At 61.8% G+C, this 57671-nt stretch carries 50 protein-coding genes and 1 pseudogene (1 of these 51 running past the window's edge); 29 read left to right on the top strand and 22 right to left on the bottom strand.

The features are described from left to right. Nucleotides 1–307: pseudogene (locus DM08_RS13000) on the top strand (type II secretion system F family protein); the annotation flags it as partial. 102 nt (nucleotides 308–409) lie between these two features. On the opposite strand, the gene typA reads toward DM08_RS13000, so the two are convergent. After that, nucleotides 410–2239, bottom strand: a complete 1830-nt coding sequence (gene typA, locus DM08_RS05540; protein ID WP_035383662.1) for a translational GTPase TypA — start codon at nucleotides 2237–2239, stop codon at nucleotides 410–412. Between the two features lie 151 nt (nucleotides 2240–2390). Here typA and DM08_RS05545 point away from each other — a divergent pair, with 151 nt between their 5' ends. Then, nucleotides 2391–3080, top strand: coding sequence for a Bax inhibitor-1/YccA family protein (locus DM08_RS05545; RefSeq protein ID WP_051937813.1), 690 nt, complete (start codon nucleotides 2391–2393; stop codon nucleotides 3078–3080). 63 nt (nucleotides 3081–3143) lie between these two features. Further along, complete coding sequence (locus DM08_RS05550; protein WP_035383663.1) at nucleotides 3144–3494, top strand: HopJ type III effector protein; 351 nt, start codon at nucleotides 3144–3146, stop codon at nucleotides 3492–3494. Nucleotides 3495–3568: 74 nt separating this feature from the next. On the opposite strand, the gene fliE is transcribed toward DM08_RS05550, so the two are convergent. Further along, on the bottom strand, nucleotides 3569–3895 hold the full coding sequence (gene fliE, locus DM08_RS05555) for a flagellar hook-basal body complex protein FliE (RefSeq protein WP_035383664.1): 327 nt from the start codon (nucleotides 3893–3895) through the stop codon (nucleotides 3569–3571). Nucleotides 3896–4047: 152 nt separating this feature from the next. Between fliE and fliF the strand changes: the two genes are divergently transcribed. The 18 genes from fliF (at nucleotide 4048) to DM08_RS12805 (ending at nucleotide 19872) form a co-directional block, all read left to right on the top strand. Then, nucleotides 4048–5724, top strand: coding sequence for a flagellar basal-body MS-ring/collar protein FliF (fliF, locus tag DM08_RS05560; protein ID WP_035383665.1), 1677 nt, complete (start codon nucleotides 4048–4050; stop codon nucleotides 5722–5724). Beyond that, nucleotides 5717–6712 carry a flagellar motor switch protein FliG gene (gene fliG / locus DM08_RS05565; protein ID WP_035383666.1) on the top strand — a complete coding sequence of 332 codons (996 nt, stop codon included), beginning with the start codon at nucleotides 5717–5719 and terminating at the stop codon, nucleotides 6710–6712. The genes fliF and fliG overlap by 8 nt, the downstream gene beginning before the upstream one ends. After that, a complete protein-coding gene (locus tag DM08_RS05570; RefSeq protein ID WP_035383667.1) occupies nucleotides 6705–7340 on the top strand; it encodes a flagellar assembly protein FliH in 636 nt (211 codons plus the stop codon). The genes fliG and DM08_RS05570 overlap by 8 nt, the downstream gene beginning before the upstream one ends. After that, nucleotides 7325–8734, top strand: a complete 1410-nt coding sequence (fliI, locus tag DM08_RS05575; RefSeq protein WP_035383668.1) for a flagellar protein export ATPase FliI — start codon at nucleotides 7325–7327, stop codon at nucleotides 8732–8734. The genes DM08_RS05570 and fliI overlap by 16 nt, the downstream gene beginning before the upstream one ends. Before the next feature lie 10 nt (nucleotides 8735–8744). Then, nucleotides 8745–9209 (top strand): flagellar export protein FliJ, encoded by a 465-nt coding sequence (gene fliJ, locus DM08_RS05580; protein WP_035383669.1) that lies wholly within the window; start codon nucleotides 8745–8747, stop codon nucleotides 9207–9209. Continuing rightward, nucleotides 9206–10333 (top strand): flagellar hook-length control protein FliK, encoded by a 1128-nt coding sequence (locus tag DM08_RS12210; RefSeq protein WP_051937814.1) that lies wholly within the window; start codon nucleotides 9206–9208, stop codon nucleotides 10331–10333. The genes fliJ and DM08_RS12210 overlap by 4 nt, the downstream gene beginning before the upstream one ends. A gap of 91 nt (nucleotides 10334–10424) precedes the next feature. Then, a complete protein-coding gene (gene fliL / locus DM08_RS05590) occupies nucleotides 10425–10964 on the top strand; it encodes a flagellar basal body-associated protein FliL (protein WP_035383670.1) in 540 nt (179 codons plus the stop codon). A 5-nt stretch (nucleotides 10965–10969) separates the two neighbouring features. Next, nucleotides 10970–11965 (top strand): flagellar motor switch protein FliM, encoded by a 996-nt coding sequence (gene fliM, locus DM08_RS05595; protein WP_035383671.1) that lies wholly within the window; start codon nucleotides 10970–10972, stop codon nucleotides 11963–11965. Further along, nucleotides 11962–12420 (top strand): flagellar motor switch protein FliN, encoded by a 459-nt coding sequence (gene fliN, locus DM08_RS05600; protein ID WP_035383672.1) that lies wholly within the window; start codon nucleotides 11962–11964, stop codon nucleotides 12418–12420. Before fliM ends, fliN begins: the two co-directional genes overlap by 4 nt. A gap of 1 nt (nucleotide 12421) precedes the next feature. After that, nucleotides 12422–12868 (top strand): flagellar biosynthetic protein FliO, encoded by a 447-nt coding sequence (gene fliO / locus DM08_RS05605; protein WP_035383673.1) that lies wholly within the window; start codon nucleotides 12422–12424, stop codon nucleotides 12866–12868. Next, the gene (gene fliP / locus DM08_RS05610; RefSeq protein WP_035383674.1) at nucleotides 12858–13604 is read left to right on the top strand and encodes a flagellar type III secretion system pore protein FliP; all 747 of its coding nucleotides are present in this window, start codon (nucleotides 12858–12860) and stop codon (nucleotides 13602–13604) included. The genes fliO and fliP overlap by 11 nt, the downstream gene beginning before the upstream one ends. An 11-nt stretch (nucleotides 13605–13615) precedes the next feature. Next, entirely contained in the window at nucleotides 13616–13885 is a 270-nt protein-coding gene (gene fliQ / locus DM08_RS05615) for a flagellar biosynthesis protein FliQ (protein ID WP_035383675.1), read from the top strand. A gap of 3 nt (nucleotides 13886–13888) precedes the next feature. After that, on the top strand, nucleotides 13889–14674 hold the full coding sequence (fliR, locus tag DM08_RS05620; protein WP_035383676.1) for a flagellar biosynthetic protein FliR: 786 nt from the start codon (nucleotides 13889–13891) through the stop codon (nucleotides 14672–14674). A gap of 96 nt (nucleotides 14675–14770) precedes the next feature. Next, nucleotides 14771–15295 carry a nucleotide exchange factor GrpE gene (grpE, locus tag DM08_RS05625; protein ID WP_035383677.1) on the top strand — a complete coding sequence of 175 codons (525 nt, stop codon included), beginning with the start codon at nucleotides 14771–14773 and terminating at the stop codon, nucleotides 15293–15295. Nucleotides 15296–15454: 159 nt separating this feature from the next. Further along, complete coding sequence (gene dnaK, locus DM08_RS05630; RefSeq protein WP_035383781.1) at nucleotides 15455–17395, top strand: molecular chaperone DnaK; 1941 nt, start codon at nucleotides 15455–15457, stop codon at nucleotides 17393–17395. A gap of 84 nt (nucleotides 17396–17479) precedes the next feature. Next, nucleotides 17480–18613, top strand: a complete 1134-nt coding sequence (dnaJ, locus tag DM08_RS05635) for a molecular chaperone DnaJ (protein ID WP_035383678.1) — start codon at nucleotides 17480–17482, stop codon at nucleotides 18611–18613. A 66-nt stretch (nucleotides 18614–18679) separates the two neighbouring features. Continuing rightward, a complete protein-coding gene (locus tag DM08_RS05640; protein ID WP_035383679.1) occupies nucleotides 18680–19120 on the top strand; it encodes a VOC family protein in 441 nt (146 codons plus the stop codon). Between the two features lie 83 nt (nucleotides 19121–19203). Continuing rightward, a complete protein-coding gene (locus DM08_RS12805; RefSeq protein ID WP_051937815.1) occupies nucleotides 19204–19872 on the top strand; it encodes a c-type cytochrome in 669 nt (222 codons plus the stop codon). Between the two features lie 71 nt (nucleotides 19873–19943). On the opposite strand, the gene DM08_RS05650 is transcribed toward DM08_RS12805, so the two are convergent. The 13 genes from DM08_RS05650 to radC form a co-directional block, all read right to left on the bottom strand. Next, nucleotides 19944–23156 (bottom strand): UvrD-helicase domain-containing protein, encoded by a 3213-nt coding sequence (locus tag DM08_RS05650; RefSeq protein WP_035383680.1) that lies wholly within the window; start codon nucleotides 23154–23156, stop codon nucleotides 19944–19946. 87 nt (nucleotides 23157–23243) lie between these two features. Next, nucleotides 23244–24173, bottom strand: coding sequence for a retron St85 family RNA-directed DNA polymerase (locus DM08_RS12520; protein ID WP_081908787.1), 930 nt, complete (start codon nucleotides 24171–24173; stop codon nucleotides 23244–23246). Beyond that, complete coding sequence (locus tag DM08_RS12810; RefSeq protein ID WP_152555787.1) at nucleotides 24164–25102, bottom strand: retron St85 family effector protein; 939 nt, start codon at nucleotides 25100–25102, stop codon at nucleotides 24164–24166. The genes DM08_RS12520 and DM08_RS12810 overlap by 10 nt, the downstream gene beginning before the upstream one ends. A 627-nt stretch (nucleotides 25103–25729) precedes the next feature. Then, nucleotides 25730–26962 carry a type II toxin-antitoxin system HipA family toxin gene (locus DM08_RS05660; RefSeq protein WP_051937816.1) on the bottom strand — a complete coding sequence of 411 codons (1233 nt, stop codon included), beginning with the start codon at nucleotides 26960–26962 and terminating at the stop codon, nucleotides 25730–25732. Further along, nucleotides 26955–27263, bottom strand: coding sequence for a helix-turn-helix domain-containing protein (locus tag DM08_RS05665; RefSeq protein ID WP_161780264.1), 309 nt, complete (start codon nucleotides 27261–27263; stop codon nucleotides 26955–26957). Before DM08_RS05665 ends, DM08_RS05660 begins: the two co-directional genes overlap by 8 nt. Nucleotides 27264–27295: 32 nt before the next feature. Then, nucleotides 27296–29917, bottom strand: coding sequence for a PD-(D/E)XK nuclease family protein (locus tag DM08_RS05670; protein ID WP_035383682.1), 2622 nt, complete (start codon nucleotides 29915–29917; stop codon nucleotides 27296–27298). A gap of 33 nt (nucleotides 29918–29950) precedes the next feature. Beyond that, entirely contained in the window at nucleotides 29951–32791 is a 2841-nt protein-coding gene (locus DM08_RS05675) for an EAL domain-containing protein (protein ID WP_051937818.1), read from the bottom strand. Between the two features lies 1 nt (nucleotide 32792). Beyond that, a complete protein-coding gene (locus DM08_RS05680) occupies nucleotides 32793–35909 on the bottom strand; it encodes a sensor domain-containing protein (protein WP_051937819.1) in 3117 nt (1038 codons plus the stop codon). Nucleotides 35910–36014: 105 nt separating this feature from the next. After that, the gene (locus DM08_RS12220) at nucleotides 36015–39293 is read right to left on the bottom strand and encodes a PAS domain-containing hybrid sensor histidine kinase/response regulator (RefSeq protein WP_051937820.1); all 3279 of its coding nucleotides are present in this window, start codon (nucleotides 39291–39293) and stop codon (nucleotides 36015–36017) included. Between the two features lie 79 nt (nucleotides 39294–39372). Next, nucleotides 39373–40482: an FIST signal transduction protein gene (locus tag DM08_RS05690; RefSeq protein WP_035383683.1), complete on the bottom strand. Its 1110-nt coding sequence runs from the start codon at nucleotides 40480–40482 to the stop codon at nucleotides 39373–39375. A gap of 139 nt (nucleotides 40483–40621) precedes the next feature. Further along, nucleotides 40622–41503 carry a protease HtpX gene (gene htpX, locus DM08_RS05695; protein WP_035383684.1) on the bottom strand — a complete coding sequence of 294 codons (882 nt, stop codon included), beginning with the start codon at nucleotides 41501–41503 and terminating at the stop codon, nucleotides 40622–40624. Between the two features lie 204 nt (nucleotides 41504–41707). Then, nucleotides 41708–42391 carry an MBL fold metallo-hydrolase gene (locus DM08_RS05700; RefSeq protein ID WP_152555789.1) on the bottom strand — a complete coding sequence of 228 codons (684 nt, stop codon included), beginning with the start codon at nucleotides 42389–42391 and terminating at the stop codon, nucleotides 41708–41710. A 76-nt stretch (nucleotides 42392–42467) separates the two neighbouring features. After that, nucleotides 42468–43142 (bottom strand): RadC family protein, encoded by a 675-nt coding sequence (gene radC, locus DM08_RS05705; RefSeq protein WP_035383685.1) that lies wholly within the window; start codon nucleotides 43140–43142, stop codon nucleotides 42468–42470. Between the two features lie 163 nt (nucleotides 43143–43305). Between radC and coaBC the strand changes: the two genes are divergently transcribed. After that, complete coding sequence (gene coaBC / locus DM08_RS05710) at nucleotides 43306–44502, top strand: bifunctional phosphopantothenoylcysteine decarboxylase/phosphopantothenate--cysteine ligase CoaBC (RefSeq protein ID WP_035383686.1); 1197 nt, start codon at nucleotides 43306–43308, stop codon at nucleotides 44500–44502. Continuing rightward, nucleotides 44499–44948, top strand: coding sequence for a dUTP diphosphatase (gene dut, locus DM08_RS05715; RefSeq protein WP_035383687.1), 450 nt, complete (start codon nucleotides 44499–44501; stop codon nucleotides 44946–44948). The genes coaBC and dut overlap by 4 nt, the downstream gene beginning before the upstream one ends. Before the next feature lie 74 nt (nucleotides 44949–45022). On the opposite strand, the gene erpA is transcribed toward dut, so the two are convergent. The 7 genes from erpA to DM08_RS05750 form a co-directional block, all read right to left on the bottom strand. Then, entirely contained in the window at nucleotides 45023–45373 is a 351-nt protein-coding gene (erpA, locus tag DM08_RS05720) for an iron-sulfur cluster insertion protein ErpA (protein WP_035383688.1), read from the bottom strand. Between the two features lie 60 nt (nucleotides 45374–45433). Then, nucleotides 45434–46462 (bottom strand): N-acetyl-gamma-glutamyl-phosphate reductase, encoded by a 1029-nt coding sequence (gene argC / locus DM08_RS05725; RefSeq protein WP_035383689.1) that lies wholly within the window; start codon nucleotides 46460–46462, stop codon nucleotides 45434–45436. Between the two features lie 74 nt (nucleotides 46463–46536). Then, nucleotides 46537–46929, bottom strand: a complete 393-nt coding sequence (gene rpsI, locus DM08_RS05730; protein ID WP_035383690.1) for a 30S ribosomal protein S9 — start codon at nucleotides 46927–46929, stop codon at nucleotides 46537–46539. Nucleotides 46930–46931: 2 nt separating this feature from the next. Next, on the bottom strand, nucleotides 46932–47369 hold the full coding sequence (gene rplM / locus DM08_RS05735) for a 50S ribosomal protein L13 (RefSeq protein WP_035383691.1): 438 nt from the start codon (nucleotides 47367–47369) through the stop codon (nucleotides 46932–46934). Between the two features lie 84 nt (nucleotides 47370–47453). Beyond that, nucleotides 47454–48524, bottom strand: a complete 1071-nt coding sequence (locus DM08_RS05740) for a hypothetical protein (RefSeq protein ID WP_152555790.1) — start codon at nucleotides 48522–48524, stop codon at nucleotides 47454–47456. A gap of 166 nt (nucleotides 48525–48690) precedes the next feature. Next, nucleotides 48691–50937 carry an arginine/lysine/ornithine decarboxylase gene (locus tag DM08_RS05745; RefSeq protein WP_035383693.1) on the bottom strand — a complete coding sequence of 749 codons (2247 nt, stop codon included), beginning with the start codon at nucleotides 50935–50937 and terminating at the stop codon, nucleotides 48691–48693. A gap of 203 nt (nucleotides 50938–51140) precedes the next feature. Continuing rightward, nucleotides 51141–51344, bottom strand: coding sequence for a hypothetical protein (locus tag DM08_RS05750; protein ID WP_035383694.1), 204 nt, complete (start codon nucleotides 51342–51344; stop codon nucleotides 51141–51143). Nucleotides 51345–51523: 179 nt separating this feature from the next. Between DM08_RS05750 and DM08_RS05755 the strand changes: the two genes are divergently transcribed. The 6 genes from DM08_RS05755 to DM08_RS05780 all read left to right on the top strand — a co-directional run. Next, entirely contained in the window at nucleotides 51524–52123 is a 600-nt protein-coding gene (locus DM08_RS05755) for an ANTAR domain-containing response regulator (protein ID WP_035383695.1), read from the top strand. Nucleotides 52124–52300: 177 nt separating this feature from the next. Further along, nucleotides 52301–53554, top strand: a complete 1254-nt coding sequence (locus DM08_RS05760; protein ID WP_035383696.1) for a CmpA/NrtA family ABC transporter substrate-binding protein — start codon at nucleotides 52301–52303, stop codon at nucleotides 53552–53554. A gap of 7 nt (nucleotides 53555–53561) precedes the next feature. Next, nucleotides 53562–54341: a nitrate ABC transporter permease gene (gene ntrB / locus DM08_RS05765; RefSeq protein WP_237560232.1), complete on the top strand. Its 780-nt coding sequence runs from the start codon at nucleotides 53562–53564 to the stop codon at nucleotides 54339–54341. Nucleotides 54342–54357: 16 nt separating this feature from the next. Further along, a complete protein-coding gene (locus tag DM08_RS05770) occupies nucleotides 54358–55149 on the top strand; it encodes an ABC transporter ATP-binding protein (protein WP_035383698.1) in 792 nt (263 codons plus the stop codon). Nucleotides 55150–55153: 4 nt separating this feature from the next. Next, a complete protein-coding gene (locus tag DM08_RS05775) occupies nucleotides 55154–55444 on the top strand; it encodes a MoaD/ThiS family protein (RefSeq protein WP_035383699.1) in 291 nt (96 codons plus the stop codon). Then, nucleotides 55441–57671, top strand: the 5' portion of a protein-coding gene (locus DM08_RS05780) for a nitrate reductase (RefSeq protein ID WP_035383700.1). It continues 466 nt past the right edge of the window; 2231 of the gene's 2697 nt are visible here — the first part of the coding sequence; the start codon lies at nucleotides 55441–55443; its stop codon lies off the right edge, out of view. The genes DM08_RS05775 and DM08_RS05780 overlap by 4 nt, the downstream gene beginning before the upstream one ends.

Below are 57671 nucleotides of genomic sequence, written 5' to 3' on the forward strand. Positions count from 1 at the left end.
CACCCTAACCGCCCACCACCCCAGCCAAGGCATCGTCCGCCTGAACTTCGATGCACCCAGCGTCGAAGAAGCGGTACGCCTCGCCGAATCCCAAGGTTACCGGGTGGTATCATCGGGCGGGTTTGTACTGCCGTCCTTTCGCATCACCCGCCCCAAGCGCTTTCCGCTCACCCTGTTCAGCCAGGAACTGCTGTCCCTGCTGGATGCCGGACTGCCCTTGCTGGAAGGCATCGAAATCCTCGCCCGCAAAGAGCGCGGCCGTGCCGCCCTAGAGTCGTGGCACAAAGTGGCTCTGCGCTGCGGGTGACACCGCCAGCCTGGACACGCATCACTCCCTTTCAAAACGCCACGCGAAAAACAAAAAGCCCCGCCGAGGATCTCGGCGGGACTTTCAGTGATCGCGTTACGCTTATTCCGAGCGCTGCGCGCGCTTGCGGTCGTGTTCCTTCAAGTGACGCTTGCGGATGCGGATGGACTTCGGTGTCAGTTCGACCAGTTCGTCGTCGTCGATGAACTCCACGGCGGATTCCAGCGTCAGCTTGATCGGCGTGGTCAGGCGCACGGCTTCGTCGGTGCCGGAGGCACGCACGTTGGTCAGCTTCTTGCCCTTGATCGGGTTGACGATCAGGTCGTTGTCGCGGCTGTGGATGCCGATGACCATGCCTTCGTACAGCTTGTCGCCGGGGGAGACGAACATGCGGCCACGGTCTTCCAGGTTCCACAGTGCGTAGGCCACGGCATCGCCGTCTTCCTGCGAGATCAGCACGCCGTTGTGGCGACCCGGCAGGTCGGCCTTGACCGGGCCGTAGTCGTCGAACACATGGCTCATCAGACCAGAACCGCGCGTCATGGTCATGAAGTCAGACTGGAAGCCGATCAGGCCACGCGCCGGGATATGGTATTCCAGACGAGTACGGCCATTGCCGTCGGATTCCATGTTGGTCAGTTCGCCGCGACGGCGACCGATCTCTTCCATCACACCGCCCTGATGGCCGTCTTCCAGGTCGATGGTCAGGTTCTCATACGGCTCGCACTTCTCGCCGTTGATTTCCTTGTACACCACGCGCGGCTTGGCCACGGCCATCTCGAAACCTTCGCGGCGCATGTTTTCCAGCAGGATGGTCAGGTGCAACTCGCCACGACCGGAGACGCGGAACACGTCGGCATCTTCGGTATCTTCCACGCGCAGCGCCACGTTGGTCAGCAATTCCTTGTTCAGGCGGTCACGAATCTGGCGTGAAGTCACGAACTTGCCTTCGGTACCGGCCAGCGGCGAGCTGTTCACCATGAAGTCCATGGTCAGCGTCGGCTCATCCACCGTCAACATCGGCAGGCCGACGGGATTGTCGCGGTCACACACGGTCACGCCGATACCGATCTCGTCCAGACCGGAGATGATGATGATGTCGCCCGCTTCGGCGCTTTCCACCGCGATGCGCTCCAGACCACGGAAACCCAGCACCTGATTGATACGACCCGAGCTGATTTGCTGCTCGTGGTTCATCACCACCACTTGCTGACCCGGCTTGATGCGGCCATTCAGCACGCGACCGATGCCCAGACGACCGGTGAAGGTGGAGTAATCCAGTGCGGCCAGTTGGAATTGCAGCGGCGCATCGGGGCTGCCCGGTGGGGTCGGCACGTGGCTCAGCACGGTGTCGAACAGCGGGTTCATGTTATCGGCGCTACCGCCGTTGGACGGCGCATCGGTCAGATCCAGGCAGGCCCAGCCATTCAGGCCGGAAGCGTAAATAACGGGGAAATCGAGCTGCTCGTCAGTGGCGTGCAGCTTGTCGAACAGATCGAAGGTCTGATCCAGCACCCAGTCAGGACGCGCACCCGGACGGTCCACCTTGTTGATCACGACGATGGGCTTCAAGCCCAACGCCAGCGCCTTCTTGGTCACGAAACGGGTCTGCGGCATCGGGCCTTCCACCGCGTCCACCAGCAGCACCACGCCGTCCACCATGCCCAGCACGCGCTCCACCTCGCCGCCGAAGTCGGCGTGTCCCGGTGTGTCCACGATGTTGATGTGATACTCGCCGTAAGTGATGGCGGTGTTCTTCGCCAGAATGGTGATGCCGCGCTCCTTTTCCAGATCGTTGGAGTCCATCACGCGCTCATCCACCTGCTGGTTGTCGCGGAACGTGCCGGATTGGCGCAAAAGTTGGTCAACCAGCGTGGTCTTGCCGTGGTCAACGTGGGCGATGATGGCGATATTACGAAGGGCGCGGGACATGGGTAACTGCCTGATAAAGAATTCAAAGGGCGCGCATTCTAGCACACCCGCCCCGACGACGAAGGAGAACATCGGCCAGACGCCTATGGTTGAAACTTTCTCCCTCCTTCGGTAGTCTTAGCGCCGCTGTTCAATATTCCCCGGAGGAAAAATGCACTACCAACCCATCACCGCAACGCAGACTGGCTCGTTTGTAGCCGACCAGAACAAGGTCCTGCGCAACACTTACATGATGCTGGCGCTGACCATGATCCCCACGGTCATCGGCGCGTTCATCGGCACCTCGATCAATTTCTCGTTCATGGCGGAACATCCGATCATGTCCACGCTGCTGATGTTCGGCGCGATGATGGGCATGCTGTTCGCCGTCACCGCCCTGCGCAACAGCGTGTGGGGCATCGTCGCCCTGCTGGGCTTCACCTTCGTCGCGGGTGTGTTGCTCGGCCCTATCCTGCAAGTCGCCTTGCACTTCAAGAACGGCGCGCAACTGGTGGGCATGGCCGCAGGCGGCACCGGCATCATCTTCGGCAGCCTGGCCACCATCGCCACGGTGACCAAGAAGGATTTCAGCTTCATGGGCAAGTTCCTGTTCATCGGGCTGATCCTGCTGCTGGTCGCGTCCCTGGCCAATGTGTTCCTGCACATCCCCGCCCTGTCGCTGACCATCTCGGCCATGGCGGTGCTCATCTTCTCGGCTTACATCCTGTTCGACGTGAGCCAGATCGTGCGTGGCGGCGAGACCAACTACGTGATGGCGACGCTGGCGCTGTACATGGATATCTACAACCTGTTCATCAACTTGCTGAACCTGTTGATGGCCTTCAGCGGCGAACGCGACTAAGCTCGCGCGCAATAGCAAAGGCGGCCTCTGGCCGCCTTTTTCATTTCACAAATGGAGACAATCTTGGAACTGAACACTTTCCTGCAACGCCTGAACGACGCTCCCGAGACCATCGCCTTCGCCGACACCATCGCGGTGATCGAAGCACTGTACGACTTCACCCCGACCGAATTCCGCAACGGCGACCTGCTCAACGAAGCGGGCAAGAACTCCGGCTCGTGCAAGATATTTTCCTTCGCCAAACTGCAAGGACTCTCGCCCACACTCACCCTGCACTGCTTCGGCGACTATTACCGCAAAGACGTGCTCGGCCACCCCGAAGCTACCGACCACCAGAACATCCGCAACTTCATGCGCACGGGCTGGGATGGCATCGACTTCAGGGCTGCGGCACTGAGCACCAAACCGCAGTAACTCAGTCCGACTCCCGCACCCAAAAGACAAGGCACCCCTCAGGGTGCCTCACCTGACCCGCATGCGGCCCGCAGCTAGACCTGCATGTTCATGATGTCGTTGTAGGCGGCGACAACCTTGTTGCGCACCTGCACGGTGGTCTGGAAGGCGACGTTCGCCTTCTGCATGGCGATCATGGTGTCGCTCAGGCTGACTTTGTCATCGCCCAGCACGAACGCTTTCTGCATATCCTCGGCCACGTGCTGGCGGCTGGATACGCCGTCCAGTTGCGCCTTGAGTGCGCTGGCGAAGTCCGCCTGCCCCGCACCACCAACGCCTTGCGATGAAGCCACGCCGCCCTGCGCCTGCGCCATGATGGTACGCATCTGCGCCAGCAAATTGTCCACTCCAGAGACGTTCATCTTGCACCTCCATTTCCGATGGCCGCACGATAGCAAGGCGCGCGCGATGGGCATGGGGCGAAAAGCCCGCGAATTCCCCCCTTATTCGGATGAATGCACTTGAGTGGTCTGAGGATAATGCGCAACAGGGAAATCAGGCTCATTTCATCACCATGGCGGACACAGACATCACAACCCGATCCGGATCGCCGCTGACACAGGCGCTGGATCGCCTTTCCGGCTCACAAAAGATCGGCCTGATGGTGGCCATCGCCGCCATCATCGCCATCGTCATCGGCTCGGTGATGTGGGGGCAGACACCGGACTATCGGGTGCTGTACAGCAACCTGTCGGACAGGGACGGCGGCGCGATCATCGAATCGCTGCAGCAGATGAACGTCCCCTACAAGTTCACCGAAGGCGGCGGCGCGGTGCTGGTCCCCGCCAATCTGGTCCACGAGACCCGCCTGAAGCTCGCCTCGCAAGGTTTGCCCAAGGGCGGCAACGTCGGTTTCGAGCTGATGGAGAACCAGAAGTTCGGCACCAGCCAGTTCCTCGAACAAGTGAACTACCAGCGTGCACTGGAAGGCGAGCTGGCGCGCTCGGTACAGACGCTGGCCTCGGTGCAGAGCGCCCGCGTGCATCTGGCCATCCCCAAGCCCTCCGTCTTCGTCAAGGATCAACAGAAACCCAGCGCCTCGGTGATCCTGTCGCTCAATGCGGGCCGCACTCTGGATGCCGGACAAGTCAGTGCCATCGTCCACCTGATCTCCAGCAGCGTGCCCGAGATGTCGGCCAAGAGCGTCACTCTGGTGGATCAGAACGGCACGCTGCTCTCGGCCATGCGCGAAGGCGGCACCGAGGTGCTGGATGCCAGCCAGCTCAAGTACCTGCGCCAGATCGAACAGGATTACGTCAAACGCATCCAGGACATCATCATTCCGCTGGTCGGTGCCAACAACGTGCGCGCCCAAGTGACGGCTGACCTCGATTTCTCGCAGTCCGAGCAGACCGCCGAGAGCTACGGCCCCAACCAACCGCCGAATCAGGCCGCCGTGCGCAGTCAGCAGTCCACCGAGTCCGTCAACAACGGCGCAGGCGGCCCTGCCGGTGTACCGGGCGCATTGTCCAATCAGCCACCGGTACCGGCCACGGCTCCCATCGTCAATCCGGCGAGTTCGGTCACCTCCAGCGCCGCCACCAGCAGCACGCACAAGGAGGCCACCACCAACTTCGAGGTGGATCGCACCATACGCCACACCAAACTGCCCGTCGGCTCGATCAAGCGCATGTCGGTGGCCGTGGTCGTCAACCATCGCACCGTTCTGGACAAAAAAGGCACCCCGTCGAGCAAGCCTCTGAGCGACGAGGAAAAAGCCCAGATCACGGCTCTGGTGAAAGAGGCGATGGGCTATGACGAGAAACGGGGCGACAGCCTGGAGGTCATCAACAGCGCCTTTACCGACGACAAGGAGGTTCTGCCGGATGTGCCGCTGTGGAAGCAGCCCGGCATGGTCGACCTGGCCAAGGAGTTGCTGAAATACGGCCTGATCGCCGGGGTGATGTTGGCGCTGATCTTCATGGTCATCCGCCCCGCCTTCAAGAACCTGGCCCCCCCGCCCCCGCAGGAGCCTGGGGAAGAGAGTGGCGAGTCTGCCGCCGAAGGAGCGACACACCAGTCGGGACATGATGATGCGATAGCGGGTGCAGGCGCGGACGCTGCCTCCGGCGGCTTGAACCGGAGCGCGCCCTCCTACGAGAACCATGTCCAGGCCGTCAAGCAACTGGCACAACAAGACCCGAAGATCGTCGCCACCGTGGTCAAGGAATGGGTGAACGGCAATGAGTAACGACGGAGCCACCAAGAGCGCCATCCTGCTGATGACGATGGGCGAGACCGAGGCCGCCGAGGTCTTGAAATTCCTCGGCCCCAAGGAAGTACAGAAGATCAGCGCCGAGATGGTCAACCTGAAGAACCTGACGCACGAACAGATCGCCGTCGTGTACGAAGAGTTCATGACCATCGCTGCCACCAAGACCACGATAGGCATGGATTCGCACGACTACATCCGCAGCATGCTGATCAAAGCGCTGGGCGACGAGAAGGCCGCCGGCATCCTGGATCGCATCATGCAGAACAGCGACACCGCCGGTATCGAAAGCCTGAAGTGGATGGATGCGCCCTCCATCGTGGAGCTGATCGGCAACGAGCATCCTCAGATCATCGCCACCATCCTGGTACATCTGGAGCCGGACCAGGCCTCCTCGGTGCTGGCCTTGCTGAGCGAGCGCACGCGCGGGGACGTGATGCTGCGCATCGCCACGCTGGATGGCGTACAACCCGCCGCCCTGCGCGAGCTGAACGATGTGCTGTCCAAGCTGATGGTGAGCGGCGGCTCGGGCAAGAAGAGCATCAAGGGCGGCGTGCGCACAGCGGCAGAGATCCTCAACTACATGGGCACCACGCTGGAGGGGCAGGTGCTGGATGCGGTACGCGGCCATGACCCCGATCTGGCGCAGGAGATCCAGGACGAGATGTTCGTCTTCGAGAACATGCTGGAGATCGACGATCGCGGCATCCAGCAGATCCTGCGCGAGGTCCAGTCCGAGACCCTGATCGTGGCACTCAAGGGTGCCAGCGAGGAAATGCGCAACAAGATCTTCAAGAACATGTCGTCGCGCGCAGCCGAGATGATGAAGGAGGATCTGGAGTCCAAGGGACCGGTCAAACTCAGCGAGGTCGAGGCGAACCAGAAGGAGATCCTCAAGATCGTGCGCCGTCTGTCGGAAGAAGGCCAGATCGCGCTGGGCGGCAAGGGAGACGAGGCCTATGTCTAATGAACGACTCACGGCTTGGCAACGCTGGGAACTGCCCTCGTTCGATGCCCCGAAGTCGGCCCTCGATACGGACACCGTCCCCGTGGTCCTGCCTACCGCTTCCGAGCTGGAGGACATCCACCAGCAGTCGCGCAACGAAGGCTATCTGGCCGGACACGCCGAAGGGTTTCAGGCCGGGCACGCCGAAGGCTTGCAACTCGCCGCCGAACAGACCGCCAAACTGACCGCGCTGATCGACTCGCTGGAAGGCTCGATGCGTAGCGCCGATCAGGATCTGGCCCAGGAAGTGCTGAACCTGGCACTGGAAGTGGCGCGCCAGATGCTGCATCAGGCGCTCGCCGTCAAGCCGGAGCTGATCCTGGGGGTGATCCGCGAGGCGATCAACACCTTGCCGCACTTCAACCAGTCGGCCCATCTGGTGCTCTGCCCGGCGGATGCAGAACTTGTGCGTGCCCAGATCGGTGACCAGTTGTCGCACCTGGGCTGGAAGATCAATGAGGATGCCCGGATGGAGCGGGGTAGCTGTCGCGTAGACACGGCGCAGAGCCAGATCGATGCCGGACTGGAAACCCGGTGGCGGCGCGTCGTTTCGACCCTGGGGAGCGATTCGACATGGATGCAAGCGTAAACCCACACACCCGCCACTGGCTCAACTGCCTGCAAGACAGTCGGGAAGTCCTGCAGCAATGCAAACCCTTGCAGCTGAGTGGCCGCCTGACCAAGGTCACCGGCATGGTGATGGAAGCGGTCGGCCTGCGGATGCCGGTGGGAAGCACTTGCGCTATCGAGCTGCCCAACAATCGCATCGAGGCGGAAGTCGTCGGATTCTCCGGCGACCGCCTGTTCCTGATGCCGGAGAACGATGTCCAGGGCTTGGTGCCGGGCGCGCGCGTCGTGCCGATCGAACCTGCGCCCATCATCACTTATGCCACCAAACGCCCGAAACTGCGTCGCCGCGCCTCCGACCTCGCGCGCCACCTGCCGGTAGGCAAGATGCTGCTCGGTCGCGTGGTGGACGGTGCCGGACGACCGCTGGACTCGCTGGGCCCCTTGCTGGAAGAAGAGAGCGCCGCCTTGCAAAGTCGCCCGATCAACCCGCTGGACCGCGCCCCGATCAAGGATGCGCTGGATGTCGGCGTGCGTGCCATCAACAGCCTGCTCACGGTCGGACGCGGTCAGCGCATGGGCTTGTTCGCCGGTTCCGGTGTGGGCAAGAGCGTGTTGCTGGGCATGATGGCGCGCTATACCAGCGCCGATGTGATCGTGGTCGGCCTGATCGGCGAGCGGGGCCGTGAAGTGAAGGAGTTCATCACCGACATTCTCGGCAAAGAGGGGCTGTCACGCTCGGTCGTGGTGGCCGCGCCCGCCGACACCAGCCCGCTGATGCGCATGCAAGGTGCGGCGTATGCCACCACCATCGCTGAATACTTCCGCGACAAGGGCAAGAACGTGCTGCTGATCATGGATTCGCTCACCCGCTACGCCATGGCACAACGCGAGATCGCGCTGGCCATCGGAGAACCGCCCGCCACCAAGGGTTACCCACCTTCGGTGTTCGCCAAACTGCCGATGCTGGTGGAGCGAGCCGGCAATGGTGTGGAAGGCGGCGGCTCGATCACCGCGTTCTACACCGTATTGACCGAGGGCGATGACCAGCAAGACCCTATCGCCGACAGCGCGCGCGCCATCCTCGATGGCCATGTCGTGCTGTCCCGCCGCCTGGCCGAGGAAGGGCATTACCCCGCCATCGACATCGAAGCATCGATCAGTCGCGCGATGAGCCATCTGGTCAGTCCGGAGCACTTCGGCCAGGTGCAGCGTTTCAAGCAGATGTATGCGCATTACCAGCGCAACCACGATCTGATCAGTGTCGGTGCCTACGTCAGTGGCAGCGACCCCTTGCTGGACAAGTCCATCGTATTGCACCCGCGCATGGAGTCATTCCTGAAGCAAGGCATGTTCGAAAGCGACCCCATGGCACACAGCATGGACCAGTTCGCATCACTTCTGGTCGAGGATTAGGTAGAGGAACATGACAAAACCGTTCTCATTGCAACCGCTGGTCAACCTCGCGCAACAACGCAACGAGGCCGCCACCAAGCGCCTGGGCCAGCTCAACCAGCAGAAACAGACCGCCCAAGGCAAGCTGGATGTGCTGGTGCAGTATCGCAAGGATTATCAGGACAAGTTCCAGGAGGCCGTGAAGAGCGGCATGGAACCCGCCGAGCTGCGCAACTTCCAGGAATTCATCTATCGCCTGGACGAAGCCATCACCCAGCAGCGCCAGGTCGCCATCAACGCCGAACATGCGGTGACTCATGGCCGCGAGGAATTGAAAGCAGCGCAGATCAAAATGAAGTCATTCGATGCCCTGGCTCAACGACACGTCGAGGTCGGCAAAAGGTTCGAAGCCAAAATGGAGCAAAAGGCACAGGATGAACATGCTGGCCGTCAGGCCACCTACCAGAAACCACACCCTGAAGGGGAATTGCCATGAACGCAGTCTTGCTGACGACACCCACTAACCCGCCCCAGAAACCCGTCAATCGCACCAGTGATGACGGAGCCGGAGCTCAGCAACCGCCTTTCGGCTCGGTACTTTCCGGCCAGATGGCGCGCCAGGCCATGCAGGAGCAACATCACACCGCCAACAAAACGGCTACGCGCAAGGAACAGCCCCCCGCCGTCGCTGCGGATGCCCCCGTTGCACCGCCTGACGGGACGGTCGCACTGCCTGCCGACCTGCTGGTCAACCTGATCCAGCAAGGTCAGGCAGCCGGAACGACCACAACGAGCGATGCCCGGTCTGCCGCCGCGCCCGGTGAAGTGCGCTCTTCCGCCACGCTCCCCCGCACCACGACTCTCCCGTCAGCCCCCACCGAAAGCGCCCCGGACATGACCGCCGCTGCCGTCACAGACGACAGCCCCCGCCCCCGGTTGACTACCGAGCCGGCTTCGGGTGTCGCCCAGCGCGGCACGGATACCACCGCGCTGACCACAGCGAAGCGGGATACCGCCTCTGACAGCATGATCGCCGGGGTGCGCAGCAGCCTGCCGGATGGGGCGAGCACGCTGACAACACGACAGGAACAAGGCCACATCGCCGATGCCCCCCTGCCCGCCTTGACCGGCGTGGCCCAGGCGAACGCCGCCGCATTGACCACGCCCACAGCCGCCCCGGCACAACTCAGCATAGCACCGCCCGTAGGCCGCAAGGACTGGGGGGATGAGTTCGGCCAGAAGGTGACCTGGCTGGCTACCCAACATCAGCAAAGCGCCGAACTCCACCTGAACCCTCCTCAGCTCGGCCCGTTGGACGTGGTCGTCAGCGTGAGCGGCGACCAGGCTACGGCATTCTTCTCGTCGCCGCACGCAGCCGTACGCGAGGCCGTCGAGCAAGCCATGCCTAAACTCCGTGAACTGATGGCCGATAACGGCATCACGCTGTCGAACACATCGGTGAGTGACCAGAGTCAAAGTACCTCCCAGGATTCCCGCCAACGCAGTTCAGGCACTCGTTCCCCTGGCGTTTCGGATAACATCGCTGCCGGCGAACAACCTTCGACCAGAGTGACCGCACCGGTCCGGCGACACCAAGGCTTGCTTGATACGTTCGCATGACCGGGGAATAAGGGGGGATTCTGCGTCTTATTTGGCTGATGCGCCGACTGCGTACCCGAAGATAATGACACCAACCTGATAGGAGAAAACGATGTCCAAGCCAGCAGCAAAACCGGCAGCCGCCGGAGAAGAGAAACCCAAGAGCAAGAAAATGCTCATTATCGTCGCCGCCGTACTGGTATTGGCGATCGGTGGCGGTGTCGGGTTCTTCATGATGGGCGGAAAACATCCGGAAGAAGAGGAAGCACATGCCGAGCCGGCAGCGCATCCGGTGTTCGTGACGCTGGACACGTTCACAGTCAACCTGCAACGCGAAGAGGGCGACCAGTTCCTGCAGATCGGCCTGTCGTTGAAGGTCATGGATCCCAAACTGGAGGAAGAGATCAAGGCCAACATGCCCGAGATCCGCAGCAAACTGCTGTTGCTGCTGTCGAGCAAGCGCGCCTCCGAACTCTCTACCCCCGAAGGAAAACGCTCCCTGGCCAACGAGATCGTGGAAGAGACCAACGGTGTGCTGGGTGCCGGTGAACCTCCGGAAGAGGCCCCTGCCAAGGGCAAAAAGTCCAAACACGCCGCCAAAGCCAAGGAAGGTGTCGAAGACGTACTGTTCACTTCCTTCATCATCCAGTAATCATCATGTCCAGCGACTTTCTCTCCCAAGACGAAGTTGACTCCCTGCTCCGGGGAGTCACGGGGGAGTCTGACGAAAAGAAAGCCGACGACACTCCCGGCGGCATCCGGCCTTACAACCTGGCGACGCAGGAGCGCATCGTGCGTGGGCGCATGCCCACCATGGAGGTCATCAACGAGCGCTTCGCCCGCTTGTTCCGCATCAACCTGTTCAACTTCATCCGGCGCACTCCCGAGATCTCGGTCAGCCAGGTGCGCGTGCTGAAATTCAGCGAGTTCATCCGCAACCTGCCGGTGCCCGCCAACTTCAACATGGTGCAGGCCAAGCCGCTGCGCGGCAACGGCCTATTCGTACTCGACCCCAACCTGGTGTTCCAGGTGGTGGACAACATGTTCGGCGGCGACGGCAGCATCCACACCCGGGTCGAAGGGCGTGAGTTCACGCAGACCGAGATGCGCATCATCCAGAAACTGCTGGCCGTCGTGTTCGAGTCCTACGAGAAATCCTGGGAGTCGGTGTACAAACTGAAGTTCGAGTTCGTGCGCTCGGAGATGAACCCGCAATTCGTCAACATCGCCACGCCCAACGAAGTCGTGGTCGCCACCACGTTCGAGATCGAATTCGGCGGCACCGGCGGCCCCATCCATATCTGCTTCCCGTACGCGATGATCGAGCCGATCCGCGAGATGCTGTACAGCACCATGCAAGGGGATCACCTGATCGCGGACAAGCGCTGGCTGAACATGCTGTCCAAGCAGATCCAGTCGGCGGATGTAGAGCTGAAGGCTCAACTGGGCCACGCCCGGATCACGCTCGGGCAAGTCCTCAAGATGCAATCCGGGGATGTCATCCCGCTGGAAGTGGACGACTCCATACAGGCTCTGGTGGGAGAAGTCCCGGTGATGGACTGCAAGTACGGTGTCTTCAACGGACAGTATGCCCTGCGGGTGGAGCGGATGCTGACAGGGAACGTAACCGAAAGTAACGGAGAACGATCATGAACGATCAAACCAGCGAACAAATCAGTGCCGACGACTGGGGCGCAGCGATGGCGGAACAAGCCTCGGCCACCACCGATGACTGGGGTGCGGCCATGGCGGAACAGGCAGGCTCGACACAGGCCGCCGGGCTGTCCTCGGCGAAACCCCACGTGTTCGAGGAGTTCTCCAGCGGCAGCGGCAGTGCCGCCTCGCGCAACGATCTGGACATGATCCTCGACATCCCGGTGCAGCTCACCGTGGAGTTGGGCCGCACCAAGATGCCGATCAAGAACCTGCTGCAACTGGCGCAAGGTTCGGTGGTCGAGCTGTCAGGCTTGGCGGGCGAGCCGCTGGATGTGCTCATCAACGGCTTCCTCATCGCCCAGGGCGAAGTGGTGGTGGTGAACGACAAGCTGGGCATCCGCCTGACCGACATCATCACGCCGTCGGAACGCCTGCGCCGCCTCAATCGATAACATGTTGCGCCCGCTCACAGCCCTCGCCGCGCTCAGGTTACCGCTCGTCGCGGCGGCGGACACCGCCTCCCGTCCAGCGTATGTTCCTCCCGCCCCCACCGCCCTTTCCTCGGGCAGCATCCTGCAAGTGATCTTCAGCCTGCTGCTGGTGCTCGGTGCCATCGTGCTGGTGGCCTGGCTGCTCAAACGCATCAACCTGCCACAACAGGGTGGTCGCAACCTGCTCAAGGTGGTCAGCGGCGTGGCCGTGGGCCAGCGTGAACGCATCGTGCTGGTCGAGGTCGGCGAGACCTGGCTGGTGGTCGGCGTCGCCCCCGGTTCGGTGCGCACGCTGCATACCCTGCCGAAGTCCGCCCTGCCCGCCGCCGAAGCGGGCGCACTGGAAGGCGATCAGACCGCGTTCCAGAGCTGGCTCAAGCAAGTGATGGAGAAAAAGAATGCGGCTTAGTCGCGCACTGTTGCTGGTTTTGCTGGCCTTGGCGGCTCCGCTCGCCTGGGCCGCCGAAGCTGGCTTGCCCGCGCTGACCAGCACGCCGTCAGCCGGTGGCGGCCAGACCTGGACGCTCAGCCTGCAAACGCTGGTGCTCATCACCTCGCTGACCTTCCTGCCGGCTGTGCTGCTGATGATGACCGGCTTCACCCGCATCATCATCGTGCTGTCGCTGTTGCGCTCCGCGCTCGGCACGCAGTCCTCACCGCCCAATCAGGTGCTGGTCGGGCTGGCGCTGTTCCTCACCTTCTTCGTCATGTCGCCGGTACTCGAAAAGATCTACAACGAGGCCTGGCTGCCCTACAGCGAAAGCAAGATCTCGCTGGAACAGGCTTACGACACCGGCAGCGCGCCGCTCAAGGCCTTCATGCTGCGCCAGACGCGCGAATCCGACCTCGCCCTGTTCGTCAAGATCTCCAACTCCGGCCCGCTGGAAAGTCCGGAGACCGTGCCGATGAAGATCCTCGTCCCGGCTTATGTCACCAGCGAACTCAAGACCGCCTTCCAGATCGGCTTCGTGGTGTTCATCCCCTTCCTCATCATCGACATGGTGGTCGCCAGCGTGCTGATGTCCATGGGTATGATGATGGTGTCGCCCGCCATCATCGCGCTGCCGTTCAAGATCATGCTGTTCGTGCTGGCCGATGGCTGGAGCCTGCTGATCGGCTCGCTGGTACAGAGTTTCTACACCTGAGGTAAGCCGCGATGACTCCGGAAAGTGTGATGACGATAGGCCGACAGGCGCTGGAACTGACGCTGATGGTGTCGGCTCCGCTGCTGCTCACCGCGCTCATCGTCGGTCTGGTCGTCAGCATCTTTCAGGCCGCCACGCAGATCAACGAGATGACACTGTCGTTCATCCCCAAACTGCTGGCCATGTTCCTGGTGATGATCATCGCCGGGCCGTGGATGATAGGGCTGATCACGGACTACATGAAGCGGCTGTTCGAGAGCATCCCCTGGCTGGTGGGGTGAGCCGTGATCTCCTTCACCAGCGCGCAACTGAATCTCTGGATCGCCGCGTTCCTGTTCCCGCTGGCGCGCATCATGGCCTTCATCGCCACCGCGCCTATCCTCAGTAACCGGCAGATACCCAACCGGGTCAAGATCGGTTTCGGCTTCATCCTCACCGTCGCCATCGCCCCTACGCTGAACGCCCCCGTCGACATCGAGCCGGGCTCCGCCAGCGGGATGTTCGTGCTGCTGTTGCAGATTCTTGTCGGCGTGGCGATGGGCTTCGCCATGCGATTGGTGTTCACCGCGATCGAGATGGCCGGCGAGATCGCCGGTTTGCAGATCGGCCTGGGCTTCGCCAGCTTCTACGATCCGCAACGCGCCTCGTTCACCCCCATCCTCGCGCAATTCCTCGGGGTGATCGCCGCGCTGGCCTTTCTCACCATGGACGGCCACCTGTACCTGATCGCCATCCTGGCCGAGAGCTTCAAGACCGTCCCCATCGCCGCCACGCCGCCTTCTGCTCATGCCATGCACACGCTGGCGCTATGGGGGGGCAGTATCTTCGCCTTCGCTCTGCAACTCTCGCTCCCCATACTGGCCGCACTGCTCATCACCAACCTGGCCATGGGCATCCTGTCGCGCAGCGCCCCGCAGGTGAACCTGTTCGCCATTGGCTTCCCGATCACGCTAGCCGTCGGATTCATCATCCTCGCCTTGTCGATGTCGTATTTCGCCCCGCTGGTCGACCAGTTCGCCCACAACGGCCTCGACACCATGCAGCGCATCACGCAGCAAATGAAGAGATAAGCCCGCTCGGCACCCTGGCCGAAAATTTTTCCACTCTGCTCCTTGAAATCGGAAAATCCATGCCCATTTAGCTCGCACGTTTATTTGGAGAGCACGATGGAACACACCGAAGCAAGCGCAGCACCTGCCGAACCGACCGCCGAACAGTCCACCCCCGACACCACCCCAAGCATGGAAGAGCTGCTGCAAGCCGCCGAACGCAAGGCGCAGGAGCATTACGATGCCTGGATGTACGCCAAGGCCGAGGGCGAGAACATCCGCCGCCGCGCAGCCGAAGACGTGAGCAAGGCGCAGAAGTTCGCCGTGGAGCGTTTCTCGAACGAAGTGCTGGCTGTGAAAGACAGTCTGGAAGCCGGTCTGGCCGTGACCACCGAGAACGTGGAGAGCTTCAAGAGCGGCATGGAACTGACGCTGAAACAGCTCACCAGCGTGTTCGAGAAATTCAACATCAAGGAACTCAATCCGGTCGGCGAGAAGCTCGACCCGCATAAGCATCAGGCCATCGGCATGCTGGACAGCGACCAGCCCGCCAACACTGTGGTCAGCGTGATGCAAAAGGGCTACACCCTGAACGACCGCGTGCTGCGTCCGGCGCTGGTGATGGTGTCTAAGGGGAAGTAGGGTCAATTGTGAGACGTGAGACGTAAGTAAAAACCGGCGCAGCCGACAAGCCCGACTAATAACTAACGACTTACGACTACCTCACCCCTTGAAATTACTAACAACCGCCCCATCTTGGGCGACATCGAAATCAACCCGATTCAACTGAAAGGAAAAGACATGGGAAAGATCATTGGTATTGACCTGGGTACAACGAACTCTTGCGTGGCCGTGATGGAGAACGGCAAGCCCAAGGTGATCGAGAACGCGGAAGGCGCGCGTACCACACCGTCCATCATCGCTTACACCGAAGACGGTGAGATCCTGGTTGGCGCATCGGCCAAGCGTCAGGCGGTCACCAACCCGAAGAGCACACTGTACGGCGTGAAGCGCCTGATCGGTCGTCGCTTCGACGAGCCGATGGTGCAGAAGGACATCGGCATGGTGCCTTACACCATCGTCAAGGCCAAGAACGGCGATGCCTGGGTGAAGGTGCGCGACAAAGACATCTCCGCACCGGAGATCTCCGCGCAAGTGCTGGTCAAGATGAAGAAGACCGCCGAAGACTATCTGGGCGAAGAAGTCACCGAAGCGGTCATCACCGTGCCGGCCTACTTCAACGACTCGCAGCGCCAAGCCACCAAGGATGCCGGTCGCATCGCCGGTCTGGACGTGAAGCGCATCATCAACGAGCCGACTGCAGCCGCGCTGGCCTTCGGTCTGGACAAGCAGGAAGGCGACCGCAAGATCGCGGTGTATGACTTGGGCGGCGGCACCTTCGACATCTCCATCATCGACATCGCCGAGATCGACGGTGAGCACCAGTTTGAAGTGCTGTCCACCAACGGCGACACCTTCCTGGGCGGCGAAGACTTCGACATGCGCGTGATCGACTTCCTGATCGAAGAGTTCAAGAAGGAGAACGGCATCGACCTGAAGAAAGACATGCTGGCGCTGCAACGCCTGAAGGACGCGGCGGAAAAGGCCAAGATCGAGCTGTCTTCCGCTCAACAGACCGAGGTGAACCTGCCTTACATCACCGCCGATGCGACCGGCCCTAAGCACCTGGCCGTGAAGATCACCCGCGCCAAGCTGGAGAGCATCGTGGAAGACCTGATCGCGCGCACCATCGAGCCGTGCAAGATCGCCATGAAGGACGCGGGCGTGTCGATTTCCGACATCGCCGACGTGATTCTGGTTGGCGGCCAGACCCGTATGCCCAAGGTGCAGGAAAAGGTTAAGGAGTTCTTTGGCCGTGACCCGCGCCGTGACGTGAACCCGGACGAAGCCGTGGCCGTAGGCGCTTGTATTCAGGGCGGCGTGCTGCAAGGCGAGGTTAAGGATGTTCTGCTGCTGGACGTGACCCCGCTCAGCTTGGGTATCGAAACCATGGGCGGCGTGATGACCAAGCTCATCAAGAAGAACACCACCATCCCGACCAAGGCATCGCAGGTGTTCTCGACAGCGGACGACAACCAGTCCGCCGTGACCATCCACGTGCTGCAAGGCGAACGCGAGATGTCTTCCGGCAACAAGAGCCTGGGCCAGTTCAACCTCGGCGACATCCCGCCCGCTCCGCGCGGCATGCCGCAGATCGAAGTGACCTTCAACATCGACGCGAACGGCATCCTGCACGTTTCCGCCAAGGACAAGGCCACCAACAAGGAAGCCAACATCACCATCAAGGCCAGCTCCGGTTTGAGCGAGGCCGAGATCGAGCGCATGGTGCAGGATGCTGAAGCCCACGCCGACGAAGACCGCAAGGCGATGGAACTGGTGACTGCGCGCAACCAGCTGGACACCTTGATCCACACCACCCACAAGTCGCTGAAGGAATACGGCGAGCAGCTGACAGCGGAAGAAAAGTCCGCCATCGAAGCCGCCATCAAGGAAGCCGCGGAAGTGGTGAAAGGCGACGACAAGGAGGCCATCGAAGCCAAGACCGAAGCCCTGGCTACCGCCGCGCAGAAGCTGGGCGAAAAGATGTACGCCGCCCAGCAAGCACAAGCTGGTGGTGATGCGGGCTGCGGCAGCTGCGAACCCGGCGAACAATGCAACGACCACAAGAAGGACGATAACGTGGTGGACGCAGAATTCACTGAAGTGAAAGACAAAAAATAAAGTTTGAAGACGTGAGACGTAAGTCGTAAGCAAAACCTTGGGGTTGCTTTTCAACTTACGTCTTCCGACTTGCGACTAACGACTATGTCAAAAAAAGACTACTACGAAGTCCTCGGCGTCAATCGTGACGCGTCCGATGACGAGATCAAGAAGGCCTACCGCAAGCTGGCCATGAAGTTTCACCCCGACCGCAATCCGGACAATCCGAAGGCGGAGGAGCACTTCAAGGAGGCGAAGGAGGCTTACGAGACCCTGTCCGACGGCCAGAAGCGCGCGGCTTACGACCAATATGGCCACGCTGCGTTCGAGGCGGGCGGCATGGGCGGCGGCAACCCCTTCGGTGCGGGTGCCGGGGCGCAAGGGTTCGACTTCTCCGACATCTTCGGCGACATCTTCGGCGGTGGCCGGGGCGGTGCAGGCGGGCGCAGCAATGTGCATCGCGGTGCCGACCTGCGCTACAACCTGGAGATCACGCTGGAGCAGGCCGCGCGCGGTACCGAGACGCAGATTCGCGTGCCGACCATGGCCGAGTGCGACACCTGCAAAGGTTCGGGTGCCAAGCCCGGCACCAGCCCGACCACCTGTTCCACCTGCCACGGTCAAGGCCAGGTGCGCATGCAGCAAGGCTTCTTCTCCATCCAGCAGACCTGCCCGCGCTGCCACGGCAGCGGCAAGCAGATCACCTCGCCGTGCGGCTCCTGCGGCGGCGTGGGCCGCGTCAAGCAACACAAGACCTTGTCGGTGAAGATCCCGGCGGGCGTGGACAACGACGACCGCATCCGCCTCTCTGGCGAAGGCGAGCACGGCGTGAACGGCGGCCCGGCGGGCGACCTGTACGTGGTCATCCACCTCAAGCAGCACTCCGTGTTCCAGCGCGACCACAACGATCTGCACTGCGAGATGCCGATCAGCTTCGCCACCGCAGCACTGGGCGGCGAGATCGACATCCCCACGCTGGACGGTACGGCGCGCATCAAGGTTCCGCCCGAAACGCAGAGCGGCAAGCAGTTCCGCCTGCGCGGCAAGGGCATCAAGGGCGTGCGCAGCAACACCTACGGCGACCTGCACTGCCACGTCGTGGTGGAGACCCCGGCCAACCTGACCGAGCGGCAAAAGGAGCTGCTGCGCGAGTTCGATGCCATCAGCAGCGGCGACCACGCCAGGCACAATCCACGGGCGAAGTCGTGGATGGATAAGGTGAAGGAGTTCTTCGAGTAAGTAGCACAGGGCAGCGCAAGCTGCCCTGTGTGTTTTGACGTAACGAAAACCAGCACAGGAGCCACCATGCCCATCCAGGCCATCGGCCACATCGTCCTTAAAGTCCGCGACCTCGACCGCGCCGCCGCGTTCTACCGCGATGTGCTCGGCATCAAGGAAGTGATGCGCTACCGTGGGGCGATGGCGTTCTTCTCGTTCGGCACCAATCACCACGACATCGGCTTGCTGCAAGTCGGTGGGCAAGCACCCTCGCCCGCAGCGGATGCGGTCGGGTTGTATCACCTGGCACTCAAGGTGGGCGATTCGCTGGACGAGCTGCGTGCGTGGAAGCAACGGCTGGAGCAGCACGGCGTACCGCTGACCGGGATGAGCGACCACGGCGTGAGCCAGTCACTGTACCTGGCCGACCCGGACGGCAACGAGATCGAGCTGTTCGTGGATGCCGACCCGGCGCTGTGGAAAGACGATCTGGCGGCGGTGATGACGGTCAGGCCGCTCAAGCTGTGAATCACGCCACGGCATCGAAAGCAAAGCGCGCACGCAGGGAGTGGCGTTAGAATCCGGCTTCCATTCATCCAAGGAGGACGGCCATGCAGACCAAGACAGTATTGAACCTGACGATCATCGCAGCAGCTCTCGGGCTCGCCGCCTGCAATACGACCAAGCCTCACGCTGCGACCGAGGCCAAACCGGCAGTTGAAGTGGCAGCACCGGCGCCCTCCCCTACAGCCGCTCCCGCAGCTTCGAAACCGGTCGGTGTCGCCGAGCCAGCGCCCGTAGCCAAGCAAGACGCCGCCCCCGCCAAGGCAGTGACGACCAAGGCAGCTGCGGCTGAAACCAAGGCCGCCGCAAAATCCAAAGCCGATACCAAGAAGAGCGGCAGCGCGACCGCCGCACCGGAAAAGGCTGCGGCCACTGCACCCGCCACGGCTCCCGTCGCACCTGTCGCCGAGGTGAAGCCCGCCGCCGAAACGAAGCCGGCGCCTCCCAAGGCGGCCGCCATCACTCAGGATCAAGCCATGGTGCTGGCCAGAAAGGGAAACTGTCTGGCTTGCCACAAGATCGACAGCAAGCTGATCGGCCCGGCCTGGAAGGACGTGGGTGCGAAGTACAAGGGTGATGCCGCCACCATCGCGGCCAACATCAAGAAGGGTGGCAAGTTCGGCTGGAATCTCGGCGTGATGCCTGCCAAGGGCGGCAGCAGCTTGTCCGACGCGGACATCGCCAGCCTGGCCGGATTCATCGCCACGCTGAGATAAACTCTCTCCGCCAGCGCACGACAGGGCATCCCGAGCGGATGCCCTTGTTCATTCCAGCCTTCAGCAGCGGCTCAAAGCTCGCAGAACCGGCCTGCGGCGAACAGCACGGCACAACGCACCGACTTGGCCGGGAACGAGGCCTGCATCGCCATGCGATACTGCGCCATCTGCCCGGCATGGCGCGCGGCATCACCGCCCGCCTCGCCCATCTTGTAATCCAGCACCCAGACCTCGTCATCGAACTCGACCAGGCGGTCGATACGGCGCAGGTCGCCGTCATCTCCGACATAAGGCAACTCGTTGCTGGCGCGCAAGTAACAGGCCGGATCGAAGAAGCGGCGTAGTTCGACGCGCTCCAGCAGGGCGCGCGCCTGCGGCAACAACTGCTCCAGTTCGCCGGGCGGGATGCGGCAACGCTGCGCCAACGCGGCCTCGTCCGGGCAAGGCGCGCCTGCCGCCGGGGCCAGGTGTTGCAACAAGGCATGCAGCCACACCCCGCGCCGCTGCGCCTCGCTCAAACCGGCACGTCGGCTGCCGACCGGATACGGCTGCCGCAGCGCTTCATCCACCTGCGGTTCGGGCTTACGGATAACGGGCGAGGCGCTCAGCGCCTCGCACAACAAGGGATTCGCCCCCTGCCCCGCCACCGCCGCGATGCGACCGTACCAGCTCTCCTCGCCCGGCTTGCCGTTGCCGCTCACCAGCAGCGCCTGTTTGGCGCGCGTCATGGCGACGTAGAGCAAGTTCATCGCCTCGCGTTCGGCCAGCTTGTCTTCTGCGGTGAAGTAGCGCGCGCGTTTGGCTCCGCGCTGCGGGGAATACAGGGAGAAATGGCCGGGCTGCGCCGCGTCCGGCGACCAGTCCAGCAGCACGCCGTAGCTGTCCGATTTTTCGCGTGCGTCGTTGGCATCGAGCAGCCAGACGATGGGCGCTTCCAGCCCTTTCGATTCGTGCACGGTGAGGAAGCGCAGCGCATTGCCCACCGCACCCAGCTTGCCCTCGTCCGGCGCTTCGTTGTCGCTGGCGGCGCGCAGCTCGGCCAGCTCGTGCAGAAAGCGCGGCAGACTGGGGTAGCGACCGGCGTCCACGTTCAGCGCGATGTGCAAAAAGGCTTGCAGATTGGCCACCACCTGCTCGCGCGCCTCGGGCGGCACGGCGGCGCGATAACGCACCAGCGCATCCGATTCGAAGTAGATGCGGTCGAGCAAGTCGTGCACCGGTAGGCGGTCGGCCAGATTCAGCCAGCCGCGCAACAACCGCTCGGCGCGCTGCAAACTGGCTGAGGCGGTTCCGGCCTCGACCAGCAACTGCAAGCGCCGCCACCAGCTCCCCTCGTCCAGCCCTGCCAGTGCCAGCAGCTCCTCATCCCCGCAATCGAACAACGGCGAACGCAGCACCTGCGCCAGTTGCAGGTCGGCGAACGGGGTGATGAGGAAGGTGAGCAGCGCCTGCAAGTCCAGCGTCTCCATCGCCTCCAGCAGCCCGCCGCGCCGCGAGGTGACGAAGGGGATGTGGCGCTGGCGCAGCGCCTGTTCGTAGATGGCGAGGTGGGTGCGCTTCCGCACCAGCACCATGATGTCGCCGTACTGCGCCGGGCGCACCGTGCCATTCTCCTCATGCACCTGCCAGTGACCGACGATCTCGGCGACCTTGGCGGCGAACTGCTCCGCCTCGGTCTCGCGCGCGCTGCCGTCCTTCTCCGCCCGCGCTTCCAGCAAGGGATTGCGCAGCGTCAGCGCGGCCTCCGCCGTTTCGGCCTTGTCTGGCATCGGCAACAATCCCAGCACTTCGACATGCCCCGGCAGCCCGACGTTGTGCGACTCGTGCGTGACGAAATCGTGGAACACCGGCTGCCCCTCGAACACGCCGTTCACCGCCGCCAGCACCGCAGGCGCATTGCGCCGGGTGACGTTGCGCTTCTGGTGCGCCGCGCCGTAATGCTCGACGAGGAATTCGCGCACCACGTCGAAAATGCGCGCGTCGGCGCGGCGGAAGCGGTAGATGGACTGCTTGGGGTCGCCCACCATGAAAATGGTCGGGCGCGAATCCACCGCGTCCGCCGCCGCGAACCAGGCGCGGAGGATCTGCCACTGCAAGGGATTGGTGTCCTGGAACTCGTCCAGCAGCACGTGTTTGTAGCGGCTGTCGAGCTTGTACTGCATGTATTCGGCGTGGTCGCTGTCGTTGAGCAGGCGCGCCGCCTGCCATTCCAGATCGCCGAAATCCATCTGCTGCTGGCGCTGTTTCAACTGCTGATAGCAATCCAGCAAGGCCGCGCCGCAGCGCAGCGCATGGCTGTTGAGGGCGTACACCTGGCGGTCGTCCAGCTCGCCGCGCAGGGTATCCAGTTGCTCGAACAACTGGTCGCGGGCGACTTCGTAGGCATCGACGCTCTGCTTGCCCACCGCCTTGAACGCGCGCGGCTTGCCCGCCTGGGTGTACATCTGCTCGCACACCGCAAGGAATCGCGCCTCGCCCGCGTTGTCCGTCCAAGCCTGCTCCAACTTGTTGGCCGCCGTGCGCTTGGCCTCGGTATTGCCCGCCGCCAACTGCCCGGCGAACGCCATCACCGCCTGCGCACTGCACGCATCCTGCGCCCAATCCGCCAGCGGATCGCGCGTCTCGTCGATCTCCAGCTCCTCGCGCAACCGCGCCAACGCCCAATCCACCGGCTGACTTTGCCCAGCGACATACGCCTGCCACTCGTTGCGCAGCGCGACGAACTTGAACAGCAGCGCCCGCGTGTTGTGCAGCCCGATGTCGGCCAGCAAAACCTGCATGGACTGCTCGGCGACACTGCCCGGCGCATCACCCAACTGGTCGGCGAACATGCGCCACGCCTCGTCCTGCAAAGCCTGCGTCTGCTCCAGCAGACTCACCCCGCCGGGCGCTGCCGCCAGCGGCGCGCGCTGCATCAACTGCATGAACCAGCCGTGGAAGGTGTTGATGGTGAGCGGCGGCTGAGCCTGCAACACCTCCGCGAACAGCGCCCGCGCACGCGGCAAAGCGGATTCCACCTCCGCCTCATCCAGCGCCCGCTCGCGCAAGAACTGCCGCACCTGAGCCTCGTCCGCCACCGCCAGCAGATGCAGCCAGTCATGCAACCGCTGCTGCATCTCCTGCGCCGCCTTGCGCGTGAACGTGATCGCCAGAATCTCGGCAGGCTTAACCCCCGCCAACAACAACCGCACCACCCGCGACACCAACAACCAAGTCTTGCCGCTGCCCGCACAGGCTTCAACGACGATGCTGCGGGTGGGGTTCAGGGCGGTGTGGTTATCCATGTTCGATAAAATTTGAAAGGGAGGCTTGGATGAGGGACGAACCCCGGCAAGGTGTGTGGTGCGAGGTAAATGCTGGGGTTCGCGGGCTCACGCTTGTCCGCTCATCAGCGATTGGAATAACTCAATGCTAATCATTCGCTTAATTGATTCAATAAACTCGGGCTCAATTGAAATTGCAAAAGCAATTAGTCCTCGCAAATGTGGCACATCTTCCGGTGGGATTTGCCCCAAAGAAAAATGATGGGCCATAGACCGTATTTGACGTTTTTTTTCGCGACCAAGTGATGGCCTTCCTTCGTTGGACAATACCAAGCCAGTCAATTCTCTCCTAAACTTATTTGAGACGAAAACCGTCTTTTTTTCATTAAGTGATACGCGAGGATATTGCGTTTCTCGACACAACTGGCGAACAAAGTTATAAGCATCATTCAGCACTTTCGGTGTATTAGTCGACAAAGCAAGGTCATCAGCATATCGGGTATATGCAATCTGGTTGGCATCACAGTATTCAGCTAAAGCGGTATCAAATTTGAACATGATCGTATTTGAAACGGCTGGCGAGCTTGGTGCGCCAATCGAGAGTACATAATTTCTGCTCACGAGTTCATAACGGAACAACAATCTAACTAGAAGGTTGGCATCCTCATCTGAGACTTCCAAATACGACTTGAGGTGGTCAAAGAAATTATTGCCCGTTATCGAGGGGAAGAAATTCTCAAAATCAAGTTTGAGAAGATAGCGGTTGCCAGCATGAGCCACTGCGTGATCTTTGATACTGCGACCCGGTCGATATGCAGTTGCTGCATTATGTATTGGCAATAGATTTACGTAGTTAGCAACTGCCCATTTCTGAAGAATTTTAATTTCTGCAGTAGGCTGCGCAATTAATCTTCTTCCTCTCCCATGTCGCTTTTCGATGTAGTGCAGTTTGTAACGCGATGCGGCTGTCAGAAGCAGAAGTTGAACTTCTCGCCGAGTAAGTGTGAAGTCTTGCTGAATTCGCTCAATTAGACCCATTTTATTTCCCCATGGATCTTTGCATATGCTTTTGAACGTACTGCCTCCTTTGATAGCGCTGGTAACGCAGTTGTTAATTTAAATCGTGATCTTTCAAACTTTGACTTAGCTTCTTCTGGTGCTGAATAATCAAAAAAGCGAATCCGCTCTTTAGGTGGCACGAAATATCGCTCGGTTAAATGCCCTGACTCAACAATTAAGTCCAACAGTTGTAGAAGATTTAACATTCGCTTCAGGCGTTTTGCTTCGTGCTCAATGCCCATAAAAAGGAGCAACTCTTCAATCTCCTTCTTTGTTAGCGCGCCAAATAACTCAACCAAGTCAGCAATCAGAAGAAATTGGTCTCGTGTGCTGTTTGAATTAAACCGATGAGTTTTTGGCAATGTAACAACCTTGGCTTTAAGTGCTTCGCCAACGCCAACGACTTCTGGTTCAAACAATTTGGGGTCACTAGTTGAATCAACGACACAAATAGCTGAAGAGCTGTGAGCTTCTTCAATTCTTCTAATTGGCCCAAGTTTGATAAACGACGGCGCATCGTAATGATCTTTGGCGACAACCACCAAAAGACGCTCGCACAGAACGTCATCCATGCAGAATGCGCCTAGTTCGGCTAAAGCACCTTCACACTCTGAAAAAAGGAGGATCCCTCTGGATAAACACCCTGCATCTCGTTCGAAGTCAACGAGATTGTCGTACCCTTCAAACTGATTCCACTCTTTGTAATCTTCCGGCTTTATCAAGTATTTTGATAAGTCATAACTTGAACTAAACGCCCAATCGAGGAAGACGCTGCGGCAAGATGCATACTTATTATTGATGTCGGAGGCTGCTCCGCCGAATACCAAGATGAGCGGGGAAAGAGACTCAATACGAGTCTTTGGCGGCGATATTGACGCTTTGAAAGTCTGGATCGCGTTATTAAACACGGAGGGGAAGTATCAATTACCTTAAATTAGGCACGAAATCGAAAGTTTTCGATTCGGGCGCTTCTGCATCTAGCCCGAATCGAAAACTTTCGATTTCGTGCCGTTGATGCACTCCACTGCAACTCAGTCTGGCGAAACGCCCGACAATTGATAGCTGAAACAACTTGCCACCATTCACGTAATTGATAGCGCAGTGTAGTTGATAAGCTGTTCCACAATCAAGAAACAATTGTGCGGTTTCGGCTCATTTTCTGAAAGTTGGCTAAATGACGCAGCAAGTGCTTCCCCTTTATTTCATGAACTGACAACGCCCGCGTCAATACGGACACCTATCTTGCGCCAGCTGCTATCCCGGGGAATCCTGCCTTTTGCCTCGCGCCATCCATGCAGCGCGATGTACTGTGGGCAGTTCTGCAAGTGGGTGAACTCTATGGTGCACGGCGGTGTGTGTCAACTTGCCCACCATGCAGCCTCTAATTCCCCTCGCCCTCCGCCCACCATCCCTTTCGGCACAGCCCTTTCATCGCGCAATACGCGCACACTTTGTCTACGCCGTTGGCGGGCCGAAATAATCGGGGACAGCCTCCCGGCAATACCGCCCCACAAATTTGATGAAAACGCCCCGTCTCAGCCTTGATTCCGATACCGCCTGGCTTTGACCGGCGGTGGCAAGCCTGCGAAGTCAAATGCCCTCACCTCTTCCGCCAGCCGGAATGCCGGAACTAGCTGATCTATGGCTGCGCCGCTCATTTCTTCGCCGATGTGAGTCCGCCATTGTTCGAGGATGAGGGAGGACATTTCGCGCAGGGTGGCGATGGCCAGGTCGCGCTCCACGCCCATTTCGCTGGCGGAGGTGATGAGGCTGGCTGGGGTGGCAATCACGCTGCCGGTGTGAATTTGCAGGCACAGACGAACAGGGCCGGTTGCCGGGGCGGCGACGATGTCGAAGGCGGGCGATAGCGCCCAGCCTGCTTCGTGGATCAGGGCGTGGTTGCGGGCGTGGTCGTCCATGTTGGAGACCAGCGCGTTGAACGCCAGCCTTTGCCATAACTCAGGTCCGATCTCGGCGCGCGTCCAGCGGCGCGCTTCGAAACGCAACAAGGGGTAGGACTTGAGTTGGCCGTCGCGGCGCGGGTCGCCCATGCCCAACACGGTGTGGGCGCTGGCGAAGCCCAGCCGGGTGTGCCGTTCCGGCGTACCGGACAGGTCGAAGCGTTTGACCAGAATGACCAGACGACCATCGGGCAGTCGGTGCAGCCGCGATTCACACGCCCGTATGCCGCAGCGCGCGGCCAGTTGCAGCATGGCGTGCTCGTTCGCCGCGCCCTTGCATTCCGGGTCGCCCTTTTCGGGGAACTTGGCGATCCAAAAAGCGCCCGCATCGTAGGCCAGCAACTTGGGCTTGGCTCCGCCCATGCTGGTGCCGGGCTGTATCGCCTGAGCCAGAGCGGTGTCCGCCAGGGGGAAGCCCGCCGATACGGCGTCGATCTCTTGCAGCGTATAAGCCCGCAGACGATGTTCGGCATGAAAACTGAGGTTGCCTGCGCCGTCCTCCGGCGCGTGTTGCAGAATGCCGATCTCGTCCAGTGCGCCATGCTGGCGGATGAGCTGGTCGCGCCCCCAGGCATCCGGCCCAGCATCGCGGATCACGCCGTAGACGCCTTCGTTGCGCGTTTCCTTGCGTGGGCGCGCGATCAGCACGGTGGGATCGAGGAAATAGCTGTTCTTCCGGCTACGCCAGTCTTCGTCGTAGCTGAACGCGCCCACGGCGGTATCGGGATTCCAGACCAGCTGGCCCGCCAGCGTCTTGTGAAAATCACCGGGCAGTTGCGCATAAACGGCGATGCGCGACTCAGCCATTGCGCACCCGCTGGGGCAGTTCGCTGGCGACGAGGCGCTGCTCTTCGTCACTCAGGCTGGTGGCAAGAATCTCACTCATGATGCCGAGCGACCATAGCACCGCCATGTAGTTACCAATGGATACGAAGGGCGAGCCCTTTTCGATCTCGGTTAGCGTGGAGCGGCTGATCCCCGCCATCACGGCCAGATCGTCTTGCCGCAGACGCTGTATCTTGCGCGCCACCACAATGCGCCGACCCAACCCATGCAGGTTGTCGGTGACAGTGGGGGGGAATGCGGCTGTTTTTTTAGTGAGTGTCATATCGCACATAGTATTAACTAGAGCGCGCTATGTCAAACATTAAAACCACCACCCTCCGCCCACCACCCTTTACGGCATAGCCCTTTCATCGCGCAATACTCGCACACCTTGTCCACGCCGTTGGCGGGAAGCGGTTGGCCTACGCGCAACTGGCCGAATATCTCTTTGAGGCGGGCGAGGTTTTGTCCGGCCAGGTCGGGGAGGTCTTGTTCGGGTTGCACGCCGACCACAGCTTTGCTGTCGTCTAGGGAGACGAAGGCGGCGGCGGTGGCTAGACTCAGGGCGGCGTAGCTGGCGAGTTGCACGTCTTCGCCGGGGTGTTTGAGCAGGCCGTTGAGGCTGGCTTTGTCTTTGGTTTTGTAGTCGAGCACGCGCCGTGCGCCGTCGGCTTGGGTGTCCAGCCGGTCGAGTCTGCCGTGCAGTAGCAGGTCGTCATTCACGGCCAGTTGGTAGCCCTGCTCCGCCGCCGCGAAGCGCCAGCCTGCGGCTTCGTTTTCCAGTTGCCAATCCAGATAGGCGGCTTGCTGCGCTTGCCAGCGCACGCGCCAGCCATGCGCCAGAAAATCGTGCTGCACCGCCTCGGCGAAGACTTCGTCGCTGAGGCGCGCCAGTGCGGCGGCGCGTTGGTCGCGCGGCATGTCGGACGGGATGTCGCGGTGGAAGCGTTCCAGTATCTTGTGCACCCACGCGCCGTAGTCGCGCTTGTCCAGCGCCTCGCGCACTTCGTCGAGGTCGTCCAGGCGCAGGATGTAACGGGCGTAATACTGGTAGGGGCAGGCCATCAGCGTGTTGTAGCCGCTGGGCGAGATGCGCGGCGGCAGCAGCGCAGCAGGGGCCGCCGGGCGCGGCATGTGGTGCGGTTGCGGCGGGACGCTGGCTTCGGGCTGGACGTGCGCCAGCTCCAGCAAGGGCGCGAGTTCGCGCTCGGTGAGGTCGTCCGCCACCCCGGCGCGCAGCAATTCCAGCCAGGGACTCAGCAGGTTGGGCTCGCCATTTTTTGTCTCCTGCCAGGTGACCAGCACGGTGTCGTTGAGCGCCAGCAGGCCGCGCAGGTCGTCCTGTACCTGGCGGATCTTGTGCGCCGTCATCGGCAGGCCGATCGCGCCGCGCACCGCATCGTTGAACCACTGCCCTGCCCCGGCCTTGCCCGGCAGGTGGTCAGCATCGCAGCCCAGCAGCAGCACGGCATCGAACACGCGCCAGCGGGTGGCGGCGAGATGGGTGAACACCACCGGGCTTTCCACGCTGGTGTCGCGGAAGGTGGCGAGGTCGAGCTGCTGCGCCAGCCAGCGCCGCCATTCGCCGAAGCTGAAACGGCTGCGGTCATCGGCCAATTCTTCGCGCCAGTCCGCGAGCAATTGCAACAGCTCGCGCCCGGCGGCATCCTGCGCCCAGCCGGTCAACACGCCCAGACTGTCCAGACTCTGCTCCAGTCGCTCCAGCCAGCCCGCGAGGGTGAATTCGCGCCCGGTGGGTAGAGGCTGCGCGGCTTGTTGCAGGCGCAGCAAGGCATGGCGCAACACCTCCGACTCGGCCAGCCGCTGGTATTCCTCCAGCCTTGATGCCACCTGATGTTCGCGCAGCAGGCGCTCCAGTTGGTACACCGCCTGTTTTCGTTCGGCGGCGGGCTGGTCGGCGTAGACAAAGGGCGATTTCATCAGGTCGAGCACGTCCTGATAGTAAAAGTCGCCCTGCACCGCCTCCAGCCAGCGCATCAGCACCGCGCTCACCGCCAGCGTGGCGAAGGTCCAGCCGGTCTCGTCCTGCACCAGAATCTGCGCGCGCTCCAGCAGGGCGCGCACGCGGCGGGCAACCAGCCTGTCCTGCGCGACGACGGCGATGCTGCGCTTGCCCGCCAGCAGCCAGCGGCGGATCTGCACATCGGCGGCCTGGGCTTCGTGCTCCAAACCTTGGGCGGGGAACAGGAAGAAAGCAGTCGGTAGTTGGTAGTCGTGAGTCGTGAGTGGGTTCGAGGAGCTCAAAGCTTGAGCAGCTGACTCCCCTGTCGCTAGCACCCTCAGGTCGAACACCCGCACCGGCGCGCGTTCGGCATACGCTTCGAGGAAGCGCCGTTCGGGAGTAGCCAGGTCGGAGGTGATAAGGACGTAGAGCGGCGCGCTGGCTTGCGCGGCGAGCAGGGCGAGACGTTGCTGGTAGGCGGCGACAGCATCCAGCCCGCCGCTGCCGGACATCGCCCGCCACAGCTCGTGCACCACGCGTGCTTCGAATTGCAGGGCGCGGTTGCTGCGCGCCTGATAAGCCTGTTCGAGTTGCGCCAGGAACGCGTCTTCATCCTGCGGCAGGGCGAGGTGTTCGCGAGTCAGCTCGTCCATCAGGTCGAGCAACTCGCCCGCCAGCGCCCAGCGGTCGGCCTGCTCGAACCATCCCTGACGGCGCAGCGCCTGATACAGCGCGGCCAGCCGGGCACTGTCCGGCACCGGCGACTGCGCCAGCGGCACGCTCTGCACCCAGTCGGTGAAGGTGGTCAGCTGCGGCATCAGCACTGGGCGACCCGCCAAGACTGCGAGCCGCTGCGCCAGTGGCTGGGCGACGTGGTAGTTGGGCAGCAGGACGACGATGTGGCGCAGGTCGGGCGGTGCGTGGTCGTCAAGTATCCGTCCGGCAAGCCTGTCGTACGACCCGCTCTCAAACACCCGGCCACTCCTGCACGGACTCGCGCTCCCGACTCACACCTGCCTCCACAACGGGTCCGGACGCCAGCGCTCTATCCACTCGGCGATCTGACCTGCCGGCATGGGTTCGGCGATACCGAATCCTTGCGCGACGTTGCAGCCCAGTTGCAGCAACATCTTCCCCTGCTCGGCGGTCTCCACGCCCTCGGCCACCAGTTGACGCTTGAAGGCGGCGGCCAGACCGATCACGCTTTCGACAATGGCGAAACTCTCCATGTCGTGCGTCATGTCGCGCACGAAGGTCTGATCCACCTTGAGTACGCGAGCATGCAGATGGCGCAGGTAGATCAGGGTGGAGTAACCCGTACCGAAATCGTCCAGAGCGAAGGTGACGCCCAACGCGGCGCATTCGCGGATGACTTCCGACACCAAGGCCACATCCTCGAACGCGGTACTCTCCAGTATCTCCAGCTCCAGACACCCGGCATCCAGTTCCGGGTGCTGCTCGAACAGCGCGCTGAGGTGGGGGACGAAATCCACATCCTGCAAATGTCGCGGCGAGATGTTGACACTCACCGGCAGTGCCAGCCCCGCCTTGCGCCACGCCAGGGCCTGGTTGAGCGCCTCTTTCAACACCCAGTTGCCGATGTCCACCGCGATGTCCAGATTCTCGGTCAAGGGCAGGAAGTCATGCGGCAGCAACAGACCGAGCTCGGGGTGGTGCCAGCGTATCAGTGCTTCCACACCGACCACCGTACCCTGCCGCATGTCGACCTTGGGCTGGTAATACAACTGGAACTCACCCGCAGCCAGGCCGTTCTCGACCTGGCGCAGCAACTCCTTCTGCTCGACGGTGCGGCGGTCATGTTCAGGATCGAAGCACACATAACGGTTCCTGCCGCCCTGCTTGGCGGCATACATGGCCTGATCCGCATGTCGCAGCAGCGCATCGCCATCACCGTCGTCGTAAGGGAACAGGGTGTAGCCGAGACTGGCCGTGATGCTGAGCGAGAGCCCCTCGATCAGGTAGGGTTCGGCCAGCGCTGCCAACAGGCGAGCCATGGCCTGCTCGGCCTCGGCCATACTGCGCAGGCCGGTGACCAGCAATGCGAACTCGTCACCGCCGATGCGCGAGGCGGTGTCACCCGAGCGCAGGCATCGATCGATACGCTGTCCCACCTCTTGCAACAGCTTGTCTCCCACAGGGTGGCCATGGCTGTCGTTCACCGGTTTGAAATCGTCCAGGTCAAGATAGCCTACGGCCAGCAGCTCGCCGCTGCGCTCGGCCTGGGCCAGCGCGATACGGAAACGGTCGGTGAATAAGGAGCGGTTGGGCAACTGGGTCAGGGCATCGTAATACGCCAGTCGCTCCACTTGCCTCTGGTTGAGTTTGAGTGCGGTGATGTCGGTGAACACGCAGACATAGTGCGTGACACCCCCCGCTTCGCCGTGTACGGCGGAAATGGTGGTCAGCACGGCCAGCAACTCGCCGTCCTTACGCCGGTTCCAGACCTCGCCGCTCCAATAGCCCTCGCGACGCAGCGTATCCCACATCTCGGCGAAGAACTCGGGAGGATGCTTGCCCGAGGCCAGAATGTCGGGCTTCTTGCCGACGACATCCGCGCGGTGGTAACCGGTGATCTCCTCGAAAGCGCGGTTGATCTCCAGGATGAAAGCATCGCCATCGGTGATGTAGATGCCGTCATGGGCGAACTGGAACACACTGGCCGCCAAGCGCAGTTGCTTCTCGGCCAGTTTGCGCTCGGAGATGTCGCGCGCCACCGATACCACGCCGACACACGCACCGCCGGGATCCATCACCGGCGATTTGCTGAATTCCATCAGGATGCGCTGGCCATCATGCTGGGTCACCCATCCCTCGCTGCGTAAAGTCTTGCCCGCCGCGATGACCTCCGCATCGCGCAGGCGGTGGCTCTCAGCCTGCCCGGCAGACATGAACTCCGAATCCGTCCTGCCGATCACGGCATCGCGCGCAACGCCGATGCAATGCGAGAATGCCTCGTTGCAGTCCAGATAGTGACCGTCCAGGTCCTTGAAATACACCAAGTCGGGGATGGTGTTCATCAGCTGACGCAGCCGATCCTGGGTCTCCGTCGCCACACGTCCGAACTCTTCATCCATCCACTCCAGTGGATGGATCAGGTCATGCTCGGACAGCAAGCCGACCAAACGGTCCTGCTCATCGACCACGATCAAGTGCCGTATCTTGAGTATCTGCATCTGGGCCGCAGCCTGGGTCAAGGCCGCGTTACTGCGTATGGTGTGCACCGGCGAACTCATCACCTCCCCCAGCAGCGCCGCTTGCTTGCCCTCGCCGAAGAGCCTGACCACGTCACGCTCGGTGACCAGCCCGACCGGCGCATCCTGCCGCGTCACGATCACGCAAGAGGAGCGCGTCTCGACCATCTGCTCCAGCACCCCGGACAGGGGTGAGTCCGTCGTGCCCTGTATCCAGTTCTGCCCCATCAGGGATGCCACATCACTCAGGTGGGCAAAGAATCCTATGCCCAGATGGAAACGGAAGTCGCTCTCCGACACCACCCCCAGCGGCTGCCCGTGCTCGTCGAGCACCACCAGATGCCGGATACCGTGGCGGACGGCGAAACGGAAGGCCGCCGCCAACTCCACGTCGTGTCCGATGGTCAACACCTGGGTCGACATCAGTCGGGCGACCGGCGTATCCAGCGCCATGCCCGCGCTCATGGCCCGCACGATGTCGCGCTCGGTGACGATGCCCGCCAGGCTCCCGCCTTCCATCACCAGCATCGACGAAATGCGCATCTCCGCCATCCGCGCAGCGGCCTCGGACAACTTCGAGTCAGGCCATAGCCGATCGAGGTGGTGGGTGACGATATCAGCCAAGTGTCGCTTCATCTCAAACTTCCCTCCGAGGCAGCAATCTGGCGAACTCCTCGGCAGGCATCGGCTTGCCAAAGTAGTAGCCCTGACAGGAACAACACCCGCTTTGACAGAGGATCTCCGCTTGCCCGAGAGTCTCTACGCCCTCGGCGATCACTTCCATCTTGAGGTTCAGTGCAGTGGCGATCAGTGTCTGCACGATCACCACGTCATCGTTGTTGCGCTCCAGTTCATTGACGAAGGTGCGGTCGATCTTGATGGTATCGATGGCCATCTTGCGCAGATAAGCCAGGCTGGAGTAGCCCGTGCCGAAATCGTCCAGCGCGATGCGGAAACCCATCGCTTTGATCGCAGCCAGCATCTCTTCGACATCCTGGGGACGCATCAACACGCTCTCGGTCAGCTCGACTTCCAGCATCGCGGGGTCCGCCCCCGTGTCCTGCAAGGCATGCGCCAGACTCGCCGGCAGATCGCCATACAGGAACTGCCGGGCAGACACGTTGAAACTGATGGGAATGCTGGCCAGACCGGCATCCGTCCAGGCGCGGCTCTGCGTACACACCGCACGCACCACCCACTCACCGATGCTGTTGATGAGGTTGCTCTGCTCGGCCACCGGGATGAACTGCCCGGGCGACACCATGCCTTGCTCAGGATGGCGCCAGCGGATCAAGGCCTCGCCGCCGATGATGTGTCGGGTACGCGAATCCACCTTGGGCTGGTAGTACAGCTCGAACTCGTCCCGCTCCAGCGCCCGGTGCAAATCGTGCTCGATGAGCAGGCGCTCCTGGGTACGCAGGTTCATCTCTTCACGGAAGAAGCGGAAACCTGCCCGCCCGTTCTCCTTGACGTGGTACATGGCGGCATCGGCCTGCTGCAACAAGGCATCGAAACCATTGCCATCGTCCGGATACATGCTGATGCCTATGCTGGGCGAGGTATGCAGATCATAGCCACCCGCCAGATACGGCGAGGACAGCGTGTCCACGATCTTCTTCGCCACACAGGATGCCGCTTCATTGCTGGGCAGATCGACCAGGATCACCACGAACTCGTCGCCGCCGATGCGGGCGACGGAGTCCTGCTCCCTGACGCAGCTACGCAGGCGATCCGCCACGGTCTGGAGCAGCAGGTCGCCGACTTCGTGCCCCAGCGTGTCATTGATGATTTTGAAGTGGTCGAGATCGAGGAAGAGCAGCGCCACCTTGTTGCCATAACGCACCGCATTGCCTATGGCCCGCTCCATGCGGTCGCGCAGCAGGCGGCGGTTGGGCAGGTTGGTCAAATGATCGTGATTGGCCAGGAACTCGATGCGCTGATGCGCGTCCTTCTGGCTGGAGATGTCGCGGAAGGTGCACTGGAAAGTCTGCGTACCGTCCGGCAGCATCACCAGTCTCACCGCCGCCTGAATGTCGATGATGCGTCCGTACTTGGTACGGTGCCGGGTCTCGAAATCATCGCGCCCGGTCGTCACGATGTTGTGCTTGTGGGCCAGATGCTCGTCCAGGGTTTCCTTGGCTTCGAAATCAGGGATGGTCAGATTGAGCATCTCGCTGGGACTGTATTCGTACTGGCGCAACGCTTCCTGGTTGTAGCCCATCACGCGCCCGTCCAGCGTGATCAGCAACACCGCATCGGGCATCTGGTCGAACAGCGTCTGGTATTGCTTGCGCAGTCGTCGGGATTCTTCCTCGGCCTGCTTGCGCGCACTGATGTCTTCGAGCACCGCGACCAGGAAATCCGGTGCGTCATCTTCCGTGCGGATCAACGACAGGCTCATGTTCGACCAGCCTATGCTGCCATCCTTGCGGGCACAGCGCTGCTCGCCACGCACCACTTCGACCCGCTGCTCCAGCAGGTCGGCCAGTATCCCCCGGAACACGTCCCTGTCCTCGGCAGGCAGGAGGTCGTCGAGCCGCATCCCGAGCAACTCTTCCTGCGTATGGCCAAGCAACTCCTGCATGCGTGCGTTGGCGCGGGAGATGGTCAGCCCCGTGGGGTCAACGTGCACCACCCCGACGGCGGCCTGCTCGAATGTAGCGCGGAACATGGCCTTCTCACGTTGCAGCGCATCTGCTGCCGTACGCGATGCCGTGGCATCGTGGAACACCAGCACCACCCCGCCTATCACGCCGGACGCATCACGCACCGGCGCAGCCGAGTCTTCGATGGCACACTCGCTACCGTCGCGGGCGATCAGTACGGTGTGATTAGCCAAACCGACGATGCGCCCCTCGCGCAACACCACATCCACCGGACTCTCCACCGATTGCCGAGTCTGCTCATTGATAATCCGAAACACCTCGTTCAACGACTTGCCTTCAGCCTGGTCCAGCGACCAGCCGGTCATCTCTTCGGCAACTTCATTGAGAAATTCCACCTTGCCCTGCTTGTCCGTCACTACCACGGCATCGCCAATCGAAGACAACGTCACCTGCACCCGCTCTTTTTCGAGCAAGACCTGCCGTGTCAGCCGATTCAGCGCGTACAGGCTGCCGTAACCCATTGCCAGCGCCACCAACAGCAACATCGCATAGAACAAGTATTCATCGAGTTCATGGTTAGCCATCACCATGCTCGTGACCACTCCCACCTGGGCCAGAGCCTCATCACGCGTCACTTCCACCAAGCTGTCGAAATCAGCAGACAGCCCGCGATCCACGCCTCGGACCAGAGCGTCAATCTTGCCCACATTCTCAGGATGGCCAACCAAAGGAAACTGCTGCAGAGATTGGAGATACTTGGCTGTCATTTCAGCGTGTGCCTGTTGCAAGCGCAGCAGATGGCCCGTGCTCATTTGGTGCCGCTCCAACTCGCGCACGAGATGACCCATCTTGTTCTGCACGATACTGGCCTGGGCCTCGAATGCCTCCCGGTAACGTATGTAATCACCCGCATCATGGCCGCGCAGCAGCAAGTCTTTCCATTCCTGCACCTGACGCTTGAACAGCACCTGCGCCTGTCGTTCTTCATCCAGCAGACTGGTGACAGACTCTACGCCCTGCGCAGTTTCCTGGCTGATATGGCCCAACAGGTCATAAAACACCCAACCGCTGGCCAGTACCATGGCGGTCAGGGTCAGTACGATCGACGTGACCAACAGCCGGATTTTGTCTTTGATGAGTTTGCTCATCCCATCCTCTCAAGGCGTGGCGGAAGGTGCCACCACCCCGCATTCGTTTGTCGGCTGAACCTTATCACGAATAACCCGGAACCACCCCGTGAAAAGCCGTGGCCACTAATCGCCACAATACTGGACGATGTCGGCTTCCACCCGATGGAACAATCCTTGCAACAGCGTTGCCGCTTCGACCGATTTGCGCCAGTCCCCGGCGGCAGCCGCTTGTTCCGCCGTGTCGGCTGCCTGCGCCATGCGGCCCAGGCCAAGATTGGCGCAAGTACCCTTGATCTCATGGGCGATACGGCGAGCATCCTCGACCTGCCGCTGATTTTGGGCCAGTTGCAGTCTGGCCAACAACTGGCTGGTCGAATCGACAAAGATGCCCAACACCTCACTGGCCGACTCCTTATCACCGAACAGCTCCAGCAAGCGCGTGAAATCCAGCCGATCAAACTCGATGCTGTGCGGCACCGCCGGCTGTGCCAGCCAGCGCGCCAATATTTCCGTCATACGCGACGCATTCACCGGTTTGGTGAGATAGTCATCCATACCCGCTTCCAGGCAACGCTCGCGGTCGCCCTGCATAGCGTTGGCCGTCATCGCCACAATGGGGCGACGCGACTTGCCGCGCTCCGCCGCGCGGATCGCCCGTGTTGCCTCAAAACCATCCATCACTGGCATCTGGCAGTCCATCAGGATCACGTCGTAAGGTAACCGCTCCGCCGCATCAACCGCTTCCAGACCGTTGCTGACGATATGCACGGCGTAACCCATCTTGGCCAGCAGATGCTGAGCCAAACGCTGGTTCACCCGATTGTCTTCCACCAGCAGAATCAGCTTCTGCTCGGCAGCATCCGTCGTCGGCAAGGCGGTTGGTTTGGGGGCCATTTCGACCGGCTTGTGTGCAACTGGCTCGATGGAGGCGGCCAGTTTGGAGTGCCCCGCGTCCAGTAGCGCATCGTGCAATTCCGACTGACGCACCGGTTTGATGAGACAGATACCCACGCCAACGGCGCGTGCTTCCTGCATCAGGTTGCGCTGGTCGAAGGCAGTAATCATCAGCATCCGGGTAACGTCGTGAGCGCGGTCGCTGCGAATGGCGCGCGCCAGTTGAACACCATCCATGCCTGGCATAGCGTAGTCCAGCAACACAATGTCATAGGGCCGCCCGCCCGCATGGGACTGGTGCAATGCGACCAGGCAATGCGCCGCACTGTCCACCGCATCGCAGTGCATGCCCCAGGCACGAATGTAACGCGTCAGAATCTCGCGATCAGTCGCCAGATCGTCCACCACCAGCACGCGCAGACTGGATGCCTCGACCATCACATGCGGCGCTTGCACCGCTGCCTCGGAAGACTGGCAAGGCAAAGTGAACCAGAAGCTGGAGCCCTCGCCCTCGACGCTGGATACGCCTATCTCTCCCCCCATCAATTCGACCAGACGCTTGGAAATCGCCAGGCCCAGTCCGGTCCCACCGAACTTGCGGGTTGTGGAGCTGTCGGCCTGAGTGAAGGCCTGGAACAAACGGCTTTGTACCTCGCGCGGCATACCGATGCCAGTGTCTCGCACCGTGAACCGCATCTCGTTGGCCGCCGCATCATACGTCACGCTCAGCACCACCTCGCCCTGTTCAGTGAATTTCACCGCATTGCCCATCAGATTCAGCAACACCTGGCGCACTCGGGTCGGGTCGCCGCGCACCATGGCAGGCAGTTCCGGTTCCACAAAGGTCATCAGCGACAACTTCTTCTCGCGCGCCTTCACCGCCAACAGGTCCGCCGCGCCTTCCACCACCCGCACCGGCGAGTAGTCGGTGACTTCGATCTCCATCTTGCCCGCTTCAACCTTGGAAAAATCGAGGATGTCGTTGATGATGGTCAGCAGCGACTGGCCGGAGTCGCGCACTGTGGCGGCGAATTCGCGCTGCGCGGTGTCCAGTTCAGTGTCCAGCAGCAATTCCGTCATGCCAATGATGCCGTTCATCGGGGTACGAATCTCATGACTCATGGTCGAGAGGAATTCCGACTTCATGCGCGAGGCTTCCAGCGCCTGGTCATGGGCCTGTCGCAACGCCTCTTCGGCCTGACGACGCAGGCTAATGTCGGTAAGCACGCCGATGTAATGCGTCAAATTGCCGTTCTCGTCACGTACCGGCGCGGTCTGTAACTCGACGTGGAACGACGAGCCATCCTTGCGGTAATACACGTTCTCCTGACTCAGGCTGTCACCGCGCCGCATCGCCTCGCGCAACTCTTCCAGCCGACGGATGTCGGTCTGCGGCCCACGCAGGAAGTCGCTGGTAGGATGCCCAATCAACTCTTCAGTTCGATAACCCGTCATCAACTCGAAGCCCTGATTGACGTGCTGGATGATGGAAGTGCCATCCCGCGTCGGGTGATCGATGATGAGGATACCTTGCACGATGCTGTCTACCGCTTGCGACACCAGCTTGAGGTGGGTCTTGATGCGATATTCCTCGGTAATATCTCGCTTGATGGCAACGAAATGCGTCACCCGACCACCCTCCAGAATCGGCGTAATGGTCATTTGCTCGGTGTACAACTCACCGTTCTTGCGGCGATTGATTAGTTCGTTTTCCCAAACCCGACCGGACAGCACGGTTTGCCACAAGGTCTGATAGAACTCCCGATCCTGTTTGCCAGAATTGAGAATGCGCGAATGTTGACCGACCACTTCTTCGGGCTGATAGCCCGTGACCCGGGAGAATGACGGGTTCACATATTCGATAACTCCACCCACACTAGCAATGACGATCATGTTGGCCGCAGAATCCAGCGCTGCACGCTGCAAGCGGAGGCGCGCCTCCGCTTCCTCCTGGCGAGTGATGTCGCGGAAGGAGACCAATGAGCCGATCACGTCTCCCGCCTGCAGCAAGGGATTGGAGCGGAAAGAAACCGGAATGAAATCGCCATGACAGTTGATAAAGGCATCATCGCCCTCTACCGACTGGCCGTCGCGATAGACCTTCATCAGCGGGCACTCATCCGCCGGGAAATCCGCACCATCAGGATGTCGGTGGTGAATGATTTGATGCACTGGCCGCCCCAGCATCTGCTGTTCGGAATAACCCAGTATCGCCTCGGCGGCAGTGTTCATGAACGTCAGGTTACCGCGCAGGTCGGTGGCGTACACCCCGTCGCTCAACGTGTTGAGCATGGTGCGCGTCAGTTCGGCGTTCTGCGCACGCAGCTTCTCATTGACCGCGTTAAGCTCAGCCGTGTTCACCTCCAGAGCGTTTTCTAACAGCAGCCGCTCCTGTTCGATCTCCTGGTAGTAGGTGTTGATCGCATCGAGCAAAGGCAAAAGCCGCTCATCGGGCTCGTAGTCGCGACCCATTGCCCGCTGCAATTGTCGCTTCAACAAACGATGCATCGCATACCCCTCCCGCTTTCTCTCAATTTCTCGCGCCGCACCGGACGCTTGTGAGAAATCCCCGGCTCCGCTCATACGCTTACTCGTAAAGAGTCGTCAAAGTCATGGTCTGGTTGTGCAACTGGCACTGCAAAATATCACTGAACGGTGCCAGCTCACCATAAGAATAGAAGCCGGTGATGGCGGTGTTTTCGCCCAACGTCTCGCGCACAATCTCCAACTCGTCCTCGGTCAACTGCCCCAGCACCAAACGACGGCCAACGCAACTCACCACCAGACAGACACCGGTCGCATCGGCTTGATCGGCCTGCGCGGCCTCGGCTGCCATACCGGCGTTGTCTATCAGACTGTCCAGATTGGTGCGCATCAGCTTGCACAGATAACCCTGCGGCACATCACCGGCGAAGGTCAAGCTCTGCGCCGCCTCGTCCACCGCCAGCAAGGTGCGGATCAGCGCCCGGTCGGCCTTGGACTCCTGAACGCTCAAGGGAAAGCGCAGGCCCGAGCCCGGCAACCCGGCCGCCTGGTCACCCAGATATTTCTTGTACAAGGTAAGTGCCGGTTCGCCATCGATTTCATACACCACATTGCCGACCGATTTGGTCACCACACGCTCTGCACCGAATTCCTGCCAGCCCGCAAAGCAGCCGCTGCGCACCCGCAAATCGCCGTACAGCCCCAGCGCAGCAATCCGCCCTTGCGTGGCAGGCGCATCGGCCATCACCCAGGTCGCACCGAAGCGCGTTCCGTCGCCAGCCAATCCACCAGTGACCGCGACACTGGCAGAATTCAGCCCCTTGGCCAGCTCGCTGCCATTCACCTGCAAACCATCGGAAATCACAAAGGCATGACGCAGATCGTCCGCCTTGAGCTGGGCGATCAGTGTCGCACCGACGGCACGCACGTCGCCGCCTGCGGGAAAATCCGACACGACCAGCTCAACGCGGCCACGCTCCAGCTTGACCGCCGTCGCCACCACATCGCCATCGGAGATCTCGGTGCCCAGCACGCTGCCGGAAGAGGAACAGCCAACGATGTGCGCCGATGGAAAGCGGTCGCGCAACTGGGCATAACAAGCTTCGGTCTGGAAAAAGGGATGGTCCGCGAAAACGAACACCACGTTCGCCTCCGCCAGCACCTCGCCCTGCCAACCATTTGAATCCGTCCAGCGTAGTTGTCCGTATTGCATCGCGCGCTCCCTTAGTTTGATTAGCCCTGACCCGCAAGGTTACACCCCTGCATTGAATCGTCTTATCGGCGAGGAAACCGCAATGCTTAGCCAAGAAAAAGGGCGGCTCTCGCCGCCCTTTACTGGGATTGCCGCTCAATCAACGAGCGGCGCGCAGCGCCTCGATGCGCTCGTCCAGCGGCGGGTGGGTCATGAACAGGCGCGAGAAGCCGCCGCCGCCCGAGATTCCGGAGGCCGCCATCTGCTGCGGCAGCGCGGTCTGCTCGTGGTTGGCCTTGAGGCGCTCCAGCGCGGCGATCATCTTCTGACGACCGGCCAGGGAGGCACCGCCTGCATCGGCACGGAACTCACGCTGGCGCGAGAACCACATCACGATGATGCTGGCCAGCACGCCCAGCACCAGTTGCGCCACGATCTCGGCCACAAACGCGCCGATGCCGGGGCCGCGATTCTCTTCGTCCTTGCCGCGCAGCAGAGAATCGATGAACAGGCCGAACAGCTTGGAGAAGAACACCACGAAGGTGTTCACCACGCCCTGGATCAGGGTCAGCGTGACCATATCGCCGTTGGCGACGTGGCTGACTTCGTGCGCCAGCACAGCCTCAGCCTCGTCCTTGCTCATGCTGTTGAGCAGGCCGGTGCTGACCGCGACCAGGGCGTTGTTCTTGTTCCAGCCGGTGGCGAAGGCATTCACATCCGGTGCGTCGTAGATCGCCACTTCCGGCATGCCGATACCGGCGGCCTGCGCCTGACGGCGCACAGTCTCGACCAGCCAGCGCTCGGTCGGGTCGAACGGGTCGGTGATGACCTGCGCGCCCACCGACTGCTTGGCCATCCACTTGGACATGAACAGGGAAATGATCGAGCCGGAGAAGCCGATCACGCCGGACATCACCAGCAACGCGCCAAAGTTGATGCCACCACGCTCGACGTAATGATCCACGCCCAGCAGGCGCAAGGTGATATTGATGACGAACAGTACCGCCAGGTTGGTCAGGATAAACAAGAAGATCCGTTTCATTGCTTACTTCTCCGAGTTACAAATGGTTGGGGCGCAGTCTAACACTTCGTGCGCGGGGCTGGAGATGGGGCACATCTGGCCGATTTCAAGTCCCGCTGCCGATACGTCCGGGCTGTCCTTGGTCCACCGCCCGACGAAAAAGTTGCACATCCAGTGTCGGGTACGAGCGACGATGCCAGGCCGGGCGAACCGACCGGCCTCCCCTCAGTCCAGCCGCCCGCCCAACAAATTCGCCGGTACCGCCTCGTGCATACGCTGCGGCGTGGCCAGGTTGAGGTTGTCCATGATGTCGCAGAACTCCTGCTCGGTTTTGCCGGCGATGCGCAGGTTCAGCACTTTCTCCTCGCCGATGCTGCTCACCCGCCGTCCCTTATAGTCATGCCCCGGATAGACCAGTGTCTCGTCGGGCAGGATGAACAGTTTTTGCGTGATACTGCGATACATCTTCACCGAACTGCCGCGCTGAAAGTCGGTACGTCCACAGGCGTTGATCATCAGCGTGTCGCCGGTGAACAGGCGGTCCCGCCACAGGTAACACAAGCTGCCCGGGGTGTGTCCCGGTGTCGCGATCACCCGCAAGGATTCCCCCCCGAAAGCCAGCACCTCACCATCCACCAGTTGGCGGTCGTAGCCCTCGGCTCCGCAACTGGCCGCGATCACCGTCGTCGCACCGGTGCTACGTCTCAACGCATCGGCACCGGTGATGTGATCCGCATGGATGTGCGTATCCAGCGCCCAGGCCAGACGCAGTCCGAGCTGATCGAGCAGGCCGAGATAATGACCGACCTGTTCCAGTACCGGGTCGATGATGACGGCGGTACCGAGATCATCGGCCAGCAGGTAGGTCAGGGTGGATGAAGGCGGATCGAACGATTGCCTGAAGATCATTTGCGGGTCCTTTCTGTCGATGGGTGGCGATGGAACCCGGATTGGAACATCCCGGCCTGCTATCGTTCAACCGATTTCACAGCAGACCGCGCTCGGCGAACGACAGGCAGGCGTTCCCCGCCACGATGAAGTGATCCAGCACACGCACGTCCACCAGCGTCAGCGCCTGCCTCAGGGCATCGGTCAGCAACTGGTCGGACTGACTGGGTTCCGACACCCCGCTGGGATGGTTGTGGGCGAAGATGGTCGCCGCCGCGTTGTGGTACAGCGCCCGCTTCACCACCTCGCGCGGGTAGACGCTGGTCTGCGTCAGCGTGCCGTGGAACAACTCTTCCACTGCGATGACGCGGTGCTGCGCATCGAGGAACAGCACCAGGAACACCTCCTGCCCGCGTCCGCCCAGCAGCAAACGCAGATAGTCACGCACCGCCGCCGGCGAGTTCAGCGCATCGCCGCTGACCATCTCCTCGCGCAACGCCCGCCGCGACATCTCCAGCACCGCCTGTAGCTGTACGAACTTGGCCTGGCCCATGCCGTGCAGCGCGCAGAACTCGGCTTCCGTCGCGGCGAACATCCGCGTCAACGAGCCGAAGCGTTGCAGCAGCTCGCGCGCCAGATCCACTGCGCTCTTGCCCACCACTCCGGTGCGCAGGAAGATCGCCAGCAACTCGGCATCGGACAGCGCCGCCGCCCCGCGTTCCAGCAGCTTTTCGCGCGGGCGCTCGCCCGCAGGCCAATCCACGATACTCATGCCACGCTCCCCGAACGATACGGCGGCAACGCTAGCATGGCACAGGCGCGACCTGTATATGCCGCAAGGCTAGACCTCCGCCGAGCGTGGCTTAGCTCACGGCGACAGCGGCGACTCACGCTCGCTGCCCGGAGCCGAGGGTTTCTTGCTAAGATGCGCGCCCATGGAAACTGCAAATCCCAAGCGCATCCTGCTCGGCGTGACCGGCGGCATCGCAGCCTACAAGGCGGCGGAATTGGTGCGGACGCTGATCAAGCAGGGATTCGTGGTGCAGGTGGCGATGACGCAGGCGGCGACGCAGTTCATCACGCCAACCACGCTGCAGGCCTTGTCCGGACATCCGGTATTGATCAATCAATGGGATGCGGCAGATAGCGGCATGGCGCACATCGCCTCCGGGCGCGCGGCGGATGCCATCGTGATCGCCCCGGCCACGGCGGATTTCATCGCCAAGCTGGCGCACGGCTTGGCCGACGATCTGCTCTCGGCCTTGTGCCTGGCGCGCGACTGCCCGCTGCTGGTCGCCCCGGCCATGAACGTTCAGATGTGGAGCAATCCCGCCACCCAACGCAACATCGCCCAGCTCGCCGCCGATGGCGTGCCCCTGCTCGGCCCGGCCAGTGGCGACATGGCCTGCGGCGAGACCGGCATGGGGCGGATGCTGGAGGTGACAGAACTGGCGGACGGGATCGTCGCCCACTTTCAGCGCAAACTGCTGGCGGGTGTGAATCTGCTGATGACGGCGGGGCCGACTTACGAGGCGATAGACGCGGTGCGCGGCATCACTAACCGCAGCTCCGGCAAGATGGGTTACGCCATCGCACAGGCGGCGCACGCGATGGGCGCGCAGGTCACCCTGGTCTCCGGCCCGGTGGCGCTGCCCGCCCCTGCGGGCGTGGAGCGGGTCTCGGTCAACTCGGCGCTGGAGATGGCCGACGCGGTGAACCGCCGCGCCGCCCGCGCCGACATCTTCATCGGCGTGGCGGCGGTGGCGGACTACCGTCCGTCCGCGCCCAGCGCGCAGAAGATCAAGAAGTCCGACGCTGCGCTGACCGTCGAGCTCGTCCCTAACCCCGACATCATCGCCAGCCTAGCCTCGCTGCCGAACGCGCCGTTCTGCGTAGGCTTCGCGGCCGAGAGCGAGAACCTGCACGAATACGCGCAAGCCAAGCGCCGCGCCAAACGGCTGCCGCTGCTGGCCGCCAATCTGGCGCAGACCGCCATCGGCGCGGACGACAACGAACTCATCCTGTTCGACGACGACGGCGAGCATCTGCTGCCGCGCGCCGACAAACCCGCTCTGGCGCGGGCGCTGCTGCGCCATGTCGCCCAACTCTACCGAAAGGGAAAACCAGCATGAAGAAAGTCGATGTCAAGATCCTCGATCACCGCCTGCACGAGCACCCGCCCGCCTACGCCACGCCCGGCTCTGCCGGCATCGACCTGCGCGCCTGCATCGACCACACCATGATCATCCAGCCGGGCCAGTGCGAACTCATCCCCAGCGGCATCGCCCTGCACCTGCATGACCCGCACCTGGCGGCGATGATCCTGCCGCGCTCGGGGCTGGGCCACAAGCACGGCATCGTGCTGGGCAACCTGGTCGGCCTGATCGACTCAGACTATCAGGGGCAGATCTTCGTGTCGCTGTGGAATCGCGGCCAGCATCCTTTCACCCTGATGCCGATGGAGCGCATGGCGCAACTGGTTATCGTGCCGGTGTTGCAGGTGCAGTTCAATCTGGTGGACGACTTCCCGGTGAGCCAGCGCGGCAGCGGTGGCTTCGGCAGCACCGGCAAGCACTAAGAACGTAGCAGGCAGAATGACTGAGGGGGCGCTAGCGCCCCCTCAGTCGTTTCCCACTGGACGAGAAGCTGGACTTACGCCGAGAACGACGAACCGCAGCCGCAGGTAGTGGTGGCGTTCGGGTTCTTGATGACGAACTGCGAACCTTCCAAACCTTCGGTGTAGTCGATCTCCGCGCCGACCAGATACTGGAAGCTCATCGGATCGATCAGCAGTTGCACGCCGTTCTTGCTCATCACGGTATCGTCTTCATTCGCGATCTCGTCGAACGTGAAACCGTACTGAAAGCCGGAACAGCCGCCGCCGGTGACGAACACGCGCAGCTTCAGGTCGGAGTTGCCCTCTTCGTCGATCAGTTGTTTGACCTTGTTGGCCGCGTTGTCGGTGAACAGCAGCGGATCTTGCATTTCGGTGACAGCATTCATGGTGGACTCCAATTCGTTAGCGATGCGGCATTATAGTTAGCTTGTACAGCGGCGCAACCCTTACGGCAGCAAGGGTACGACTTCCAGCGCGGTGGTCTCGGCCAGGCCGAACATCAGGTTAAGGTTATGCACGGCCTGACCGGCGGCCCCCTTGACCAGATTGTCGATCACCGACAACACCACCACGGTGTCGCCGCCCTGCGGACGGTGAACGGCGATACGGCAGGTGTTGGCCCCACGCACCGAGCGCGTCTCGGGGTGGCTGCCCGGCGGCAGCACGTCCACGAACGGCTCGCTGGCGTAGCGCTGCTCGAACAACGACTGGAGGTTGGCATCGGTCTTGATGCGCGCATACAGCGTGGCGTGGATGCCCCGTATCATCGGCGTCAGATGCGGCACGAAGGTCAGGCCGACCTCATTACCGGCAGCACGCGCCAAGCCCTGTTTGATCTCGGGCAGGTGACGGTGACCGGGTACGCCGTAAGCCTTGAAACTGTCGGCGGCTTCGGCCAGCAGCGTGCCGATCTCAGCTTTTCGGCCCGCGCCGGACACACCCGACTTGGCATCGGCGATCAGGCCGGAAGTGTCGATCAGGCCCGCCTCGATCAAAGGCAGGAAGCCCAGCTGTACGGCGGTCGGATAGCAGCCGGGATTGGCGATCAGCCGCGCGGCCTTGATCGCCTCGCGATTCACTTCCGGCAGACCGTACACCGCCTCCGCCACCAACTCCGGGCAGGCGTGAGTCATGCCGTACCACTTTTCCCAAGTCGGGATGTCCTTGATGCGGAAGTCGGCGGCCAAGTCGATCACGCGCACCCCAGCATCCACCAGTGCCCGCGCCTGCTGCATGGCGATGCCGTTGGGCGTGGCGAAGAACACCGCGTCGCACTGGTCCAGTTGCGCCTGATCGGGATGCGAAAAGCACAGATCGACGTAGCCGCGCAGGCTGGGGAACATCGCGTCCACCCGCGTACCGGCATCGGCACGCGACGTGATCGCCGTCAACTGAACCTGGGGATGCCGCGCCAGCAAACGCAGCAATTCGACTCCGGTGTAACCCGTGCCACCTACGATACCCACTTTGATCACAAGCGCCTCCTGAAAAATTTTGCGCGATGATAAATGAAAAAGCCGCCCGAAGGCGGCTTTCCTGTTCCCAGCGATTAACGCTTGGAGAACTGCTTCCTGCGACGTGCCTTGCGCAGACCGGTCTTCTTACGCTCGACTTCACGAGCATCGCGAGTGACCAGGCCAGCCTTGCTCAGCACGGGCTTCAACGTGGCATCGTAGTCGATCAGCGCACGGGTGATGCCGTGACGCACAGCACCTGCCTGGCCAGATTCGCCACCGCCGGATACGTTCACCAGAATGTCGAACTTGCCGATCAGATCGGTCAGTTCCAGCGGCTGACGCACGATCATGCGGCCAGTCTCGCGGGAGAAGAACACGTCCACCGGCTTGTCGTTGACGATGATGTCGCCCTTGCCAGCCTTGATGAACACGCGGGCAACCGCGCTCTTGCGACGGCCAGTGCCGTAATTGTAAGTAACGCTCATGGTTATGCCTTCAGCAGATCAGTAGGTTGCGGTTGTTGCGCCGAGTGCGGGTGGGTTGCACCACCGTACACCTTCAGCTTGCGCAGCATGGCGTAGCCCAGCGGACCCTTGGGCAGCATGCCCTTGACAGCCTTTTGCAGCACGCGCTGCGGATGACGCTGTTGCAGCTTGGTGAAATTGGTCTCGTAGATACCGCCAGGATAGCCGGTGTGACGGTAGTACATCTTGGCTTGCGCCTTGTTGCCGGTCACACGCAGCTTGTCGACGTTAACCACAACGACGAAGTCGCCGGTATCGACGTGAGGCGTGTAAATGGCCTTGTGCTTGCCGCGCAGACGAGCGGCGATCTGGCTGGCCAGACGGCCCAGCACTGCATCCTTGGCATCCACCAGAATCCAGTCGTGCTGGACTTCATGGGGCTTGGCGGAAAATGTTTTCATGGCTTTTCCTGAATCGAGTGAACTACGAAAGGCGCGCATTCTATTGAATGACTGTACCCGTGTCAAACAAAATCTCGGGGAAAATCAAGGTGACTTCGCTGCCCCGGCTTCCGCCATATCGGCCTCGACATAGCGCAGGAGGGTTTCCAGCAGAACCTCACGCGGGAAAGCGTTGTGATCGTTGAAGATCGGTCGCCAAAGGGGGGACTTGTTGCGATTGAACGGCAACACGAACGACCAGTGGTCTGCCTTGATATAGCCCAGCAACTGACTATCCGGAAGTATCTGATCGGAATAGATCATGTGGCTATCGTTGCGCGCATCGTATCTGGCCAGATGCTTGCTGAGTAACGACAGCGCCCAATGCTGATTCTCCGGCTTGTCGTACACACCAAGTGAGTAATAGCGGATGCCCTTGGGCAACGCCTGCCAATGGTCTGCCATCCACTGCATACGGACACGGCGCGAGATGCTCTCGATGGGCTTATCGTCCACCGGCTGACATGAGGGCCAGGGCAGTCTGGACAGCAACGTCTTGTACGGCCCGTCCAGCTCGTCGCCCAATGGGCTGCCATAGATCGCCCCGGTCGTCGTCACCAGGGCTTTCAGATTGGTTGGGACAGCATTCGCCTCGCCCAGTTGGCGCAATGCTTCCAGCGTGTCGGCGGCCCCCTTGGAATAGGCGACCACGACAATATCGTTGCCGGGATGATGCCGCACGCTGGTGCGTATTGCATCAGCAACGAGCCCCCCATTGTGCTTAGACGAAGCCCGCCCAGCGACCTTGACTACTTCCACCACAGGAAAATGCGGCTTCAAATAGTCGTAGTCTGCATCACTGGCGTGCTCCCCCTTGCCTGCGCCGAACGGATTCACCGTGCCGGACACGCACTCCCACAACACCCCGGAAACCAGAATGACGGTGAGATTCGAAGGCTGCGCCGAAGCGGCAGGCAGTTGCCATGCCCCAGGCAAGGCAGGCTCGTCACCCAGATCATGGAGAATGGCCTGGCAATCCCTTTCGTCCGGATATTGCCCGCGCCGCTGTTCGACCACGGTGCACAAGGCCTGACGGAATCGCGCCCGCGAGTCCACCACGGTTTTGTCCGCCGCCAGCTTGAATTCGACCGCTTCGGGCGCAACGACATTTGCCAACTTGGAACTTCCACATCCGACCATGAGCACCCCCATCAGCGCGATCACCGAACTCTTGCCAACGCTCCGAACCACCTCACAGATTCGCCCCATTTCAAGCCTCCGCCGTTGTGACCCCGTCAATCAAGGCGATGGGAGCGACGCTCTCCGCCCCCATTCTGCGCAATCAGGCCACGCAATCCACGTAGTATCGCTTCTCCCCGCCTTCGACCTCACCCACCAGACCGTGGATGTCGGTCTCGAAACCGGGGAAGCGTTTATTGAAATCGCGCGCGAACTTCAGGTAGTCCACGATGATGGTATTGAAGCGTTCGCCGGGGATCAGCAACGGGATGCCGGGCGGATACGGTGTCAGCAACACCGCCGTGATGCGGCCTTCCAGCTCGTCCACCGGCACGCGCTCGATCTCGTCGTGTGCCATGCGGGCGAAGGCATCCGACGGCTTCATCGCCGGCTGCATGTCCGACAGATACATCTCGGTGGTCATCTTGGCCACGTTGTTGGTCTTGTAGGCATCGTGGATCTGCTGGCACAGGTCGCGCAGGCCGACCCGTTCATACTGCGGCAGCTTGGCAGCGAACTCCGGCAGGATGCGCCAGATCGGCGCGTTCTTGTCGTAGTCGTCCTTGAACTGCTGCAACGCAGTCAGCAGCGTGTTCCAGCGGCCCTTGGTGATACCGATGGTGAACATGATGAAGAAAGAATACAGGCCGCACTTCTCCACGATCACGCCGTGCTCGGCCAGATACTTGGTGACCATCGCCGCCGGGATGCCGGAATCGGCGAAGTCACCGTCCACGTCCAACCCTGGGGTGATGATGGTGGCCTTGATCGGATCCAGCATATTGAAGCCGGCGGCCAGTTTGCCGAAACCGTGCCACTTGTCCTTGGGATGCAGCATCCAGTCCTCGCGCGAACCGATGCCCTCTTCCGCGATGTTGTCCGGCCCCCACACCTTGAACCACCAGTCCTTGCCGAACTCGTCGTCCACCTTGCGCATGGCGCGGCGGAAATCCAGCGCTTCGGCGATGGATTCCTCCACCAGCGCGGTACCGCCGGGCGGCTCCATCATCGCCGCCGCCACGTCGCACGAGGCGATGATGGCGTATTGCGGCGAGGTCGAGGTATGCATCAAATACGCCTCGTTGAAGGTGTGCTCGTTGAGCTTGCGGGTCTCGGATTCGCGCACCAGGATCTGCGAGGCCTGGCTCAGTCCGGCCAGCAACTTGTGCGTGGACTGGGTGGCGAAGATCATGGACTCTGCCGCACGCGGACGGTCGCGCCCGATGGCGTGCATGTCCTTGTAGAAATCGTGGAAAGCGGCGTGCGGCAGCCAGGCCTCGTCGAAGTGCAGCGTGTCGATCTTGCCGTCCAGCATCTCTTTCAAGGTCTCGACGTTGTACACCACGCCGTCGTAGGTACTCTGGGTGATGGTCAGGATACGTGGCTTCTTGGTCTTGTCCTTGATGAACGGGTTCGCATCGATCTTGCGCTGGATACTCGCCAGCTCGAACTCCGATTGCGGGATCGGCCCGATGATGCCGAAGTTGTTGCGTGTTGGAGTCAGGAACACCGGCACCGCGCCCGTCATCATGATGGAATGCAAAATGGACTTGTGGCAGTTGCGGTCCACCACCACGATGTCGTCCGGTGCGACGGTCGAGTGCCACACGATCTTGTTCGAGGTCGAGGTGCCATTGGTGACGAAGAACAAATGATCGGAATTGAAGATGCGCGCGGCATTGCGCTCGGAAGCCGCCACCGGGCCGGTGTGGTCGAGCAGCTGGCCGAGTTCGTCCACCGCGTTGCACACGTCGGCGCGCAGCATGTTCTCGCCGAAGAACTGGTGGAACATCTGCCCCACCGGCGACTTCAGGAAGGCCACGCCGCCCGAGTGACCGGGACAATGCCAGGAATAGGAACCATCCTGCGCGTAGTGCAGCAGCGCGCGGAAGAACGGCGGTGCCAGCGAGTCCAGATACGCCTTGGCTTCGCGGATGATGTGGCGCGCCACGAACTCCGGCGTGTCCTCGTGCATGTGGATGAAGCCGTGCAGCTCGCGCAGGATGTTGTTCGGAATGTGGCGCGAGGTGCGTGTCTCGCCGTACAGATAGATCGGGATGTCGGCGTTCTTGAAACGGATCTCCTCAACGAAGGCGCGCAACGACTTTAGCGCCGAATCCGTCTCTTCGGCACTGCCTGCGCCGAACTCCTCGTCGTCGATGGACAGCAGAAAGGCCGACGCGCGGCTCTGCTGTTGTGCGAACGAGGTCAGGTCGCCATAGCTGGTCACGCCCAGCACTTCCATGCCTTCCTTTTCGATGGCATCGGCCAGCGCACGGATACCGAGGCCGCTGGCGTTCTCGGAACGAAAATCTTCGTCGATGATGACGATGGGAAACCTGAACTTCATGCTGCGCTCCTTAACATGATGGAACGTGTAAACGAACATTGTGGTGCCGAGCCCCGACGGGCAAGCTGAAGGTTCAGTGCAGACTCATGTCGACCGCAGGTCGATGTGATGTCGGGACTCAATCTGGACTTCATGGCAAGCTCCCGGAGGGGGTGTCAAAAGAGGCGCGGATTGTCGCAGATTGCGGGGGGCGGGGAAATACTTTATTCGCCGGGCGGATAAGGATTTTCCAGCGAGGCGACCAGTTCGCCCAGCACCGCACGGAACTGCTGCTCGTCGCAACCCATCAGCACCGCATCCTCCAAGGCATCCTGGCACACCTGGCGGATCTCCTCCAGGTTCTCGCGCAATACTTTGAGCTTCTCCACGCAGGCAATGCGCTCCCCCTTGGGGGAACACCAGATCATATGAGATGAGTCGTGCGGATTCATGCGGCGAATTGTAGCGGATTCACCGACCAGAGCAACGCATGTCTCGATATGGGGCGCGCGCAGTGCAGATGCGCCCTGTTCTGGTGCGGATCGCGCCAAGAAGCCTGCCGACAGACAGATAAGTCGCTGGCACGCGGCTTGCATCTTCCGCCTGTATGAAAAAAAGACAGTCCGAACCTTCCCTTCGTGTTTTGCTGGTCGATGAGACCTTTGAGCGCGCTGCCCTGCTCAAGCACGCCCTGCATGAAGCCGGCTGCCATCTGGCCGCCCATGTATCTGCCAGCGCCGACCTGCCCGGCCTGGTGAGCGAACTCAAACCCGATATAGTCATCCTGGATACGGACTCACCCGACCGCGACACGCTGGAGCATCTGTGCCTGATCAGCCGCGACCAGCCACGACCTATCGTATTGTTTACACACGATGAAGACAGCGAGAAGATCCGCGCCGCGATACGCGCCGGGGTCAGCGCCTACGTGGTCGACGGACTGAAGAGCGAGCGGCTGCGCCCCATCATGGAAGTGGCCATCGCCCGCTTCAACCAGTTCCAGACCATGCGGCAAGAACTTGAAAAAGCCGAGAACCAACTGGCGGAACGCAAGGAAGTCGATCGCGCAAAGGGCATCCTGATGAAACAGCGCGGCTGGAGCGAAGACGAGTCCTATCAGGCACTGCGCAAGATGGCCATGGACAAGGGGCTGAAACTGGCCGATGTGGCACGTCAGGTCATCACCGTGGCGGAGCTGATGGGATAGTTGGCACGGTGATTGCTTAGATAGCAGCAAGGACCCAACGGCGGGTCAGCTAGACAATTTTGTCCGGGCCACGGCGGCCCGGCGAGAACCAGGGACACAGGCGTCCATCTGCAAGAGCGAAATCTCTTGCGGATGGACGCTTTTTTGTTTGCTTATCGTTAACCAAGGAGAGATGCCATGAATGATGAAACCAACCACAGCCGGAGAGACTTTATGAAGAATGGAGCAGGATTGCTGGGCGGCGCGGCACTGATGGCAATGGTGCCGCCCGGAGTGCGCAGTGCGGCCTGGGCCGCTGGATCGGATGCGCCGGAACTAAAGGAGGTGAGAGTCGGCTTCATCCCGCTGACCGACTGCGCCTCGGTGGTCATCGCCTCGGTGATGAAGTTCGACGAGAAGTACGGCATCAAGATCATCCCGTCCAAGGAGGCCTCCTGGGCTGCCGTGCGCGACAAACTGACCAATGGCGAACTGGAAGCGGCGCATGTGTTGTACGGCCTGGTGTATGGCGTGCATCTGGGCATCGGCGGCCAGAAGAAAGACATGTCGGTGCTGATGACCCTCAACAACAACGGCCAGGCCATCACCCTGTCCAACCAGCTCAAGGAAAAGGGCGTGACCACCGGTGCCGCCCTGAAGAAGCTGGTGGATGCCGAGAAGCGCGACTACACCTTCGCCCAGACCTTCCCCACCGGCACCCACGCCATGTGGCTGTATTACTGGCTGGCCAGCCACGGCATCGACCCGATGAAGGACGTGAAGACCATCACGGTGCCGCCACCCCAGATGGTGGCCAATATGCGCGTCGGCAACATGGACGGTTTCTGCGTGGGCGAGCCGTGGAACAACCGCGCCATCTACGACAAGATCGGCTTCACCGCCGCCACAACGCAGGACATCTGGAAAGACCATCCCGAGAAGGTGCTGGGCTGTACCGCCGACTTCGCGCACAAATATCCCAACACTGCGCGCGCCCTGATCATGGCCGTGCTGGAAGCCTCCAAGTTCATCGACGACATGGCCAATCGCCGCAAGGTCGCCGAGATCATCGCCGACAAGTCGTATGTGAATTGTCCAGTGGAGGTGATCGACCAGCGTCTGGAAGGCAAGTACGAGGATGGCCTGGGCAAGAAGTGGGTCGATCCCAACTACATGAAGTTCTGCAACGATGGCGCGGTGAATTTCCCCTACCTGTCGGACGGCATGTGGTTCCTCACCCAGCACAAGCGCTGGGGTCTGCTGAAGGACGATCCGGACTATCTGGCCGTGGCCAAGAAGATCAACCAGATCGAGCTGTACAAGCAGGCCGCTACGCAAGTGAAGGTCGCCGTACCCAAGGACCCGATGCGTACCAGCAAGCTGATCGACGGTACGGTGTGGGACGGCAAGGACCCGAAGAAGTATGCCGCCAGCTTCAAGATCCACGCCTGAGGTGACCATGCAAAGCAAAGACATCAAAGCGTTCCTGGTGAGCTCCGTGCTGCCCCCGCTGCTGGGGGTGGCCTGCCTGATCGGGCTGTGGGGCTTGCTGGCCCAGACCAATGAAAGTCTGCCGGGGCCGCTCAAGACCTGGGATTCCGCCGTCGCCCTGTTCAGCGACCCGTTCTACCAGAAGTCGCCCAACGATCAGGGCATAGGCTGGAACATCCTCAACTCGCTGCAACGGGTCGCCACCGGCTTCGGCATGGCGGCGCTGGTCGGTATCCCGCTGGGTTTCCTGGTCGGACGCTTCGGCTTCCTCGACCGCATGAGCGCGCCCATCATCAGCCTGTTGCGCCCGGTCTCGCCGCTGGCTTGGCTGCCGATCGGCCTGCTGGTGTTCAAGGCGGCCAATCCCGCTGCGATCTGGGTGATCTTCATCTCCAGCATCTGGCCCATGATCATCAACACTGCGATGGGCGTGCGCCAGTTGCCGCAGGACTACCTCAACGTGGCGCGCGTGCTCAATCTGAGCGAGTGGAAGGTGTTCACCCGCATCCTGTTCCCCGCCACCCTGCCCTACATGCTGACCGGCGTGCGGCTGGCCATCGGCACCGCCTGGCTGGTGATCGTCGCGGCAGAGATGCTCACCGGCGGTGTCGGCATCGGCTTCTGGGTGTGGGACGAATGGAACAACCTGAACGTCGAGCACATCATCATCGCCATCTTCATCGTCGGCATCGTCGGCCTGCTGCTGGAACAGCTGCTGGTCTGGCTGGCCAAGCGATTCTCGTATTGATACCCAGGAGCGTCTCATGAATAGATTTGTACTGGTTGAAGACGCACACATGTCCTTCGACACCAAGCAGGGCGAGTTCATCGCCTTGCGCGACATCGACCTGGAGATCGCACGGGGTGAGTTCATCACCCTGATCGGCCACTCCGGCTGCGGCAAGTCCACCCTGCTCAACCTCATCGCGGGCTTGCTGCTGCCCAGTTCCGGCCACCTGTTCTGCGCCGAGCGCGAGATCGCCGGGCCGGGGCCGGAACGCGCCGTGGTGTTCCAGAACCACTCGCTGCTGCCCTGGATGACCTGCTTTGACAACATCTATCTGGGCGTGGAGCGGGTGTTCGGGGCCAACGAAGGACGCGAGCAGTTGCGGCAGCGCACGCTGGAGGCGCTGGAGCTGGTGCACCTGTCGCACGCCGAGAAGAAATTCCCGCACGAGATCTCCGGCGGCATGAAGCAGCGCGTCGGCATCGCCCGCGCGCTGGCGATGCAGCCCAAGGTGTTGCTGATGGACGAGCCCTTCGGCGCGCTCGACGCGCTGACTCGCGCCCACTTGCAGGACGAGCTGATGAAGATCGTCGCCGCGACCAAGAGCACCGTGGTGATGGTGACCCACGACGTGGACGAGGCCGTGCTGCTGTCCGACCGCATCGTGATGATGACCAACGGCCCGGCGGCGACCATAGGCGAGATCCTGGCGGTGGACCTGCCCAAGCCGCGCGACCGGCTGGCGCTGGCGAACGATGCCCAGTACCACCGCCTGCGCGGTGCCGTGCTGGAGTTCCTGTACCAGAAGCAGGCCAGGAAGGCGGCCTGATCCCATGCGGCTTGCAGGCTCCCACTCCGCCCCGCGCCCCGCCGTGTTGATGTATTTCGGCAGGCTCAGCGAATTCCTGTCGATGACCTCGGAACAGGTCGCGGTCACCGACGCGCCGGACACGCTCGGGCAGCTGTTGCAGCGTTTGCGCTGCCGGGGCGGCGCGTGGGCCTACGAGCTGGATGAACGTCAGGTGTTGCTCACCGTAGATGGCCGCTACGCGCGGCCGTCCGAACGCATCCAGCCCGGAGCCGAGATCGGCCTGCACTCCAGAAGATCCATCTTCGAAGCATGATGCAAGAGACTCGTTCGACCTGTTGTTACTGCGGCGTGGGCTGCGGCGTGATCATCGCCAGCGAGGATGGCCGCATCACCGGCGTGCGCGGCGACCCGGCGCATCCGGCCAACTTTGGCCGCTTGTGCAGCAAGGGCTCGACGCTGCATCTGACCGCCCGCCCGGAACTGCGCGCACTGCATCCCGAACTGCGCGACCGCCGCAGCGGCACGCTCCAGCGCGTCAGTTGGGATGCGGCGCTGGACACCGTCGCCGACCAGTTCGCCGCGATCATCCGCCGCCATGGGCCGGACGCGGTCGGCTTCTATGTCTCCGGGCAGCTGCTGACCGAGGACTACTACGCCTTCAACAAGCTGGCCAAGGGGCTGATCGCCACCAACAACATCGACACCAATTCGCGCCTGTGCATGTCTTCCGCCGTCACCGGCTACAAGACCACGCTGGGCATGGACGCGCCACCGGGCTGCTACGAGGACATAGACCACGCCGCCTGCCTCTTCATCGCCGGGTCGAACACGGCCTATGCCCACCCCATCGTGTTCCGGCGCATCGAGGAAGCGCGCAAGCGCAATCCCGGCCAAAAGCTGATCGTGGTCGATCCGCGCCGCACCGACACGGCCAGCGTCGCCGACCTGCATCTCGCCATCCTGCCGGGTACCGATGTCGCCCTGTTCAACGCCATGCTGCACGTCATGCTGTGGGAAGGCTGGTGCGATACGGCCTACATCGCGGCGCACACCGAGGGATTCGCCCAGCTCAAGGCGGTCGTGCTGGACTACACGCCGAGCTATGCGGCAACGGTCTGCGGCGTGGCCGCCGCTGACATCGTGCAGGCCGCGCGCTGGTTCTCGCAGGGGCCGACGCTGTCCTTGTATTGTCAGGGGCTGAACCAGTCCATCCACGGCACGCAGAAGAACGCCGCGCTGATCAATCTGCACCTCGCCACCGGCCAGATCGGCAAGCCGGGGGCCGCGCCGCTGTCGCTCACCGGCCAGCCGAACGCCATGGGCGGGCGCGAGGTCGGCGGCATGGCCAACCTGCTGTCCGGCCACCGCAACCTGTCCGATCCGGAGCATCGAGCCGAAGTCGCCGCGCTGTGGGGCGTGGACGACGTGCCCGCCACACCCGGCAAGACCGCCGTGGAGATGTTCGAGGCCGTGCAGCGCGGCGAGATCAAGGCGCTGTGGATCGCTTGCACTAACCCGGCCCACTCCATGCCTGACCTCAAGCGCATCACGGCGGCACTGGAAACGGCTGAGCTCGTGGTGGTGCAGGACGCGTTCGCCGACACCGACACGGCGGCCTATGCCGACGTGCTGCTGCCGGCCAGCACCTGGGGCGAAAAGGAAGGCACCGTCACCAACTCCGAACGCTGCATCTCGCGGGTGCGCGCCGCCGTGCCGCCGCCCGGCGAAGCCAGGCACGACTGGCAGATCGCGGTGGATTTCGCTGCGCGGCTGGCGCAACGGCTGGGCACGCGCAACATCGTTGACTACCACGACCCCGAGTCTCTGTTCAACGAGCACCGTGCCAGCACGCTGGGTCGCGATCTCGACATCGGTGGCCTGAGCTACGCCCTGCTGGAACAGGCCGGGCCGCAGCAATGGCCGTACCCGTTGGGTGCAGAGCGCGGCACACTGCGCTTGTATGCCGATGGCATCTTCCCCACGACCAGCGGCAAGGCCATGTTCGCCGTCACCCGCTACCAGCCAGTCGCCGAGGACACCGATGCGCGTTACCCGCTGCACCTGAACACGGGCCGCTTGCGCGACCAGTGGCACGGCATGAGCCGGACCGGGCGGATCGGGCGGCTGTATAGCCACGTCGAGGAGCCGCTGCTCGCCATGCACGCCACCGACATGGCGCGGCGCGGGCTGGTCGAGGGCGACCTGGTGCGGGTGCTCGGTCGGCGCGGCCAGCTCAAGCTGCGCGTCACCCGGTCCGACGAGCAGCGCCCCGGCCAGGTGTTCCTGCCCATGCACTGGAGCAGCCGCTCGATGAGCGGGCTGGGGGCCAACGCCCTCACCCTGGGCGCGTATGACCCGCAGTCCAAACAACCGGAACTGAAGCACGCCGCCGTGCAGGTGGAAAAGCTTGACCTGCCCTGGCAACTGGTCGCGATGGCCAAGGGTGAGGTGTTGCCGCGCCTGGAACGTCTGCGTCACCTGCTCGACCGCTTCGACTACGCCGCGCTCGGGCTGTACGGGCGCGAGGAAGAGCTGGTGGT

This window comes from Ferriphaselus sp. R-1 (genome assembly GCF_000746095.1).
Classification (GTDB): Bacteria; Pseudomonadota; Gammaproteobacteria; order Burkholderiales; family Gallionellaceae; genus Ferriphaselus.

Excerpts from the sequence above, each read along its gene's own strand:
- DM08_RS05570 (WP_035383667.1), top strand. The coding sequence starts at position 6,705 with ATGTCTAATGAACGACTCACGGCTTGGCAACGCTGGGAACTGCCCTCG.
- fliI (WP_035383668.1), top strand. The coding sequence starts at position 7,325 with ATGGATGCAAGCGTAAACCCACACACCCGCCACTGGCTCAACTGCCTG.
- erpA (WP_035383688.1), bottom strand. The coding sequence starts at position 45,373 with ATGAATGCTGTCACCGAAATGCAAGATCCGCTGCTGTTCACCGACAAC.
- DM08_RS12805 (WP_051937815.1), top strand. The coding sequence starts at position 19,204 with ATGCAGACCAAGACAGTATTGAACCTGACGATCATCGCAGCAGCTCTC.
- DM08_RS12220 (WP_051937820.1), bottom strand. The coding sequence starts at position 39,293 with ATGCATCGTTTGTTGAAGCGACAATTGCAGCGGGCAATGGGTCGCGAC.
- fliG (WP_035383666.1), top strand. The coding sequence starts at position 5,717 with ATGAGTAACGACGGAGCCACCAAGAGCGCCATCCTGCTGATGACGATG.
- dut (WP_035383687.1), top strand. The coding sequence starts at position 44,499 with ATGAAGAAAGTCGATGTCAAGATCCTCGATCACCGCCTGCACGAGCAC.
- htpX (WP_035383684.1), bottom strand. The coding sequence starts at position 41,503 with ATGAAACGGATCTTCTTGTTTATCCTGACCAACCTGGCGGTACTGTTC.
- rpsI (WP_035383690.1), bottom strand. The coding sequence starts at position 46,929 with ATGAGCGTTACTTACAATTACGGCACTGGCCGTCGCAAGAGCGCGGTT.
- fliP (WP_035383674.1), top strand. The coding sequence starts at position 12,858 with ATGCGGCTTAGTCGCGCACTGTTGCTGGTTTTGCTGGCCTTGGCGGCT.
- DM08_RS05690 (WP_035383683.1), bottom strand. The coding sequence starts at position 40,482 with ATGCAATACGGACAACTACGCTGGACGGATTCAAATGGTTGGCAGGGC.
- DM08_RS05745 (WP_035383693.1), bottom strand. The coding sequence starts at position 50,937 with ATGAAGTTCAGGTTTCCCATCGTCATCATCGACGAAGATTTTCGTTCC.
- DM08_RS05680 (WP_051937819.1), bottom strand. The coding sequence starts at position 35,909 with ATGAGCAAACTCATCAAAGACAAAATCCGGCTGTTGGTCACGTCGATC.
- DM08_RS12520 (WP_081908787.1), bottom strand. The coding sequence starts at position 24,173 with ATGGGTCTAATTGAGCGAATTCAGCAAGACTTCACACTTACTCGGCGA.
- DM08_RS05650 (WP_035383680.1), bottom strand. The coding sequence starts at position 23,156 with ATGGATAACCACACCGCCCTGAACCCCACCCGCAGCATCGTCGTTGAA.
- DM08_RS05675 (WP_051937818.1), bottom strand. The coding sequence starts at position 32,791 with ATGAAGCGACACTTGGCTGATATCGTCACCCACCACCTCGATCGGCTA.
- fliF (WP_035383665.1), top strand. The coding sequence starts at position 4,048 with ATGGCGGACACAGACATCACAACCCGATCCGGATCGCCGCTGACACAG.
- DM08_RS05750 (WP_035383694.1), bottom strand. The coding sequence starts at position 51,344 with ATGATCTGGTGTTCCCCCAAGGGGGAGCGCATTGCCTGCGTGGAGAAG.
- fliJ (WP_035383669.1), top strand. The coding sequence starts at position 8,745 with ATGACAAAACCGTTCTCATTGCAACCGCTGGTCAACCTCGCGCAACAA.
- DM08_RS05770 (WP_035383698.1), top strand. The coding sequence starts at position 54,358 with ATGAATAGATTTGTACTGGTTGAAGACGCACACATGTCCTTCGACACC.
- dnaJ (WP_035383678.1), top strand. The coding sequence starts at position 17,480 with ATGTCAAAAAAAGACTACTACGAAGTCCTCGGCGTCAATCGTGACGCG.
- DM08_RS12210 (WP_051937814.1), top strand. The coding sequence starts at position 9,206 with ATGAACGCAGTCTTGCTGACGACACCCACTAACCCGCCCCAGAAACCC.
- DM08_RS05545 (WP_051937813.1), top strand. The coding sequence starts at position 2,391 with ATGCACTACCAACCCATCACCGCAACGCAGACTGGCTCGTTTGTAGCC.
- DM08_RS05775 (WP_035383699.1), top strand. The coding sequence starts at position 55,154 with ATGCGGCTTGCAGGCTCCCACTCCGCCCCGCGCCCCGCCGTGTTGATG.
- radC (WP_035383685.1), bottom strand. The coding sequence starts at position 43,142 with ATGAGTATCGTGGATTGGCCTGCGGGCGAGCGCCCGCGCGAAAAGCTG.
- DM08_RS05760 (WP_035383696.1), top strand. The coding sequence starts at position 52,301 with ATGAATGATGAAACCAACCACAGCCGGAGAGACTTTATGAAGAATGGA.
- DM08_RS05665 (WP_161780264.1), bottom strand. The coding sequence starts at position 27,263 with ATGACACTCACTAAAAAAACAGCCGCATTCCCCCCCACTGTCACCGAC.
- fliM (WP_035383671.1), top strand. The coding sequence starts at position 10,970 with ATGTCCAGCGACTTTCTCTCCCAAGACGAAGTTGACTCCCTGCTCCGG.
- rplM (WP_035383691.1), bottom strand. The coding sequence starts at position 47,369 with ATGAAAACATTTTCCGCCAAGCCCCATGAAGTCCAGCACGACTGGATT.
- coaBC (WP_035383686.1), top strand. The coding sequence starts at position 43,306 with ATGGAAACTGCAAATCCCAAGCGCATCCTGCTCGGCGTGACCGGCGGC.
- fliL (WP_035383670.1), top strand. The coding sequence starts at position 10,425 with ATGTCCAAGCCAGCAGCAAAACCGGCAGCCGCCGGAGAAGAGAAACCC.
- dnaK (WP_035383781.1), top strand. The coding sequence starts at position 15,455 with ATGGGAAAGATCATTGGTATTGACCTGGGTACAACGAACTCTTGCGTG.
- fliQ (WP_035383675.1), top strand. The coding sequence starts at position 13,616 with ATGACTCCGGAAAGTGTGATGACGATAGGCCGACAGGCGCTGGAACTG.
- DM08_RS05755 (WP_035383695.1), top strand. The coding sequence starts at position 51,524 with ATGAAAAAAAGACAGTCCGAACCTTCCCTTCGTGTTTTGCTGGTCGAT.
- DM08_RS05660 (WP_051937816.1), bottom strand. The coding sequence starts at position 26,962 with ATGGCTGAGTCGCGCATCGCCGTTTATGCGCAACTGCCCGGTGATTTT.
- grpE (WP_035383677.1), top strand. The coding sequence starts at position 14,771 with ATGGAACACACCGAAGCAAGCGCAGCACCTGCCGAACCGACCGCCGAA.
- ntrB (WP_237560232.1), top strand. The coding sequence starts at position 53,562 with ATGCAAAGCAAAGACATCAAAGCGTTCCTGGTGAGCTCCGTGCTGCCC.
- DM08_RS05640 (WP_035383679.1), top strand. The coding sequence starts at position 18,680 with ATGCCCATCCAGGCCATCGGCCACATCGTCCTTAAAGTCCGCGACCTC.
- typA (WP_035383662.1), bottom strand. The coding sequence starts at position 2,239 with ATGTCCCGCGCCCTTCGTAATATCGCCATCATCGCCCACGTTGACCAC.
- fliN (WP_035383672.1), top strand. The coding sequence starts at position 11,962 with ATGAACGATCAAACCAGCGAACAAATCAGTGCCGACGACTGGGGCGCA.
- DM08_RS05700 (WP_152555789.1), bottom strand. The coding sequence starts at position 42,391 with ATGATCTTCAGGCAATCGTTCGATCCGCCTTCATCCACCCTGACCTAC.
- fliO (WP_035383673.1), top strand. The coding sequence starts at position 12,422 with ATGTTGCGCCCGCTCACAGCCCTCGCCGCGCTCAGGTTACCGCTCGTC.
- fliE (WP_035383664.1), bottom strand. The coding sequence starts at position 3,895 with ATGAACGTCTCTGGAGTGGACAATTTGCTGGCGCAGATGCGTACCATC.